Origin of the sequence: Amycolatopsis sp. 3B14 (assembly GCF_050958625.1) — a bacterium.
Classification (GTDB): Bacteria; Actinomycetota; Actinomycetes; order Mycobacteriales; family Pseudonocardiaceae; genus Amycolatopsis_E; species Amycolatopsis_E thermoflava.
In genome coordinates this window covers 1-55,649 of sequence record NZ_JBHZEN010000074.1, presented here as the reverse complement: position 1 = coordinate 55,649, position 55,649 = coordinate 1, and the positions used below count along the sequence as shown (strand labels likewise).

The 55,649-nt window shown below is 72.2% G+C and carries 55 protein-coding genes (1 of these 55 running past the window's edge); 35 read left to right on the top strand and 20 right to left on the bottom strand.

Annotation, left to right across the window (positions count from 1 at the left end; translation table 11 throughout):
- Positions 1 to 628, top strand: partial view of a GIDE domain-containing protein gene (locus ACCP09_RS34940; RefSeq protein ID WP_027932567.1) — the 3' portion only. Its footprint begins 137 nt before the window's first position; the window shows 628 of its 765 coding nt (coding positions 138–765); its start codon lies beyond the left edge, outside the window; its stop codon occupies positions 626 to 628.
- Positions 629 to 685: 57 nt separating this feature from the next.
- Here the strand turns inward: ACCP09_RS34940 and ACCP09_RS34935 are convergent, their stop codons facing one another.
- Both ACCP09_RS34935 and ACCP09_RS34930 read right to left on the bottom strand, forming a co-directional pair.
- On the bottom strand, positions 686 to 925 hold the full coding sequence (locus tag ACCP09_RS34935; RefSeq protein ID WP_017986702.1) for a hypothetical protein: 240 nt from the start codon (positions 923 to 925) through the stop codon (positions 686 to 688).
- Positions 918 to 2,180 (bottom strand): PspC domain-containing protein, encoded by a 1,263-nt coding sequence (locus ACCP09_RS34930; RefSeq protein ID WP_433753078.1) that lies wholly within the window; start codon positions 2,178 to 2,180, stop codon positions 918 to 920. Before ACCP09_RS34930 ends, ACCP09_RS34935 begins: the two co-directional genes overlap by 8 nt.
- A 113-nt stretch (positions 2,181 to 2,293) precedes the next feature.
- Between ACCP09_RS34930 and ACCP09_RS34925 the strand changes: the two genes are divergently transcribed.
- Both ACCP09_RS34925 and ACCP09_RS34920 read left to right on the top strand, forming a co-directional pair.
- Positions 2,294 to 3,643 (top strand): ATP-binding protein, encoded by a 1,350-nt coding sequence (locus tag ACCP09_RS34925; RefSeq protein WP_017986704.1) that lies wholly within the window; start codon positions 2,294 to 2,296, stop codon positions 3,641 to 3,643.
- Positions 3,640 to 4,314: a response regulator gene (locus ACCP09_RS34920; RefSeq protein WP_020420055.1), complete on the top strand. Its 675-nt coding sequence runs from the start codon at positions 3,640 to 3,642 to the stop codon at positions 4,312 to 4,314. Before ACCP09_RS34925 ends, ACCP09_RS34920 begins: the two co-directional genes overlap by 4 nt.
- Here the strand turns inward: ACCP09_RS34920 and ACCP09_RS34915 are convergent.
- Positions 4,272 to 5,192, bottom strand: coding sequence for a DMT family transporter (locus ACCP09_RS34915; RefSeq protein WP_433753095.1), 921 nt, complete (start codon positions 5,190 to 5,192; stop codon positions 4,272 to 4,274). The two genes, ACCP09_RS34920 and ACCP09_RS34915, sit on opposite strands and share 43 nt — an antisense overlap.
- 83 nt (positions 5,193 to 5,275) lie before the next feature.
- Between ACCP09_RS34915 and ACCP09_RS34910 the strand changes: the two genes are divergently transcribed.
- Positions 5,276 to 6,178 carry a LysR family transcriptional regulator gene (locus ACCP09_RS34910; protein WP_433753075.1) on the top strand — a complete coding sequence of 301 codons (903 nt, stop codon included), beginning with the start codon at positions 5,276 to 5,278 and terminating at the stop codon, positions 6,176 to 6,178.
- 249 nt (positions 6,179 to 6,427) lie between these two features.
- Here ACCP09_RS34910 and ACCP09_RS34905 read toward each other — a convergent pair whose 3' ends face one another.
- The 7 genes from ACCP09_RS34905 to ACCP09_RS34875 all read right to left on the bottom strand — a co-directional run bounded on the left by ACCP09_RS34905 (position 6,428) and on the right by ACCP09_RS34875 (position 12,828).
- Positions 6,428 to 7,372: a serine/threonine-protein kinase gene (locus ACCP09_RS34905; RefSeq protein WP_027932564.1), complete on the bottom strand. Its 945-nt coding sequence runs from the start codon at positions 7,370 to 7,372 to the stop codon at positions 6,428 to 6,430.
- A gap of 80 nt (positions 7,373 to 7,452) precedes the next feature.
- Complete coding sequence (locus tag ACCP09_RS34900; RefSeq protein WP_027932563.1) at positions 7,453 to 8,991, bottom strand: serine/threonine-protein kinase; 1,539 nt, start codon at positions 8,989 to 8,991, stop codon at positions 7,453 to 7,455.
- A gap of 183 nt (positions 8,992 to 9,174) precedes the next feature.
- Positions 9,175 to 10,017: a hypothetical protein gene (locus ACCP09_RS34895; protein WP_431901029.1), complete on the bottom strand. Its 843-nt coding sequence runs from the start codon at positions 10,015 to 10,017 to the stop codon at positions 9,175 to 9,177.
- Between the two features lie 161 nt (positions 10,018 to 10,178).
- Positions 10,179 to 11,234, bottom strand: coding sequence for a hypothetical protein (locus ACCP09_RS34890; RefSeq protein WP_433753072.1), 1,056 nt, complete (start codon positions 11,232 to 11,234; stop codon positions 10,179 to 10,181).
- 363 nt (positions 11,235 to 11,597) lie between these two features.
- Complete coding sequence (locus tag ACCP09_RS34885; protein WP_017986712.1) at positions 11,598 to 11,903, bottom strand: hypothetical protein; 306 nt, start codon at positions 11,901 to 11,903, stop codon at positions 11,598 to 11,600.
- A 64-nt stretch (positions 11,904 to 11,967) separates the two neighbouring features.
- Positions 11,968 to 12,273, bottom strand: a complete 306-nt coding sequence (locus ACCP09_RS34880) for a chorismate mutase (RefSeq protein WP_017986713.1) — start codon at positions 12,271 to 12,273, stop codon at positions 11,968 to 11,970.
- Between the two features lie 168 nt (positions 12,274 to 12,441).
- Positions 12,442 to 12,828, bottom strand: coding sequence for a DUF1707 domain-containing protein (locus tag ACCP09_RS34875; RefSeq protein ID WP_123683949.1), 387 nt, complete (start codon positions 12,826 to 12,828; stop codon positions 12,442 to 12,444).
- Positions 12,829 to 12,938: 110 nt separating this feature from the next.
- On the opposite strand from ACCP09_RS34875, the gene pcrA reads away from it, so the two are divergent.
- Both pcrA and ACCP09_RS34865 read left to right on the top strand, forming a co-directional pair.
- Positions 12,939 to 15,344 carry a DNA helicase PcrA gene (gene pcrA, locus ACCP09_RS34870; RefSeq protein ID WP_027932559.1) on the top strand — a complete coding sequence of 802 codons (2,406 nt, stop codon included), beginning with the start codon at positions 12,939 to 12,941 and terminating at the stop codon, positions 15,342 to 15,344.
- Between the two features lie 474 nt (positions 15,345 to 15,818).
- Positions 15,819 to 16,070 (top strand): hypothetical protein, encoded by a 252-nt coding sequence (locus ACCP09_RS34865; RefSeq protein ID WP_378335370.1) that lies wholly within the window; start codon positions 15,819 to 15,821, stop codon positions 16,068 to 16,070.
- A gap of 19 nt (positions 16,071 to 16,089) precedes the next feature.
- On the opposite strand, the gene ACCP09_RS34860 is transcribed toward ACCP09_RS34865, so the two are convergent.
- A complete protein-coding gene (locus ACCP09_RS34860; RefSeq protein WP_027932558.1) occupies positions 16,090 to 16,905 on the bottom strand; it encodes a M23 family metallopeptidase in 816 nt (271 codons plus the stop codon).
- A 475-nt stretch (positions 16,906 to 17,380) separates the two neighbouring features.
- Here ACCP09_RS34860 and ACCP09_RS34855 point away from each other — a divergent pair, with 475 nt between their 5' ends.
- The 7 genes from ACCP09_RS34855 to purH all read left to right on the top strand — a co-directional run bounded on the left by ACCP09_RS34855 (position 17,381) and on the right by purH (position 26,759).
- Complete coding sequence (locus tag ACCP09_RS34855; RefSeq protein ID WP_433753068.1) at positions 17,381 to 19,852, top strand: hypothetical protein; 2,472 nt, start codon at positions 17,381 to 17,383, stop codon at positions 19,850 to 19,852.
- Between the two features lie 155 nt (positions 19,853 to 20,007).
- Positions 20,008 to 21,177, top strand: a complete 1,170-nt coding sequence (gene sucC, locus ACCP09_RS34850) for an ADP-forming succinate--CoA ligase subunit beta (RefSeq protein WP_020420068.1) — start codon at positions 20,008 to 20,010, stop codon at positions 21,175 to 21,177.
- 5 nt (positions 21,178 to 21,182) lie between these two features.
- Complete coding sequence (sucD, locus tag ACCP09_RS34845) at positions 21,183 to 22,073, top strand: succinate--CoA ligase subunit alpha (protein WP_017986721.1); 891 nt, start codon at positions 21,183 to 21,185, stop codon at positions 22,071 to 22,073.
- A gap of 199 nt (positions 22,074 to 22,272) precedes the next feature.
- On the top strand, positions 22,273 to 22,977 hold the full coding sequence (locus ACCP09_RS34840; RefSeq protein ID WP_123683945.1) for a DUF5336 domain-containing protein: 705 nt from the start codon (positions 22,273 to 22,275) through the stop codon (positions 22,975 to 22,977).
- A gap of 147 nt (positions 22,978 to 23,124) precedes the next feature.
- Complete coding sequence (locus tag ACCP09_RS34835) at positions 23,125 to 24,534, top strand: cell division protein PerM (protein WP_433753065.1); 1,410 nt, start codon at positions 23,125 to 23,127, stop codon at positions 24,532 to 24,534.
- 51 nt (positions 24,535 to 24,585) lie between these two features.
- The gene (gene purN, locus ACCP09_RS34830; RefSeq protein ID WP_027932555.1) at positions 24,586 to 25,203 is read left to right on the top strand and encodes a phosphoribosylglycinamide formyltransferase; all 618 of its coding nucleotides are present in this window, start codon (positions 24,586 to 24,588) and stop codon (positions 25,201 to 25,203) included.
- On the top strand, positions 25,200 to 26,759 hold the full coding sequence (gene purH / locus ACCP09_RS34825) for a bifunctional phosphoribosylaminoimidazolecarboxamide formyltransferase/IMP cyclohydrolase (RefSeq protein ID WP_027932554.1): 1,560 nt from the start codon (positions 25,200 to 25,202) through the stop codon (positions 26,757 to 26,759). Before purN ends, purH begins: the two co-directional genes overlap by 4 nt.
- 4 nt (positions 26,760 to 26,763) lie before the next feature.
- Here the strand turns inward: purH and ACCP09_RS34820 are convergent, their stop codons facing one another.
- Complete coding sequence (locus ACCP09_RS34820) at positions 26,764 to 27,594, bottom strand: PhzF family phenazine biosynthesis protein (RefSeq protein WP_433753063.1); 831 nt, start codon at positions 27,592 to 27,594, stop codon at positions 26,764 to 26,766.
- Between the two features lie 86 nt (positions 27,595 to 27,680).
- Here ACCP09_RS34820 and map point away from each other — a divergent pair, with 86 nt between their 5' ends.
- From map to ACCP09_RS34790, 6 genes are all read left to right on the top strand, one after another.
- Positions 27,681 to 28,469 carry a type I methionyl aminopeptidase gene (map, locus tag ACCP09_RS34815; protein ID WP_433753061.1) on the top strand — a complete coding sequence of 263 codons (789 nt, stop codon included), beginning with the start codon at positions 27,681 to 27,683 and terminating at the stop codon, positions 28,467 to 28,469.
- Between the two features lie 113 nt (positions 28,470 to 28,582).
- Positions 28,583 to 29,263: a hypothetical protein gene (locus ACCP09_RS34810; protein WP_020420075.1), complete on the top strand. Its 681-nt coding sequence runs from the start codon at positions 28,583 to 28,585 to the stop codon at positions 29,261 to 29,263.
- 556 nt (positions 29,264 to 29,819) lie between these two features.
- Positions 29,820 to 31,382: a DNA polymerase Y family protein gene (locus ACCP09_RS34805; RefSeq protein ID WP_433753093.1), complete on the top strand. Its 1,563-nt coding sequence runs from the start codon at positions 29,820 to 29,822 to the stop codon at positions 31,380 to 31,382.
- Positions 31,382 to 31,513, top strand: a complete 132-nt coding sequence (locus tag ACCP09_RS34800) for a hypothetical protein (protein WP_020420077.1) — start codon at positions 31,382 to 31,384, stop codon at positions 31,511 to 31,513. Before ACCP09_RS34805 ends, ACCP09_RS34800 begins: the two co-directional genes overlap by 1 nt.
- Positions 31,513 to 34,839: an error-prone DNA polymerase gene (locus ACCP09_RS34795; RefSeq protein ID WP_433753059.1), complete on the top strand. Its 3,327-nt coding sequence runs from the start codon at positions 31,513 to 31,515 to the stop codon at positions 34,837 to 34,839. The genes ACCP09_RS34800 and ACCP09_RS34795 overlap by 1 nt, the downstream gene beginning before the upstream one ends.
- The gene (locus ACCP09_RS34790; RefSeq protein ID WP_027932549.1) at positions 34,836 to 35,303 is read left to right on the top strand and encodes an NUDIX hydrolase; all 468 of its coding nucleotides are present in this window, start codon (positions 34,836 to 34,838) and stop codon (positions 35,301 to 35,303) included. Before ACCP09_RS34795 ends, ACCP09_RS34790 begins: the two co-directional genes overlap by 4 nt.
- On the opposite strand, the gene ACCP09_RS34785 is transcribed toward ACCP09_RS34790, so the two are convergent.
- Positions 35,287 to 36,111 (bottom strand): LysR family transcriptional regulator, encoded by an 825-nt coding sequence (locus ACCP09_RS34785; RefSeq protein ID WP_433753057.1) that lies wholly within the window; start codon positions 36,109 to 36,111, stop codon positions 35,287 to 35,289. The genes ACCP09_RS34790 and ACCP09_RS34785 overlap by 17 nt on opposite strands.
- Before the next feature lie 70 nt (positions 36,112 to 36,181).
- On the opposite strand from ACCP09_RS34785, the gene ACCP09_RS34780 reads away from it, so the two are divergent.
- Entirely contained in the window at positions 36,182 to 36,628 is a 447-nt protein-coding gene (locus ACCP09_RS34780) for a cupin domain-containing protein (protein WP_123683938.1), read from the top strand.
- A 12-nt stretch (positions 36,629 to 36,640) separates the two neighbouring features.
- The gene (locus ACCP09_RS34775; RefSeq protein ID WP_433753054.1) at positions 36,641 to 37,225 is read left to right on the top strand and encodes a pentapeptide repeat-containing protein; all 585 of its coding nucleotides are present in this window, start codon (positions 36,641 to 36,643) and stop codon (positions 37,223 to 37,225) included.
- Between the two features lie 137 nt (positions 37,226 to 37,362).
- Here ACCP09_RS34775 and ACCP09_RS34770 read toward each other — a convergent pair whose 3' ends face one another.
- Entirely contained in the window at positions 37,363 to 40,803 is a 3,441-nt protein-coding gene (locus tag ACCP09_RS34770; protein ID WP_433753052.1) for a glycohydrolase toxin TNT-related protein, read from the bottom strand.
- 162 nt (positions 40,804 to 40,965) lie between these two features.
- Between ACCP09_RS34770 and ACCP09_RS34765 the strand changes: the two genes are divergently transcribed.
- A complete protein-coding gene (locus ACCP09_RS34765) occupies positions 40,966 to 41,832 on the top strand; it encodes a bifunctional methylenetetrahydrofolate dehydrogenase/methenyltetrahydrofolate cyclohydrolase (RefSeq protein ID WP_208722364.1) in 867 nt (288 codons plus the stop codon).
- The gene (locus ACCP09_RS34760) at positions 41,813 to 42,109 is read left to right on the top strand and encodes a DUF3017 domain-containing protein (RefSeq protein WP_027932543.1); all 297 of its coding nucleotides are present in this window, start codon (positions 41,813 to 41,815) and stop codon (positions 42,107 to 42,109) included. The genes ACCP09_RS34765 and ACCP09_RS34760 overlap by 20 nt, the downstream gene beginning before the upstream one ends.
- 1 nt (position 42,110) lies before the next feature.
- Here ACCP09_RS34760 and ACCP09_RS34755 read toward each other — a convergent pair whose 3' ends face one another.
- Entirely contained in the window at positions 42,111 to 43,289 is a 1,179-nt protein-coding gene (locus ACCP09_RS34755; protein ID WP_027932542.1) for an MFS transporter, read from the bottom strand.
- 166 nt (positions 43,290 to 43,455) lie between these two features.
- A complete protein-coding gene (locus ACCP09_RS34750) occupies positions 43,456 to 43,656 on the bottom strand; it encodes a DUF1918 domain-containing protein (protein ID WP_026153779.1) in 201 nt (66 codons plus the stop codon).
- 137 nt (positions 43,657 to 43,793) lie between these two features.
- Here ACCP09_RS34750 and ACCP09_RS34745 point away from each other — a divergent pair, with 137 nt between their 5' ends.
- A complete protein-coding gene (locus tag ACCP09_RS34745; protein WP_026153780.1) occupies positions 43,794 to 44,054 on the top strand; it encodes a hypothetical protein in 261 nt (86 codons plus the stop codon).
- On the opposite strand, the gene ACCP09_RS34740 is transcribed toward ACCP09_RS34745, so the two are convergent.
- Positions 44,055 to 44,627, bottom strand: a complete 573-nt coding sequence (locus tag ACCP09_RS34740; RefSeq protein ID WP_027932541.1) for an HhH-GPD-type base excision DNA repair protein — start codon at positions 44,625 to 44,627, stop codon at positions 44,055 to 44,057. It abuts the gene before it with no gap.
- Between the two features lie 25 nt (positions 44,628 to 44,652).
- On the bottom strand, positions 44,653 to 45,495 hold the full coding sequence (locus ACCP09_RS34735; protein WP_378363155.1) for an LLM class F420-dependent oxidoreductase: 843 nt from the start codon (positions 45,493 to 45,495) through the stop codon (positions 44,653 to 44,655).
- 166 nt (positions 45,496 to 45,661) lie between these two features.
- Between ACCP09_RS34735 and ACCP09_RS34730 the strand changes: the two genes are divergently transcribed.
- From ACCP09_RS34730 to ACCP09_RS34720, 3 genes are all read left to right on the top strand, one after another.
- Complete coding sequence (locus tag ACCP09_RS34730; protein ID WP_017986747.1) at positions 45,662 to 46,885, top strand: NADP-dependent isocitrate dehydrogenase; 1,224 nt, start codon at positions 45,662 to 45,664, stop codon at positions 46,883 to 46,885.
- 83 nt (positions 46,886 to 46,968) lie between these two features.
- Entirely contained in the window at positions 46,969 to 47,625 is a 657-nt protein-coding gene (locus tag ACCP09_RS34725) for a hypothetical protein (protein WP_433753048.1), read from the top strand.
- Positions 47,626 to 47,720: 95 nt separating this feature from the next.
- Positions 47,721 to 48,035 (top strand): SH3 domain-containing protein, encoded by a 315-nt coding sequence (locus tag ACCP09_RS34720; RefSeq protein WP_027932539.1) that lies wholly within the window; start codon positions 47,721 to 47,723, stop codon positions 48,033 to 48,035.
- 2 nt (positions 48,036 to 48,037) lie between these two features.
- Here ACCP09_RS34720 and ACCP09_RS34715 read toward each other — a convergent pair whose 3' ends face one another.
- Complete coding sequence (locus ACCP09_RS34715; RefSeq protein ID WP_433753046.1) at positions 48,038 to 48,775, bottom strand: MBL fold metallo-hydrolase; 738 nt, start codon at positions 48,773 to 48,775, stop codon at positions 48,038 to 48,040.
- Between the two features lie 23 nt (positions 48,776 to 48,798).
- Here ACCP09_RS34715 and ACCP09_RS34710 point away from each other — a divergent pair, with 23 nt between their 5' ends.
- The 5 genes from ACCP09_RS34710 (at position 48,799) to ACCP09_RS34690 (ending at position 51,425) form a co-directional block, all read left to right on the top strand.
- The gene (locus ACCP09_RS34710; protein ID WP_378335383.1) at positions 48,799 to 49,629 is read left to right on the top strand and encodes an exodeoxyribonuclease III; all 831 of its coding nucleotides are present in this window, start codon (positions 48,799 to 48,801) and stop codon (positions 49,627 to 49,629) included.
- Positions 49,630 to 49,705: 76 nt separating this feature from the next.
- Positions 49,706 to 50,119, top strand: coding sequence for a pyridoxamine 5'-phosphate oxidase family protein (locus tag ACCP09_RS34705; RefSeq protein WP_123687135.1), 414 nt, complete (start codon positions 49,706 to 49,708; stop codon positions 50,117 to 50,119).
- Entirely contained in the window at positions 50,089 to 50,556 is a 468-nt protein-coding gene (locus ACCP09_RS34700; RefSeq protein WP_433753044.1) for a hypothetical protein, read from the top strand. The genes ACCP09_RS34705 and ACCP09_RS34700 overlap by 31 nt, the downstream gene beginning before the upstream one ends.
- Positions 50,553 to 50,927, top strand: coding sequence for a hypothetical protein (locus tag ACCP09_RS34695; protein WP_433753042.1), 375 nt, complete (start codon positions 50,553 to 50,555; stop codon positions 50,925 to 50,927). Before ACCP09_RS34700 ends, ACCP09_RS34695 begins: the two co-directional genes overlap by 4 nt.
- A gap of 195 nt (positions 50,928 to 51,122) precedes the next feature.
- Positions 51,123 to 51,425: a hypothetical protein gene (locus ACCP09_RS34690; protein WP_378335386.1), complete on the top strand. Its 303-nt coding sequence runs from the start codon at positions 51,123 to 51,125 to the stop codon at positions 51,423 to 51,425.
- Here ACCP09_RS34690 and ACCP09_RS34685 read toward each other — a convergent pair.
- A complete protein-coding gene (locus ACCP09_RS34685; RefSeq protein ID WP_433753040.1) occupies positions 51,404 to 52,432 on the bottom strand; it encodes a TDT family transporter in 1,029 nt (342 codons plus the stop codon). The two genes, ACCP09_RS34690 and ACCP09_RS34685, sit on opposite strands and share 22 nt — an antisense overlap.
- 70 nt (positions 52,433 to 52,502) lie before the next feature.
- Here ACCP09_RS34685 and ACCP09_RS34680 point away from each other — a divergent pair, with 70 nt between their 5' ends.
- The 3 genes from ACCP09_RS34680 (at position 52,503) to yhjD (ending at position 55,511) form a co-directional block, all read left to right on the top strand.
- The gene (locus tag ACCP09_RS34680) at positions 52,503 to 53,399 is read left to right on the top strand and encodes a LysR family transcriptional regulator (RefSeq protein ID WP_378363149.1); all 897 of its coding nucleotides are present in this window, start codon (positions 52,503 to 52,505) and stop codon (positions 53,397 to 53,399) included.
- A 13-nt stretch (positions 53,400 to 53,412) separates the two neighbouring features.
- Positions 53,413 to 54,441: a tryptophan--tRNA ligase gene (gene trpS, locus ACCP09_RS34675; protein ID WP_027932532.1), complete on the top strand. Its 1,029-nt coding sequence runs from the start codon at positions 53,413 to 53,415 to the stop codon at positions 54,439 to 54,441.
- Between the two features lie 65 nt (positions 54,442 to 54,506).
- Positions 54,507 to 55,511 (top strand): inner membrane protein YhjD, encoded by a 1,005-nt coding sequence (gene yhjD, locus ACCP09_RS34670; RefSeq protein WP_027932531.1) that lies wholly within the window; start codon positions 54,507 to 54,509, stop codon positions 55,509 to 55,511.
- Positions 55,512 to 55,649 lie beyond the last annotated feature (138 nt).

The following is a 55,649-nucleotide window of genomic DNA, read 5'->3' as shown; positions in this document are numbered from 1 at the left end:
GGTCCCGCGGCCGCGACCCGAGGGCGGCTTCCGCAAGATCACCGAGGTGATCGGCGGCGCCCAGCCGGGTGCCGGCGGACTGCTGACGTCGGAGCTCAGCAAGACCCCGTGCGTCTGGTACAGCTACCGCGTCCGGCGGCGCTGGTACTACCGCACCCGCAAGGGGCACCGTCGGGTGCGCTGGGACACGGTCGCCGAAGGGCAGGCGCCGCCGAGTTTCGTGCTCGTCGATCCGCAGCGCCGCCCGATCGAGCTGGTCGTGGACGGCGCCCGGCCGGAGGCCGTGGAAAAGCCGGTCGATTCCTACCAGACCGATTTCCGGGCCGAGACGGTCGAGTTCCTCGGTCTCGAGTGGCCGCGGGGCCGGGGCACCCTCGGCTTCCACTACGAGGAGTGGATCATCCGGCCCGGCACCTGGCTCTACGTCCTCGGCGAAGCGCGCGACGTGACGGGCTCGCTGGTCATCGGGAAGCCGGAGGACGGCAGCGATTTCATCATCGCCGCGAAACCGGAGGGCGAGCTGCGTGCAGGCCGGGGCCGTCGCCACCGCCTGCTCGGAGCCGCCGCCTGCGCGCTGGTCCTGGTCGGCCTCGCCCTGATCGTGACCGAATTCTGGATCATGGCCTGAAAAAAAGGGAGCCGCGGACACGTCCGCGGCTCCCTTCTGGCCTGGCAGTCTCCGGCGTCAGTCCCGCCGGCCTCCCCGCATCGACGCGCCCAGCATCAGCACCCCGACGAGCACCGCGCCGCCGGCGAGCACCCACTTCAGGTCGAAGGAGGGCAGCCACGTGGCGCCGTCGGACAGGACGTAGGCCGACACCAGGAGCGTCGCGATGCCGAGGATCAGCGTGACGACGTCCACCCCGCGTCGCCGCTCCGGCGGCGCCGGCGTCTCCGTGTCGTGGGCGTAGGGGTTCTCAGCCACGGCGCACCTCCAAGCTCCCGACGCCCTGGTCGGCCTTCAGCGTCAGCTGCAGCCCGCCCGGACCGTCGATCCCGTAGTCCACTCCGGTGATCGGGGCGATCCCGACCCCGTTGCTCTCGCGGCCGAAGCAGCTCACGTCACCGGCCTGCGACTCGCAGGAGTACGTGACGTCCGCCGTCGCGGGCACGCGGATCGTCGTGTCGCCCGCGCCGAGGTGCACCTCGGTCGTCACCGGCACGTCCGCGGGCAGCCTGGTCAGGTCCAGGTCCACGGTCCCGGCCGTGCGCTGGTAGCTCGGCAGCACCTCGGCCGCGCTCACCGGCGTGGCCCGCAGGTCGCCCAGCCCGCCGGAGTAGTCGGCGACGGGGACCGTGGTCAGCGCGACACCCGCGATCGACAGCGGCACCGCCAGGATGGCCAGCTTGCGGCCGCCACCGGCGAACGCGCCTGCCACCATCCCGACGCCCAGCACCCCGAGCACCAGCCCGATGACGTGCTGCGGCGAGAACCACGCGTCGCCGGACGAACCGATCGCCGCGCCGATCCCGGCGACCAGCAGCGCGATGCCGAAGGTCGCGACACCGATCTTGCTCGTCCGCCGCGGCGCGCGCGGCGGTGGCGGCGGGGCCGGTGCCGGAGGCGGAACCGGGTCCGGCAGGTCCCACGCCATCGGGTCCGCGCCCAGCGGATCCCACCCGGACTCGGCCCGCTCCGTGGTGCCCGGCGCGCTCATCGAGAACGCGGCGGGGCCGACCTCGGTGGCCACGTGGGTCACCGGCGCCGGCCGGTTGACGTGCCCGCGGCCGCGGTGCAGCAGGTACAGCGCGGTGACCATCATCGCCGCGCCGATGATGCCGCCCCCGTCGAACCAGCCGCCGGCGAACGCCCAGCTGGACAGCGGGAAGAACAGGATGGCCAGCACGATCGTGATGTGCTTGGACATCGAGCTGCGGCCCTGCCCGAACAGTGACTCGATGGGTGACACCTCGTCGCCCTCGGCCGGGAACAGCAGCCAGCACAGCAGGTACAGCGAAGCGCCGACGCCGCCGAACACGGTCGCGGTCACGAACGCCACCCGCACGATCACCGGGTCGATGCCGTACCGGTTGCCGATGGCCGCCGCGACGCCGCCGATCTTGCCGCCCCTGGCGGGACGGCGCGGCCGGCTGGCCCAGAAGTCCTTCACGGTCTCCTCGAAACCGCCCAGGCCTTGCGGTTTCGGAGCCTCTGCCGTGTCGTTCATGGTGCCCAGCATGCGTCAGCGGTCCCGCGCGCACATCGGGGAACGACCCTGAGTTTGCGGCGGCCGCGATCCCCGGGGTTTTCCCCGATGAATCGTGGTTGCGGCCGTGTGACCATGGCAGAACCATGGATCACGTGCAGGAGAAGCCGCGCACCGAGACCGGCATGCCGCTCCCGCGCCCACCGGGCGAGGGCGCGGTCGTGCCTGCTGCCGGGAGCGCGCTGGCGGAGGTCGACGAGCGGCCCAAGATGTACCGGCGCCGGTCGAGCCGCGTGGTGGCGGGTGTCGCCTCGGGCCTGGCCGACCACCTCGGCATCAAGGTGCTGTGGGTGCGCGCCACGTTCGCGATCCTGGCCGCGTTCGGCGGGGCCGGGATGGTGGCCTACGGGCTGTTGTGGGTGTTCGTGCCGCAGCGGCGGCGCGAGGAGACCGAGGCCCCGGCCACGCCGAGGGAGAAGCAGCAGGCCATCGGTCTGCTCATCCTGGGCGTCGGGCTGCTCGTCGCGGGCGGGGCGATCACCGGCGCGATCAACGGGTGGGTCGCGGTGCCACTGGCGCTGGCCCTGGTCGGCGCCGCGGTTGTGTGGCGGGAGGCCGACGAGTCGCAGCGCCGCCGCTGGCGGGACGGCGCGCGGTCCGGCGTCGCGGGCATGGTGCTCGGCGGCGGCGGGTGGTCGGCCGCGATCCGGATCCTCGCCGGTGTCGCGCTGGTGATCACCGGCATCGGTGTCGTCGTGCTGCGCAGCGGATCGCTCGATCAGGTGCAGTTCGCGCTGCTCGCCGTGCTCGCGACGCTGGTCGGGGTGGCGGTGCTGACCGTGCCGTTCTGGCTGCGGATGGGCCGCGACCTGGGGGAGGAGCGCCGGGCCCGCATCCGCACCGAGGAGCGCGCCGAGATCGCCGCGCACCTGCACGACTCGGTGCTGCAGACCCTGGCGCTGATCCAGAAGCAGTCGGAGTCGCCGAAGGAGGTCGCGCGGCTGGCCCGCAGCCAGGAGCGCGAGCTGCGCGGCTGGCTCTACGGCCCGTCCGGCTACGGGACGCCGGAGAAGAAGGGCGAGGACCGGTCGGTGGCCTTCTCCCAGGCGATCGCAAACGCTTGCGGCGAGGTGGAGGACACCTTCGCGATCTCAGTGTCGCAGGTCGTGGTGGGGGAGGCGCAGCTGGACGACCGGCTCACCGCGCTGGTGCTCGCGGCTCGCGAGGCGATGGTCAACGCGGCCAAGCACGCCGGGGTCGACGAGGTGAGCGTCTACGCCGAGGTGGAGCCCACCGCGGTCACCGTGTTCGTGCGGGACCGGGGCAAGGGCTTCGACCCGGAGACCGTGTCGGAGGACCGGCATGGCCTCGCCGACTCGATCCGGGGGAGGATGGAGCGCAACGGCGGCACGGTACGGCTGCGCACGGCGCCGGGAGATGGGACCGAAGTGCAGCTGGAGATGCCGGTGAAGGCCGATTCTGGAGGGACGCGTTGAGCGAGACACCGCAGCCGAAGGCCCCGATCAGCGTGTTCCTGGTCGACGACCACGCGCTGTTCCGGGCCGGGGTGCGTACCGAACTGGACTCGATCACCGACGAGGTGCGGGTGGTCGGCGAGGCGGGTTCGGTCGCCGAGGCGGTCGCCGGCATCGCCCGGACGAAGCCGCAGGTCGTGCTGCTCGACGTGCACATGCCGGACGGCGGTGGCGCGGAGGTGCTCCGCCGGGTCCGCACCGACCTGCCCGACGTCGTGTTCCTGGCGCTGTCGGTGTCGGACGCGGCCGAGGACGTCATCGCGGTCATCCGCGCCGGCGCCCGCGGGTACGTCACCAAGACGATCTCGTCGAAGGAGCTGGTGCGGGCCATCGCGCGGGTCGCCGAGGGCGATGCGGTGTTCTCGCCGCGGCTGGCCGGGTTCGTGCTGGACGCGTTCGCCGACCGCCCGGGCTCGGCGCCGATCAGCGACCCCGAGCTGGACCTGCTGACCCCGCGCGAGCGGGACGTGCTGCGCCTGCTCGCGCGGGGCTACGCGTACAAGGAGATCGCGTCGGAGCTGTTCATCTCGGTGAAGACGGTCGAGACGCACGTGTCCAGCGTCCTGCGCAAGACCCAGCTGTCCAACCGCTACGAGCTTTCGCGCTGGGCCTCGGACCGCAGGCTGGTCTGAACGAGGACCCGGCGCCGCACGCGGGTCAGGGCGACTCCGGCGAGCACGACGGCGACTCCGCCGAGGATCCGCGGGTTGAGGTCCTCGCCGAGGAAGACCGCGCCGAGCGCCAGCGACACGACGGGCATCAGGTAGCCGACGGTGGATGCGGCGACCGCGCCTTCGGTCGCCAGCAGGCGATAGCTCAGCGCGAACGCGACGCCGGTGGAGAACACCCCGAGGATCACCACGGCGATCACCGGACCCGCGGACAGGTGCACCGGCGTGGTGCCACCGGCGGGCATCGCGAGCAGCGTGAACCCGCTCGCCGCGGTCATCTGCGCGCCCGCCAGCGCAACCGGCGACGAGCCGGTGCCGGACAGGTGCTTGCCCTCGTAGACGAAGACGAACCCGTAGCTCACCGCGGCGGCGACGCAGGCCAGCGCACCCCAGCTGAGCAGGCCGGATTCCTGCCACGGCGCGAAGATCAGCACGGTGCCGGCGAGCCCGGCGAGCAGGCCGACGAGCTTCGGCGGGTCGAGCCGGCGTTCGACGCCCATCAGCACGGCCATGAGCAGCGTCCACAGCGGCGTGGTCGCGTTCAGCACGCCGGTCACACCCGAGCTGACGGTCTGCTCGCCGATCGCGAACAGCAGGAACGGCAGCGCGTTGTGGAAGAGGGCGGCAACGAGCAGGTGCTTCCAGATCCGTCGTCCGGCCGGCAGGCGGTCACGGGCGGCGTAGCAGAGCCCGACGAGGACGGCGCTGCCCAGGACGGTGCGGATGAGCACGATCTGGACCGGCGTGAACGCCTGCAGCCCGATCTTGATCCACAGGAAGCTCGATCCCCACATAAGTGCCAGCGCGGCCAGGCGCAGCAAGGTTTTCGTTTCGGCCACGGCCTTCACGATCGCGCCGGTGATCTGTAAGGACAAGCGAAAATCCCTACACGGTGCTGTTAGCAGAACTGTATCCTCGGGGGATGCTCGACGTCCGCCGGCTGCAGGTGCTGCGGGCCGTGGTGTCCAGCGGGTCGATCAGCGCGGCCGCCCGGAACCTCGGCTACACCCCGTCCGCGATCAGCCAGCAGTTGTCCACTTTGGAGCGTGAGGCGGGCACGGCGCTGCTGGAGCGGGTCGGCCGCGGAGTGCGGCCCACACCCGCGGGCGCGTTGTTGTCCCAGCACGCCGAGGTCGTGTTCGCGCAGCTGTCCAAGGCCGAGTCCGAGCTGGCCGACCTGAAGGCGGGCCGCACGGGCAGCCTGGCGATCCGTTATTTCGCGACGGCCGGCGCGTCGCTGGTGCCGCCCGCGGTGGCGGCCATCCGCCGCGACTACCCAGGCGTGAAGCTGGACCTGCGTCTCCTGGAGCCCGGCGAGGCGTTGCCGCAGGTGGAGAACGGTGACGCCGACGTGGCGATCGTGGTGTTCTCGGGCTCGTACTTGAAGCCGGGTGTCGAGCTGTGCCACCTGTTCGACGACCCGTACCGCGTGGCGCTGCCGAAGAGCCACCCGCTGGCCCGCAAGCGGGTCGTGGACCTGGGCGACCTGGCCGACGAGCCGTGGATCAGCAACGAGGGCGTGCCCGGCCCCTGCCGGGACGTGCTGATGGCAGCCTGCGGGGCCGCCGGTTTCGTGCCGAACTTCGTGATGGAGTGCGAGGACTACGCGACCGCGCAGGGCTTCGTCGCGGCCGGTCTCGGCATCAGCCTGGTCCCGGTGCTGGGCCTGGGCGCACCCCAGCCCGGCGCGGTGATCCGCCGGATTCGCAACCCGGAGCCGATCCGCCCGATCCACGCCGCCGTGGCCACCCGCTCACGCGACCAGCCCGCCGTCCGCCACTTGTTGCAGGTGCTCAAGGACATCAAAACCGACGTCGCCGCATAACAGCCCCACCCAACACACAAACCGCCACCCGGCAACGCAACGCACCAACCCCCCGAGCCACACCCCTCCCGCAACCCGATCCCCAGCCAAATCGGTTGCCGAGCCACCGGGTCAAGGCACGCTTTCCCGCCTTGACGCGGTGTCTCGGCAACCGAACACTGACAGATCGGGTTCGGAAGGGGCCCTCTCAATCCGGGCGTAGCGAAGCGAAGCCGGCGATTGAGAAACCCGCGTAGCGACTACAAAACCTCAGAGAAAAAGAAGCTGCGTAACCCCGATCCCAATAGCAGCCGCAACCAGCACAGCCATGGTCGCGAGGATCAACTGCCGCGCCCGGACCGGCGAGATCCGCACCAACGGTTGCTTCGGCGGAGGAGGCGGCGGCGACGGCGGCCGGAACGCGGGCACCGTCGGCAGCGCGGGCGCGGTGGGCGGGATGAACGCCGTCTGCCGTCCCTGCGTGATCGCCTGGAACGACGTGATGCTGTCGCCGAGTGTGGGCCGGCTCAGTGGGTCCTCGCGCAGCAGCTTCATCAACGCGGGCGCGAGCACACCGGCCTTCTCCGGCTGGCGCAGCGGCCCGCCGCCGTGGTCGCCGTAGGGCGGCACGCCTTCGACAGCCGTGTAGAGGGTGGCGCCGAGCGAGAACGCGTCGGTGGCCGGCGCGGCGGTCGCGCCCCGCGAGAGTTCCGGCGCCCGGTAGGCGGGGTTGAAGCCGGCGCCGGTGAACCCGATGTCGGTGACCTTGACGCCACCGTCGTCGGCGAGCAGCACGTTGCCCGGCTCCAGCCCGCGGTGCACCACGCCGGCCCGGTGCGCCGCGGCCAGCGCGGAGGCGAGCTGGATGCCCAGGAAGGCGGTCTGGTCGGGCGTGAGCGTCCCGTACTCGGCGAGGAAGTCCGCCATGTTGCGGGAGGGCACGTACTCCATGACCACCCACGGGTCCGGCCCGTCGCGGAGCACGTCGTAGACCCCGATCGCACAGGCGTGCTGGATCCGCATCGCGGCGCGGCCCTCTTCCAGCGCGGCGGCGATCGACTGCTCGCTGTGCCCCGGCGCGACCGGCATCTTCTTGGCCGCCACCGTGCGGTTCAGCTGCGTGTCGTACGCCAGCCACACGATTCCGGCGCGGCCACGACCGATCGGTTGGTCCAACCGGTACCGGCCGCCGACGAGTGCGCCCTCAGTACCCACAACACCCTCTCGTCGTCCCGGCCTGTCGGATAGTCACCCACCACCCTACTGACCGATCCTGAACGTTTCCGGCAGTCGACTCAGCCGTTGGCCCCGGACGTCGGGGTCTCCTCCGGCGTGCTCGTGGGGGTCCTGCTCGACGAGGACGACGAGGAGGTCGGGCTCTTGCTGGAGCTGGGTTTGCTCGCCGAAGTCTCCTCGCTGGAGCTGCGCCGCGAGGGGGAGGACTTCGTCGGCTCGTTGGCCTGGCTCGACCGCGTCGCGGTCGGCGTCGAGCTCTCCGTCGTCTCCACCGACGAGCTGGTCACCGGCGGCGGGAGCACCGGCGGGCTGGTCTCGGTGGTGTTCGTGGTGTTGTTGTTCGCCGGCGTGAACAGCCAGATGCCGAGCGCCACGAGACCGGCCACCACGACGGCGCCGATCGCGGCCGGCACCTTCCACCTGCCCGGCTTCTCGTCCTCGTCGTCCGCCGCGGCGGCCCGGGGCTCGTCGTCGTAGCCGTCGTACCCGGCGGGCACCGCGCGCGTCGCGCCCTGGCGGTCGTAGTCGTCCGTCGGGTATGCGGCGGTGGCGGCGTACGGGTCGTCCGAGTAGTCGTCGTACTCGTCGTAGAACTGGTCGCTCGCGCCGCCGGCCAGGGTGCCGGAGTGCGCGCCGAGCTCGTCGCCGCGGAAGGCCCGCGTGGCGCCGGCGCCTGCCGCCGCGCCCAGCGCCCCGGCCGCGAGCGCGCCACCGGCGAGCGCTCCACCGGACGGCGAGAACTGCGTCTCGTCCGAATTCCCGCCCAGCGGTGTCTCACCGCGCGCCACGGCCGCGAGCAGCTCCTCGGCCTCCGCGGCGGTCGGGCGGTGCTGGACCTCCGGGTGCAGCAGCACGGCCAGCACACTGGCGAGCGGACCGGACTGCCGCGGCGGGTTGATCTGCCCCGCGGCGACCGCGTGCAGCAGGCTCAGGGTGTTCTCGCTCAAACCGAACGGCGGCTGACCCTCGCACGCCGCGTACAGCGTGGAGCCCAGCGAGAAGACGTCCGCCTCCGGGCCCGGATCGCCACCGATCGCGACCTCCGGCGCCAGGTAGGCGGGGGTGCCCGCGATCATGCCGGTCTTGGTGACCGTGACGTCGTCCTTGGCCCGCGAGATGCCGAAGTCGGTGATCTTCACCACGCCGTTGTCGGCGAGCAGGATGTTGCCGGGCTTGATGTCCCGGTGCACGATCCCGACCGCGTGCGCCTCCTTGAGCGCGGCCGCGATCTGGGCGCCGATGCGCGCGACCTCGCGCGGCGGCAGCGTCTTCCGGTCGCGCAGCAGCTCGGCGAGGCTCGTCGACGGCAGGTACTCCATCACCAGGCACGGGTGGCCGTTGTCGTCGGTGACGACGTCGAAGACGGAGATCGCGTTCGGGTGGTGCAGCCGGGCGGCGATGCGGCCCTCACGCATCGTGCGCTGCTTGGCGTCCTCGGCCTCGTGCTGGTCCAGCCCCGGTTGCAGAAGCAACTGCTTGATCGCGACCGAACGGCCGAGTACGTCGTCGTGCGCCTGCCACACCGCACCCATGGCGCCGGTGCCGATTCGCCGCTCGATCCGGTACCGGCCGGCGACCAGGCGACCCTCGTCGCTCACGCGACCTCCTTCGGGGGCTGTTTCAGGGCGCGACAGTGCCGCACGCCTGGAAGCCTATGCACGTAGCTCGGCCCGTGGGCCGGGGGTTGGGCCAGATCCGTCAATCAAGGCTAGGGTGCTCACTCTGCGCGCATGCATCCGGCACTGTATGGGGCGGCCCGACCACGCCTGGTATGGCGTCCGCTACAGCTCCTCGGCGGCCAGCAGGACCGCTTCGGAAATGCTGTGTCCGGCCTGGTCGAGACCCAGCTGCTGCGTCACGCGGAGCCGGGTGCCGTCGTCGCGGCGCATCAGCACCACGGCGAGCACGGACCCATCCGGCTGCACGCGCGCCTCGACGACCTCGACCTGACGCATGGTGCTCCACGCCCGCACCAGGTCGCCCGCCTCCTCACCGGCCAGCGCCGGGCTGAGCAGGTCCAGCGCCTTCTCCGGTGCGGAGTCGACCCGCCGGTAGAACTCGTTGACCACCGCCAGCCTCTCCGCGTCGGTCAGCGTGGGCGCGGTGGTCGTCGCGGTCGCGGAGCCCTCGGCCGTCTGGGGCACGGCGGTCTCCGCGGGCTGTGTCTGGGCCACCGGCACCTGCGCGAGCGGGGTGCTGGTCGCCTGGGCGTGACCGACGGTGTTGCTGCCCTGCTTGCCCCCCGGCGTGCCGCCGACGGCGAAGCCGCCGAGCGCGGCTGCCCCGGTGATCTGCGGCGGGGCCGGGCTGACCGGCGCGGCCGACTGGTCCCGGCCGCGGCTGAGCACCGACGACGCCACGACCGCGCCCACGAGCAGCGTGCCCGCCATGGTGAGCCCGGTGAGCTTGGCGAGCTTCGCGCCGCGGCTCTCCGGCTCCCGCTGCGGCTCGGTCCTGGGGCGGACGCGCGGCGGCGGCAGGTACTTCCGCGGCTCGCGGAACACCTGTGTGAGGTACTCGCGGTCGACCATCTCGTTGTCGAGGATCTCGGGGGAGATCAGCTCCTCGACGCGGAGTGCGTCCGGCGTGCGGGTGGCGCGACGCCGTTCGTGTGCGACTCTCATGGACCTGTCGTCTGGATCTTCCGTCTCGGGGACTGGCCGGGGCTGTCTAGCTGTTAATCAGCGAACCCCCGTACCGCGTTACCGGCCACCCCCGATCGGTGGAGGGGCACCGGGGAACGACGAACGGCAGTTACCGTCACCCACCTGGCGCAGTCCGGTGGTCAGGCACCGTCGCTGGTGATCTTGTCGCCGGAGAACTCCAGCGTGCGCTCCTCGGTGACCTCGCGGCCGTCCTTGTAGACCGTCTGCACGGTGCACACCGTCTTGCCGTCGTACTGGTGCACGCGGATGTGCTTGACCTGGAAGTACGCCACCTCGGCGTACTTGCGCTCCAGCCCCTGCGGGCCTTCCTGCTTCAGCTCGCCATCGGTCAGGCTCGCGGCGGCCTCGGGGTTCTCGGTGACCGTGTCGAGGTAGGTCTGCGAAGTGCTGGCCAGGGTCTTCGGGTCCTCATCCGCGTACGCGGCGAACCGGTACGGGTCCGCCTCGTAGGGCGCGGGGGAGGGCGCCGGCTTGGGCGGCACGCTGCTGGTGGTCGGCGTCGCGGTGGTCGTGCCGCTCGCCGGGCCGCCGGTCGCCGAGGTGTCGCGGACCGTGGTCGAGCCCGACGGCGCGCGCACGCCCGCGCTCTCGGTCGGCCGGACACTCGTCGCGCCGGTGTCCGGGATGTCGTCGCGGGACGTGCTGGACGTGTCGCTCCCGTCGCCGCCTGAGCTGGGCGGGGCGATCTGCTCGCCGGAGAGGGTGGGCACCCCGCCGCCGAGACCGGGCACCCACGCGCCCCCCGCCTGGTCCGGCGCCGGTTTCGCGACGAACGCAGAGCCGGCGAACATCAGCGCGACGACGACGCCGCCCGACGAGGCGGTGGCGAACCAGGCGGCCTTGCGCCAGCTCCGCGGCGGGGTGACCGACGCGGGCACGTTGCCGAGGTCGAAGGAGCCGAGGCCGGTCACCGGAGCGGCCTCGTACACGCGCACGTCGGTGTCCTCGGCCTCGCGGCGGCGTGGCGGGGTGAGCTTGACCTTGGTCCGCTGGGGCCGCTGCGACGGCTTCGCGGCAGGCGGCGCGGACTGCTCGGGCAGGGCGACCGGCTCGGACAGGGGCAGCTCGCCGTGCGCGGCGGGGAAGACGTCAGTGGTGGAGATGCGCTCGGTCAGCGGCAGCGAGCCGCGGGCGGGGGCGTCGAACGGCTCGGAGCGGACCGGGTTCACCGGCATCGGCCGGAACGGCTCCGGCGCGCGGCGGCCGGCCTGCCGGTGCGCCGGGACGACCGGGGTCCAGGTTCCGGCACCACGGCGGTGCCGGCCGGTCCGGGAACGAGAGCTTTCCGTGAAATCGGCCCCGCTTGTCATGCCGTGTGGACACCGCCCTCTGCGTCATCTGACGCCGGAAGAGGGCCGATTCGACCGAATGGAGCAGGGCGTGCATGTGCGGGTGCACGTTCGTCTGCACGCGCACGGCCTGTCGCCGGGCGCGCGGAGCCGAATCTGGGGCATCCCACGCCCTAAAGAGTAAGAGCCCACGCCGGTCGTCAAAGCGTGATCCCGCAAGTTCACTCTGTTGGGGCGTCGGCGCTCCCGTCACCCACCGCTTCGGTAGCGTGCCTGGGTCGACTGCAGCGCCTTGGTTGCGACGGCGCCGCTGCCCGCGGCGACGATGATCGCGAGGATGTCCATCCCGGCGTTGCCCGAGGTGAACAGCCACGCGAGGAGCGACGCGGCGGTCGTCCCGCCGGCGAGCGCCCACCGGCTGCGGACGTACTGCGCGACCGGCGCGCCGCCGGCTCGCTTGTTCGCCGCGTTGTTCAGCAGCGCCAGGTAACCCACATGGGCTAGCGAGGCGAGCACACTGGCGATCGCGATGATGACCGCGATGACGTTAATCATGTCTCCAGTGTGCCCGTCCGCCGAGCCGCCGGGCCTCCGGGAAGCCCCGGAAATCGGACGATTTTCAGCGGCCGAGCCGGCCGCGCCCCAGGTTCAGCAACGCCATCGCGAGCTGGCGGCCGTCCGGGCCGAGTTCGCGGTAACGGGCGAGCACGTCCATCTCGCGGTTGTAGACGATCCGGGTGCCGCCCGCGGCCATCCGCGCGGCGCCGATCGTCTGGGAGACCTCGACCCGGCGCTTGACGAGCCGCAGGATCTCGGAGTCGAGCCAGTCGATCTCCTTGCGCAGCTCGGCGATCTCCTCGGCCGAGGCGACGGGTTCGCCGGAGGTCTCCGGCGGGGTGGCTTTCTCGTTCGTCTGTGCGTTCATCGGGCCCTCCGGTCGGTTCCCGGACCCGCACGGCCCCGAAGCCGACGAAAGCCCCGGGTCCGTGGACTCCGGGGCTTGTGGTGACGGTTTGGTGTGGGCACCTACGCGATCACGGGAGCCGGAGTCCGGGTCCCGTAGAAAAATCGGTACGCGTGGTGCTGCACGAGATCAGTATGGCACAACTCGCCCCCGTGCGCGGACGGCCGCGTGTGCGACCAGGCTCACGCCGAGCCAGAACAACGGGAACACCGGCCAGAAGAACTCCGCGCCGGACACCGCGAACCGGGCGATGAGCAGCGCGGACAGCACGGCTACCACCACGGCGTGCACCCGCAGGGGCACGGGGAAGCGGGAGGGGCGCGGCGGCGTTGGTTCCGGTAGGTCCCGCGTGAGCGCGGACAGTTCGTCGACGTAGGTCGCGGCGTAGGCGGCGGCGAGGCGATCTTCCGCTTCGCCTAGGGTCAGCCTGCCCTCGCCGCTCGCTTCCTGCAGCCGGGTCGCCACGCGCTCCCGGTCCTGGTCCCCGGCGCGGATCCGGTTCGATGGTGCGTCCATGCCGTCGATCCTCCGCCGCGGCGAGCGGGCGCGCGTCCGTCCGCCGACGACACCTGGCGGTACGTCCGGCGCGGTAAACCGTCAGTGCCCCCGAGTAGCGTGGAGAACCGATGAGCACCCTGTTCGACCTCCCCGCCGAGCCGCCCGCGCGTCCAGCGCCGGGCCGCCACGCCGACCTGCTCGCCGACCTCAACCCCGCGCAGCGGGAGGCGGTCACGCACGCGGGCGCGCCGCTGCTGGTCGTCGCGGGCGCCGGGTCGGGCAAGACCCGGGTGCTGACCCGCCGGATCGCCTACCTGCTGGCCGAACGCGGCGTCCACCCCGGCGAGATCATGGCGATCACGTTCACCAACAAGGCCGCGGCCGAGATGCGCGAGCGCGTCAGCGACCTCGTCGGCAGGCGGGCCAACGCGATGTGGGTCTCCACGTTCCACTCGATGTGCGTGCGGTTGCTGCGCCGCGAGGCCAAGACGCTGGACATGTCGTCGAACTTCTCGATCTACGACGCCGACGACACGCGGCGGCTGGTCACGCTCGTCGCGCGCGACCTGGACGTCGACCCCAAGCGCTACCCGGCCCGCGCGCTGGCCGTGCACATCTCCAACCACAAGAACGAGCTGACCGATCCGGAGGACGCCGCGGCGAAGGCGTCCAACGACCTGGAGCGCCGCGTCGCCGAGGTCTACGCCGAGTACCAGCGGCGGCTGCGGCTGGCCAACGCGTTCGACTTCGACGACCTGATCATGCGCACCGTCGAGCTGTTCCAGGCCTTCCCGGACGTGGCCGAGCACTACCGCCGCCGGTTCCGGCACGTGCTGGTCGACGAGTACCAGGACACCAACCACGCCCAGTACACGCTGGTGCGGGAGCTGGTCGGCACGTCGACGAGCGAGTCCGGCGTCGAGCCGGCGGAGCTGTGCGTGGTCGGTGACGCCGACCAGTCGATCTACGCCTTCCGCGGCGCCACGATCCGCAACATCGAAGAGTTCGAGCGGGACTTCCCGGACGCCCGCACGATCCTGCTGGAGCAGAACTACCGCTCCACCCAGACCATCCTGTCGGCGGCCAACGCGGTCATCGCGCGAAACCCCAACCGCCGGGACAAGCGGCTGTGGACCGACTCGGGCGACGGCGAGAAGATCGGCGTGTACGTCGCCGACAACGAGCACGACGAGGCGGCGTTCGTCGCGGGCGAGATCGACGCGCTGGTCGACCAGGGGCAGGCGAAGTACTCCGACGTCGCGGTCTTCTACCGCACCAACAACCAGTCCCGCGTGTTCGAGGAGATCTTCATCCGGCTCGGCCTGCCCTACCGGGTGGTCGGCGGCGTCCGGTTCTACGAGCGCCGCGAGGTCCGGGACGCGCTGGCCTACCTGCGGGTGCTGGCCAACCCGGAGGACACGGTCAGCCTGCGCCGCATCCTGAACGTGCCCAAGCGGGGCATCGGCGACCGGGCCGAGGCGTGCGTGGCGACGCACGCCGAGCGCGAGCGGATCTCCTTCGCGGCCGCGCTGCGCGACGCCGCGGCGGGCCGGGTGGCGCTGCTCAACCCGCGCTCGGCCAAGGCGATCGCCGGGTTCGTCGAGCTGCTCGACGGGCTGATCGAGCTGGTCGACAGCGGCGCCGAGGTCGCGGACGTGCTCGAAGCGGTGCTGGAGCGCACCGGGTACCGGGCCGAGCTGGAGGAGTCCGACGACCCGCAGGACGCCTCGCGCGTGGACAACCTGACCGAGCTCGTCACCGTCGCCCGCGAGTTCACGGAGCAGGCGGCCGAGATGGCGCCGCTTGCCGAGGACGACGACGGGGTGCCCGAGCCGGGCTCGCTGGCGGCATTCCTGGAGCGGGTGTCGCTCGTCGCGGACGCCGACTCGGTGCCGACGCCGGACGAGGACGGCGAGGAAGAGGACTCCGGCGTGGTCACGCTGATGACCGTGCACACCGCCAAGGGGCTGGAGTACCCGGTCGTGTTCTGCACCGGCTGGGAGGACGGGGTGTTCCCGCACCTGCGTGCGCTGGGCGAGCCCGCCGAGCTGGCGGAGGAGCGGCGGCTGGCGTACGTGGCGATCACGCGGGCGCGGCAGCGGCTGTACCTGAGCCGGGCGATCACCCGGTCGGCGTGGGGGCAGCCGATGACGAACCCGGCGTCCCGGTTCTTCGACGAGGTGCCGTCCGAGCTGCTCGACTGGCGCCGCGAGGAGCCGTCGTCCGCCGCCGAGTCGTCGTTCGGGTCCCCGCGCGCCGCGACCACCTGGGGCCGCCGCTCGCGCTTCGGCGAGGATTCCGCGCAGGCAGGCATCGCGGCCCGCGGCATGCGGTCGACGCCGTTCAAGGGCTGGCAGAACACGGTCGCGCTGAAGCTCGAGGTGGGCGACCGGGTCAACCACGACAAGTACGGGCTCGGCACGGTGGTCGAGGCGTCCGGCGAGGGCCCCCGCGCCACGGCGACGATCGATTTCGGCAGTGCGGGCAAGGTGAAGCTGATGCTGATCGGCAGCGTGCCGATGGTGAAGCTGTAGGTCTGTTCGCCGCGGTGGCGTGCCGTGCGCCGGCCGCCACCGCTGTTGGTTGCTCTGCCGTGCCTGCTGCCGACTGGGCATGCGGTCGGTGCTGTAGGCCCTCTGTGCCGCGGTGGTGTGCCGCTCCCTGGCAGCCACCGCGGTCGGCTGCCTATGGCCGTGCCTGCAGCCAATCGCGGCCGGAGGCCGATGCTTGTCGGTCCTGTTCTCCGGCAGTCACCGCTGGTTGCCTACCTGCGCCGTGTCTGCTGCAGACCGCGGCCTGCGATCCACGCTGTACGCCCTCTGCGCCGCGGTGGTGTGCCCCGCCCCGGCTGCCTATGCCTGCCTGACCACCCGCAACTCCAGCGTGCGCCCGGCCCGTTAACCCGTTCGAGCGAACGTCGATCCCCGCTGCCCGAGCACGCCAAAACTGTCAGACCCCTCCGATACAACTGTCTCGAACGAAAGTTCGAACCCTTGGGAGGTCATGGTGTGGGCAAGCAGTGGTTCCCGTACGTGCGGGCGGGCGTCCTGGAACGCGTCGAGCGCATGGTCGCGCGTGCGGCTCGCGACGGTGCACTACCGGCCGCGGAGGCGCTCGTCGTCCTCGGAGCCTGGCAGGCACTGCTGGAGCGGCACGGCGGGCCGGACGGCCGGTGCGTGCTGTGCCGGCGCACTTCGCGGCGGCTGTGCGGGGTCTGGCAGGTCGCGGTGGCCTACTTCGTGCGGCCGGACGCCCCGTGAACGAGCTCGAGAGGGGCCGTCAGAGGTAGACGCCGCGGGCGGCGAGCCAGGTGCGCGGGTCGACCTTCTTGGTGCCGTTGAGCCACACCTCGAAGTGCAGGTGCGGGCCGGTGCTCTGGCCGCGGTTGCCGATCTCGGCGATCTTCTGGCCGCACTTGACCTTCTGGCCCTCGCGCACCGAGTAGCTGTTCATGTGGCCGTACACCTGCACGGTGCCGTCGTCCAGCTGGATCTTCACCCACAGGCCGAAGCCGCTGGCCGGGCCGGCCTCGATCACGGTGCCGTCGGAGGCGGCGTAGATCGGGGTGCCGATCGAGTTGGCGATGTCGATGCCGTAGTGGCTGGTGCCCCAGCGGGCGCCGAAGCCGGAGGTGTACGTGCCCTTCGCGGGCAGGCAGGTCTTCGGGCGGGCGGCCTCTTCGGCGGCGGCGCGGGCGGCTTCGGCGTCCCGGGCCTGGCGGGCCATCGTGACGTTCTCGCTGTCGGTGAGGCGCTGCACCTCGGCCGACGCGTCCGTGAAGTTGGCCGCGGGAAGGATCTCGGGAGCGCCGGTGGGAGCGTCACCACCGACGGCGAACGACGCGCTGGCGTCCTCGGCGTTGGCCAGCGGGGTCACACCGGCGTCGGAGGTCTGCACGGCCTGGAGGGTCTGTCCTGCGGCGGCAGCGGCGAACGCGCCGGCCGCGACAGCGGCGACGACGACCCGGCCGCGCAGCGCCGACGAAGGCGCGGGGAGCCGGTGGGCGCCCCGGACCCGGACGACGGCGCCGTCCTGAGCGTCGTCGTCGAGTTCCGGGGAAGGAGCTTGGCCGCCGGGGGAGCGGTATCGAGCCAAGTCAGGGCCTTCCGTTGCTCGGGGGGTCAGACCGTAGGCGCCGGGCGGGGGATCCCGGTGGGCAACCGTTCGGGGGGTTGGCTGCCCGTCGCCCACATCGTGACCTGACCGTGATGGGGACCGGGGGACAGTAACGAAGGGATGTGGTCGTCGGCAAGAACCGGCCGCCGTCTGGGCCGAACGTGGGGCGCGGGCCGGCCGTCCAGCAGCGGCGATGACACTGGGTAGAGGGGATATTCCGCCGTTGGTGTGACGTCCGACACGGTTTGTTAGTTCGTGGGGTTCCGGGGGCAACCTCGGAGGCTTGCTAGCGTCGGCGCCGGTGTCGGTAGCGAGACCGCGCGGGCCCGCGATCGTCTGTGAGGCGGTGGTGCCGGGCGCCGGTGTCAGGCACAGGCTGCGGTGCGCCGCGGCTCTCGGACGCCGAGGCCGGCCGTCCCGACCGCTCCTCCGACCCTCGACGACGTGAGAACACATGGACACTGACAGCACCGGCGGCGCGGCTGCCGTGCAGCTCGACGCCATCCCCGACACGGCCGCCGCGGGCCGGTCCCCGTCAGTCGCGGCCTACGTGGTGGGTGCGGTCTCGGCCGTGCTGCTCGCCGTGGGTGCCGCCGTGCCCGTTGTGAACGGCGTGGCGCGGGGTTTCCACAGCGTGCCGTTGCTGGTGGTGCTCGCCGTCGCGCCGATGGCCGTGGTCGCGGTGCTGGCGCTGAAGGGACGCCACCAGACGGCGGCGGGAGTGCTGGCCGCCGTGGCGGCGCTCGCCCCCGGGCGGCTGGTGCTCGACCTGATCCTGCTGACGGACCCGGTCCGCGCCGCGCGCCCGGAGCTGTTCCGGCTGCACTCACTGGCCGACCCCGGCACCGCGCCCGGCCTGTGGCTCCTGCTGGCGGGCCACGTGGCGGCGATCGCCGCGGGGGTGATGGCAACACGAGCCGCTGCCCCGAAGGCGGACACCCCGTGGACGCCGAGGGCCTCCGCCGCAGCCGAGGCCGCCGCCGCCCGCGCCGCCGGAGGCCCTGGCCCGAGCAGCCCCAGCACCGATCCCGTGGCCGATCCCGGCAGCATCGCCCGGACCGCCGACGGTGACGCACCCGGCGGTGCTGCCTCAGTGAACGGGGGAGCCGCAGGCGGCGAGGGCGAGCCGCGCTCGATGGACGAGCCGGCTGCTGGCAGTGCTGACGAGAAGGCGGCTGGTGAGCCGGACGCAGGCAGCGCGGGAGACGCGAACGACCGCGCCGGCGCAATCCCTGCTGTGAAGCCGAACACCGAATACACCGCCCGGATCGGCAGCTCTGGCCGCGCCCCAGACGCCGACTCCGGCGGAGCCGTCACCCCCGCTGACGCCGCTGATCAGGCCTTTGCCCTTGACGATGACTCTGGTCGGGCTTCTGCCTTGGGCGGTGGTTCTGCCGGGGCTGCTGGTGCCCGCCGTGGCCGCGCCCCCGCCGCCGACTCCGGCGGAGCCGTCACCCCCGCCGGCGCCGCTGACCGGGCCTTTGCCCCTGACGACGACTCTGGTCGGGCTTCTGCCTTGGGCGGTGGTTCTGCCGGGGCTGCTGGTGCCCGCCGTGGCCGCGCCCCCGCCGCCAGCCCTGGCCGAGCCGCCACCCGTGCCACCCCGGCTGACCAGCCCGCTGCCTCCGAGGGTGCCTGGCCCGAGGCGGCCGACGTGAGCCGCGCGGGGCTGATCTTCGGGATGTTCGCCGCGGTCGTCGCGGGCGTCGGGGTCATGATGGCGCCCTTCACCTCGACCGACGCGTTCCTGCCCGCGGGCAGCGCGTTCGAGAGCCCGGGCCTCGTCCTCGCCGGCAGTCTGCTGCTCGCCTTCGCGCTGCCCGTCGCCACCGTGTTGCTCGCCGGCTCGGGCACGGCCGTCGCCCGGGGTGGGTTGCTCGGGCTCGGCGTCACCGCCGCCGTCGTCGGGTTGCCGAACCTCGTCTCCGGGCTCAGCCTGCCCGGAGTGCGCCTCGCGGCGGGGCCGATCCTCGTGCTCGTCGGGGCGGCCGGGATGATCGCCGCCGCGTTCCTGCCCACCGCCACCACCCCGGACGCCGCCCAGGACGACGAGGCGGGCGAGATCACCCTGCCCGGCATCCGCCGCCTGCGGATCGTCACCGGCGTCCTCGCCGTGCTCACCTCCGCCGCGGCCATCGCCGGCGCCCTCACGCCCCAGGTGGTCATCACCGAGACCCTCAACGGCCCGCAGAGCCCCTCCCGCTCCGCACTGCTCGTCGCGGGGCTGCTGGTCGGCCTGCTGGGCCTCGTCATGTTCACCGCCGGCCCGGCCGCCTACGCCCGGCCCGCCCTCTCGGTCGCCTGGGTCACGATCCCGCTCGCCGGCACCGCCGTCCTGACCATGGCCGTCACCGCCACCGAGCTGGGCGCCGGCCTCACCCCGGGACCCGGCGTGCTCTGGACCGCGCTCGCGATCGTCGGGTCGGCGATCACCGCCTGCTGCTCCGTCGTCGCGGGCATGGTCGAACGCGACGAGACGACCGACCCGGCCACGGCGTTCGGCGACGGCCCCGCCCTGCCCGGCGCGGACCTGCTCACCCCGCTGGTCGCCGCGGGGATACTCGCCATCGGCGCCTTCGGTACGCCCTCGATCCTCGCGCCGGACTACGTCGAGCCCGCCCTCTGGTCGAGCTTCGGCACCCCCTCGTGGGGCCTGCTGGTCGCGCTGCTCACCGTGCTCGGCGCGTGCGTCCTCGCCCCGCGGTGCCGTCCCGCCCGCGCCGCGGCGCTGCTCGCCGGCGCCGCCTGCGTCGCCGGGCTGCGTGCCGCGGAGTTGCCACTCGTGGGTGATGAGATCGCCGGCGCGCACGCCGGGCTGGGCTGGTGGCTCGCGCTGGGCTGTGCCCTCGCCCTGGTCATCGCCGCCGTTCTGGCCGCGCGTGGCTCGATTCACACCCCGAAACCACGCTCTGGATCCATACGGTGACCGAGTTCACCGGATGCGCCGCCCCGAGCCAAAGCCCAGGTCGCTAGGGTCGTCTCCGTCCGGCAGCATGGTTTGCAACAAGCACCCGCCTGCGGATCGCCCCTCGCGAGACGACCGGTGACTCAGGCGGTGTGTGTCGTCAGGAGACTGGAGTAGTGGACCTCTACGAATACCAGGCGAAGGACCTCTTCGCCGCCCACGGCGTGCCGGTACTGCCCGGCGCCGTAGCGAGCACCCCGGAAGAAGCCCAGGCCGCCGCCGAGAAGATCGGTGGACAGGTCGTCGTCAAGGCCCAGGTGAAGACCGGTGGCCGCGGCAAGGCCGGTGGCGTGAAGCTCGCCAAGGACCCGGCCGAGGCCAAGGAGAAGGCCGAAGCCATCCTCGGCCTCGACATCAAGGGCCACATCACGCACCGCGTGCTGGTGACCGAGGCGTCCGACATCGCGGAGGAGTACTACTTCTCCTTCCTGCTGGACCGCGCCAACCGCACCTTCCTGGCCATGGCGTCCGCCGAGGGCGGCATGGAGATCGAGCAGCTGGCCGTGGAGCGGCCCGAGGCGCTCGCCAAGGTGCCGGTCGACGCGATCGCCGGTGTCGACAAGGCCAAGGCGCTGGAGATCCTGACCCAGGGCAACTTCCCCGAGGCCATCCGCGACCAGGCGGCCGACGTGGTCGTCAAGCTGTGGGAGACCTTCGTGGCCGAGGACGCCACCCTGGTCGAGGTCAACCCGCTGGTCCGCGACCCGCAGGACAAGATCGTCGCCCTCGACGGCAAGGTCACCCTGGACGAGAACGCCGCCTTCCGCCAGCCGAAGCAGGAAGAGCTCGTCGACAAGCAGACCGAGGACCCGCTGGAGGCCAAGGCCAAGGCGAAGGACCTCAACTACGTCAAGCTCGACGGCGAGGTCGGCATCATCGGCAACGGCGCGGGCCTGGTCATGTCCACCCTGGACGTGGTCGCCTACGCCGGTGAGAAGCACGGCGGCGTCAAGCCCGCCAACTTCCTCGACATCGGCGGTGGCGCCTCGGCCGAGGTCATGGCCGCCGGCCTGGACGTCATCCTGAACGACCCGGCCGTCAAGTCGGTGTTCGTCAACGTCTTCGGTGGCATCACCGCGTGCGACGCGGTCGCGACCGGCATCGTCGAGGCCCTCAAGATCCTGGGCGACGAGGCCACCAAGCCGCTCGTGGTCCGGCTCGACGGCAACAACGTCGAGGAAGGCCGCCGGATCCTCAACGAGGCCAACCACCCGCTGGTCACGCAGGTGGACACCATGGACAACGCAGCGGACAAGGCTGCCGAGCTGGCCGCGGCAGGAGCGTAAGAGACATGTCGATCTTCCTCGATTCCAGCAGCAAGATCATCGTTCAGGGCATCACCGGGTCCGAGGGCACCAAGCACGCGACCAAGATGCTGCAGGCCGGCTCGAACATCGTCGGCGGCGTGAACGCCCGCAAGGCGGGCCAGACCGTCACCATCGCGGGCAAGGACCTCACCGTGTTCGGCACGGTCGAGGAGGCCATGAAGGAGACCGGCGCCGACGTGTCGGTCATCTTCGTGCCGCCGAAGTTCGCCAAGGACGCGGTCATCGAGGCCATCGACGCCGAGATCCCGCTCGCCGTGGTGATCACCGAGGGCATCCCGGTGCACGACTCGGCCTACTTCTGGGCCCACGCGGTCGCCAAGGGCAACAAGACCCGCATCATCGGCCCGAACTGCCCGGGCGTCATCTCGCCGGGCAAGTCCAACGCGGGCATCATCCCGGCCAACATCACCGGCCCTGGCAAGATCGGCCTGGTGTCGAAGTCGGGCACGCTGACCTACCAGATGATGTACGAGCTGCGTGACATCGGCTTCTCCACCGCCGTCGGCATCGGTGGCGACCCGGTCATCGGCACCACGCACATCGACGCTCTGGAGGCCTTCCAGGCCGACCCGGAGACCGAGGTCATCGTCATGATCGGTGAGATCGGTGGCGACGCCGAGGAGCGGGCCGCGGCCTACATCAAGGAGAACGTGACCAAGCCGGTCGTCGGCTACGTCGCGGGCTTCACCGCCCCCGAGGGCAAGACGATGGGTCACGCGGGCGCGATCGTGTCCGGCTCGGCCGGCACCGCGCAGGCGAAGAAGGAGGCCCTCGAGGCCGCGGGCGTGAAGGTCGGCAAGACGCCGTCCGAGACCGCCGCGCTGGCCCGGGAGCTGTACGAGAACCTGCACTGACCTAGCGGTCCACACGCCGGCCGGGCACCGTTCGCGGTGCCCGGCCTGCGTGCTTCCCGGCCCCCGAAATTCGACGCAACCGTTTGCCGCCCCGGCACGTCGGATAGCCGGATGGGGTGACCGGGAACCCCGGGACGTGTTGCATCGTTCCCGGACATATCGGCACCCCGGTTCGGGCGAAGACAGGAGAGCAAGCGCGATGACGTTCCCCAGTGGTGGACCGGGATACCCGCAGCAGGGCGGCGGTGGCCAGCCCCCGGGGACCGGCGGGTTCCCCCAGCAGCAGCCCCCGGCGCAGCAGGGCCCGAGCCTGTCGCCGGCGAACCTGAGCATGATCCTGACGCTGTTCATCGCCCTGCTGGGCCTGGTGAACTACTTCATCGGCTTCTCCGAGGAAGCGCAGGGCGCCGACCAGCCGGTCCTGTTCCTGCTCGTGGGCGGCCTGCTGGCCGGCCTGGCGGTGCTGCCGAGGGGCCCGCGGACGCTCCCGTTCGCGGTGCTGTTCAGCGTGCTCGGCGCGCTCACCGCGATCCTGGTGGTCGTGCACATCCCGGAGCAGGCCGAGACCCCGGGCATCTACACGGTGATCCTGATCCTCGGCATCCTGCAGATGCTGGTCGCGGTCGCGGCGCTGCTGTTCGACGCGGGTGTGCTGAAGATGCCGCAGCCGCAGCAGCCGCAGTACGGCCAGCCCTACGGTCAGCCGGGCCAGTTCGGCCAGGGCCCCGGTGAGCAGAAGGGCGGCCCGTCGGGCACCCAGTACGGCCCGCCGGTGACGCCGCCGCAGCAGCAGTCCACGGTGTACGCCCCGCAGCAGGGCCAGTTCTACAACCCGGCGGCCAAGCCCGAGGGCCAGCAGGGCCAGCACCCCGGCACCCCGCCCGGTGGCAGCCCCCAGGGTTGATCTTCCGCGCAGGAGCGCCCCTTCCCGGTCCGGGAAGGGGCGCTTTTCAGTTCGCGTGTGACACCGCCCTCGTGTGGCTTAACCCGCATGAGGGAGGAACGGCGTGGCTCACCCGGGCGGAGCAGTGTTGGTGCGAGGGTGCGAAGCATGCAGGTGCTCACCTCGTACCGCCGATCCGGGAAAGGGGTGACGGACCCGGGACACCGGGGCGAGCGCTCACCGGTCGTCCGGGCGAGGGTGTTCGCCGCGGCGGTCCTCGGTCCCATCGTCGCCGGGTACGTCGTGGTCGCGGCCCTGTTCGGGCTGGTCACGGCCATGGCCCCGGCGGGGGAGTCCGCGATCGGCGGGGTGCTGCGTGCGGCCGGGCCGGGCTGGCTCGCCGCCTACCAGGTGCCCGTGGAGATCGCCGGGCGCCCGCTCGGCGTGCTGCCGTTGCTGGCGACGATCGGCGCGCTGGCGCTGGTCGCCCGGTCGGCGGCGACCGCGACGCGGCGTCTCGGCTATGCCGAGCCCGGCGCGACCGTGCCGTTGATCGCCGCGGTGACCAGCGGGCACGCGCTCGCCGGGCTGGGGATCGCGTTGTTCGACGACAGCGCCGGAGTGCGCGTCGAGCCGCTGTCCGCGTTCGCCGTGCCCGCGGTTCTCGCGGGTGTCGCCGCCGCGGCCGGAGCGGCGTCGCAGTCCGGTGGCGCGGCAGCTGTCCACGACTACCTGGACCCGCTCGCGGTGCGCGGGCTGCGTGCCGGCGCGCTGGGCCTGGCCGGGCTGCTCGCGGTCGGCGCGCTCGTGCACACCGTTGCGCTGGTCCTCGCCTCGGGCACGATCCGCCAGCTGTTCGCGGCGAACGCGCCGGGGTTCGGCAGCGGCGCCGGGATGCTGTTGCTGTCGCTGGGGTACCTGCCCAACGCGGTCGTCGGCGGCCTGGCCTTCGTCACCGGTCCTGGCTTCTCGATCGGGTCGTTCTCGGCAGGCGCGTTCTCGTTCACCGGCGGTCCGGTGCCCGGCCTGCCGGTGCTGGCCGGCGTTCCCGAGCACGCGGCGCCCTGGTGGCCGGTCCTCATGCTGCTGCCGGCCGGGGTCGGCGCGCTGCTCGGCTGGTCGCTGCGCCGCGCCGACGAGAACCCGCTCGCCCGGCTGCGGATCGTCGGCATCGCGGGCGCGCTCGTCGGGTTCGGATGTGTGTTGCTCGGCACTCTCGCCGGCGGCAGGCTCGGCGGCGGCGCGTTCGACCCGGTGAGCATCCCGGTCGGGCTGGTGTCCGTCGCCGCGTTCGGCTGGATCGCGGTGCCCGGCGGTCTGATCGCCTGGTTCGCCGGCCCCCACGCGCGTCCCGAGCCCGCGCCCGAGCCGGAAGAACCCGAGGTGGAGCCCGAAATCGAGGCCGAATTGGAGAACCTCGACGCCGAGCTCGAAGAGCTGGAATCCGAGGCCGAGGAAGAGGCCGGGGAGCCTGCTGAGGAGGACCCGGAATTGGACTCCGAAGAGGAGCCCGAGGACGAGCCGGACGACAGCGAGGAGCAACCGCCCACCGACGGGAAGCCCGACGAGCCCAGTTAGTCTGGTCGGGACATAGGCACGGGCGAAGGAGAGGCGTTGAACTCCAGCCGGTTGGAACTGCCCGTCCCGGTCAAGCTGGTGGTGCTCGCCTCCGGATCGGGCACGCTGCTGCAGTCGCTCCTGGACGCGACCGAGCGCATCGACTTCCCGGCGAAGATCGTCGCCGTCGGCACGGACCGCACGGGCGTCGAGGCGCTGGCTCGCGCCGAGCGCGCCGGGGTGCCGTACTTCACCGTCCGGCTGAGCGACCACCCGGACCGCGACGCCTGGGACAAGGCCCTCACCGAGGCGGTCGCCGCCTACGAGCCGGACCTGGTCGTGTCGGCCGGCTTCCTGAAGATCCTGGGGACGAACTTCCTCACGCGCTTCCCGAACCGCGTGATCAACACCCACCCGGCCCTGCTGCCGTCGTTCCCGGGGATGCACTCCGTGGCCGACGCGCTGGAGCTGGGCGTCAAGCTGACCGGCTGCACGGTGCACTTCGTGGACGCCGGGGTCGACACGGGTCCGATCATCGCCCAGGAGGCGGTGGCGGTCGAGCCGGACGACGACGAGGACAGGCTGCACGAGCGGATCAAGGTCGTGGAACGACGGCTGCTCGTGGACGTGGTGGAACGACTCGGCCGGGCCGGTGCCACGGTCGAGGGACGGAAGGTGAGGTTGCGGTGACGGTGGAAGACCGGCGTCCGGTGAAGCGCGCGCTGATCGGCGTTTCGGACAAGACGGGCCTGCTGGAGCTGGGCACCGCGCTGCACGCGGCGGGTGTGGAGATCGTTTCCACCGGCGGCACGGCGAAGGCGCTGGCCGACGCCGGGGTGCCGGTCACGCCGGTCGAGCAGGTCACCGGGTTCCCGGAGTCGTTCGACGGGCGCGTGAAGACGCTGCACCCGCGGGTGCACGCGGGCCTGCTGGCCGACCGCGACCGGCCCGAGCACGTCGAGCAGCTGCGTGAGCTGGACATCGCGCCGTTCGACCTGCTGGTCGTCAACCTCTACCCGTTCCGGGAGACCGTCGCCTCGGGCGCGAGCCCCGAGGACTGCGTGGAGAACATCGACATCGGCGGTCCGGCGATGGTCCGCGCCGCGGCGAAGAACCACAACAACGTGGCCGTCGTGGTCGACCCGGCCCGCTACGACTGGGTGCTGGAGCAGGTACGCGCCGGCGGCTTCGCGCTGGCCGACCGCAAGCGCCTGGCAGCCCAGGCGTACGCGCACACCGCGAGCTACGACATCGCGGTCGCGTCGTGGTTCGCCAACGCCTACGCCCCGGCCGACGACTCCGGCTTCCCCGACTTCACCGGCGCCACCTGGGAGCGCGGCGAAGTGCTGCGCTACGGCGAGAACCCGCACCAGCGCGCCGCGGTCTACCGGCACTGGCGCGGCGGGCTGGCGCACGCCGAGCAGCTGCACGGCAAGGCCATGTCCTACAACAACTACGTCGACACCGACGCCGCGCGCCGGGCCGCCTACGACTTCGAGGGCCCCGCGGTCGCGATCATCAAGCACGCCAACCCGTGCGGCATCGCGGTCGGCCTGGACATCGCCGAGGCGCACCGCAAGGCCCACGCGTGCGACCCGGTGTCGGCCTACGGCGGCGTGATCGCGGCGAACCGGCCGATCACCCGTGCGGCCGCCGAGCAGATCGCCGAGGTGTTCACCGAGGTCGTGCTCGCGCCGGACTTCGAGGACGAGGCGCTGGACGTGCTCAAGCGCAAGAAGAACGTGCGTCTGCTGAAGCTGCCCGCGCTGACCGACGCGGACCCGATCGAGTTCCGGCCGATCTCCGGCGGCGTGCTCGTGCAGACCGTCGACCGGATCGACGCGCCCGGCGACTCGCCGGCGAACTGGACGCTGGCCACCGGCGAGGCCGCCGACGCCGACACGCTCGCGGACCTGGTGTTCGCGTGGCGGGCGATCCGCGCGGTGAAGTCGAACGCGATCCTGCTGGCCAGCGGCGGTGCGACGGTCGGCGTCGGCATGGGGCAGGTCAACCGCGTCGACTCGTCCCGGCTGGCCGTGCAGCGCGCCGGTGACCGGGTCAAGGGCGCGGTGGCCGCGTCCGACGCGTTCTTCCCGTTCCCGGACGGGCTGCAGGTGCTGATCGACGCCGGCGTGAAGGCCGTCGTCCAGCCCGGTGGCTCGGTGCGGGACGCCGAGGTGATCGCGGCGGCCGAGGAGGCCGGCGTGACGCTGTACCTGACGGGCACGCGCCACTTCGCCCACTGACGGCTCAGAGCCGGGTGGCGGTCCCGGTGATCGTCACCCGCTCGTCGCCGGGGTGGACGTCGACGAGCAGTTCGCTGCGCCGCCCCATGTCCTCGCCCTGCACGATCGTGAGGCGCCGGGGTTCGGTGACCTTGCCGAGGGCTTTCAGGTAGCCGCCGAAGGCCGCGGCTGCCGCGCCCGTCGCGGGGTCCTCGACGACGCCGCCGACCGGGAACGGGTCGCGGGCGTGCACGACGTTCTCGTCTTGCGCGTGGAACAGGTGCACGGTGGTCCAGCCGTGCTCGCGCATCACGCCCGCGAGGCGGTCGAAGTCGTAGTCGAGGCGGGCCAGGCGGTCCCGGGTGGCGGCGGCGAGCACGAGGTGGTCGTTGCCTGCGAAGGCGACGTGCGGCGGCCAGGCCGGGTCGAGGTCGTCGCGGGACCAGCGGAGCGCGTCCAGAGTCTGGCTCAGTTCGTCCTCGGTGGCGGGCCGGGAGCGGGCGGGGACGCTGGTGAAGCCGGCGGTGATCGCGTCTCCGCCGCTGGTCCGGAGCGTGATCGGGCCGGCTGGGGTGTCGAAGAGCAGGTCGCCGGTGCCCGTCCGTTCGGCGAGCGCGACCGCGGTGGCGATGGTGGCGTGCCCGCAGAAGGCGACCTCGGCCAGCGGGCTGAAGTAGCGCACGCGGTAGTGGCGGGGGCCGTCCGGGATGGCGAAGGCGGTCTCCGAGTAGCCGACGTCCGCGGCGATCTTCTGCATGTCGTTGTCGGTGAGCCCGGTGGCGTCGAGGACGACACCGGCCGGGTTGCCGCCGGTGGGGTCGCTGCTGAACGCGGTGTAGCGGAGGACCTCGGTCATGAGGTCGATTCTGCCGGATGGAGGGGCGCGATGGTCGGTATTATCATACCGTCCAAACAATACCGTTCCCTGAACAAGAGGTACCCGTGATCGAACTGAAGACGCCTGCGGAGATCGAGCGCATGCACGTGACCGGGCGTTTCGTGGCCGAGGTGCTCACCGAGGTCGGCAGGCTCGCCGACGTAGGCGTCAACCTCCTGGACCTGGAGCACCACGTCCGCGGCATGATCAAGCGGCGCGGGGCCGAGTCCTGCTACTGGGACTACGCTCCGTCGTTCGGCGAGGGCCCGTTCCGCAACGTCATCTGCCTGTCGGTCAACGACGCCGTCCTGCACGGCCTCCCGCACGACTACACGCTGCGTGACGGCGATGTGCTCACCGCGGACCTCGCGGTGACCATCGACGGCTGGGCGGCCGACTCGGCGCGCACGGTCGTCGTCGGGACCGCGGCCGAGGAGGACCTGCGGATCATCCGCGCCACCGAGGAGGCGCTGGAGGCCGCGATCGAGGCGGCCCGCCCCGGCAACCGCCTCGGTGACATCTCGGCGGCGATCGGGTCCGTGGCCGAGGCGTACGGCTACCCGGTGAACACCGAGTTCGGTGGTCACGCCATCGGCCGCACCATGCACGAGGACCTCCATGTCCCCAACAAGGGCCGGGCGGGCCGCGGTCTGAAGCTCCGGCCCGGGCTGACCCTCGCGCTCGAACCGTGGTTCGCGCGCACCACCGACCGCATCGTCCACGACCCCGACGGCTGGACGATCCGGTCGGCCGACGGCTCCCGCACGGCGCACTCCGAGCACACGGTCGCCATCACCGAGGACGGCCCGCTGGTGCTCACCCGGCGTGACGAGGAGGGCCGCACCTCGGCTTGACATCGCACAGGTGTTCGAGGCAAACTAGGCGCATCGAACAGCAGTTCGAACAGTCGCCGGCTTCCCCACGGTGACGTCCGCAGGTTCTCGCAGGCGCGTCGTGGGGAGGTGGCATGTCGGTCGCGACACTGGCAGCTCTGCCCGGGGTGAGCACGGCGAGCGGAGTGGCCGCCGCGGCGGAGCACGCCCAGCTGACCGGGCGCGTCCTGCCGGTGCTGCCGGAGTTGCGCCGCCTGCTGCCGTCGGCGGGCCTGCGGCGCGGGAGCACGATCGCGGTGCGCGGATCGACGTCGTTGCTCCTGGCGCTGCTGGCCGAGGCGACGGCGACCGGATCGTGGGCCGCGGCGGTGGGGATGCCGGACCTCGGTCTGGTGGCCGCCGCGGAACTCGGGGTCGAGGTGAGCCGGCTCGCGCTGGTGCCGCGGCCAGGGGCCGAGTTCGCCGCGGTCACCGGCGCGCTGCTGGACGGGGTGGACGTGGTGGCGGTCGCCGCTCGGGGCGCGGCGCCGCAGGAGGCACGGCGCCTTTCGGCGCGGGCACGGCACCGGGGCGCCGTGCTGCTCTCCCTCGGGCCGTGGCCAGGCGCCGAGGTGGAGCTGAACTGCGTGGCCGGCCGCTGGGCCGGTCTCGAAGGCGGGCACGGGTACCTGCGTGAGCGGCGGGTCCGTGTCCAGGGTGCCGGCCGGGGCGCGGCGACGCGGCCCCGGCGGGCGGATCTGCTGCTGCCGGGGTCTGCGGGGGCCCCGGCAGCAGCACCCGAGCCGGTGCTCGAACTGGCCAGGGAGGTGGGCTGATGCGCGGCGATCTTCCGGGGACGAGCGCCGTTGCTTCGGGCCACGGGCCGAGGCGCGCAGGCGGCTCGGGAACGGCGGTGGCGCGGCGCGGCGCCACCGGCGGGGCGGTGCGCCGCGGGGCTGCCGGTGGGGTGGTGTGCTGCGGGGCTGCTGGCCGTGCGGTGTGCTGTGGCGCGGCCGGTGGGGTGGTGTGCTGCGGGGCTGCCGGCGGGATGGCCTGCCGTGGCGCGGCCGGCGGGGTGTGCCGCGGGGTCGCCCGGCGCGGGAGGTGCGCCGGGCGGCCCCGGTCGGCCGGATCGCGAGTCCTGCTTTCGGTGGCGCGAGTTCTGCACTCCCGCCCGGGAGTTCTGCCTTCGGTGGCGCGAATTCCGCGCTCGGGCGCGCCAGTCCTGCCCACGGGTGGGCGGGCGCCGGATCGCGGCGCGCGAGTCCCGCAGTGTGGTGCGCGAATTCCGCGCTCGGGCGTGCGAGCGGCGCGAGCTCGAAACCCCAAGCCGGCGCAACGCCCCGGCGGTGCGAGGAGCGCGCTATGTCCACTGTAGACAAACCGCCGCGCATGCTGGTTCTCTGGTGCCCGGACTGGCCCGCGGTCGCCGCGTGCCTGGCCGACGGCGCGCCCCTGCACCTGCCTGCCGCGGTGTTCCACGCCAACCGCGTCGTCGCGTGCACCGCTGTCGCCAGGGCGGCCGGCATCCGGCGCGGCATGCGCCGCCGGGACGCGCAGTCCCGCTGTCCGGAACTCCAGGTCTTCGGCCCGGACGAGGACCGCGACGCGCGCCTCTTCGAGCCGGTCGCGGCCGCCGTGGAGGAGCTGGTCGTCGGGGTCGAGGTGGTCCGCCCCGGCCTGGTCGCGGTGCCCGCCGACGGCGCGTCCGGCTACTTCGGCGGCGAGCTGCGCCTCGCGGAACTGCTCGTCGAGCACGTCTCCCACCAGGTGGAGTGCCAGATCGGGATCGCCGACGGCTTGTTCGCCGCGACGCTGGCCGCCCACCGGTCCCGCATCGTCGACCGCGACCGGGCCGCCGACTTCCTCGCGCCCCTGCCGGTCGACGAGCTGGATCAGCCGACCGCCGACCGCGCCGAGCTGGTGGACCTGTTGCGCCGCCTGGGTTTGCGCACGCTCGGCGCGTTCGCCGACCTCGCCGAACGGGACGTCGCCGCACGGTTCGGCCGCGCGGGCCTGATCGCGCACCGGCTGGCGCGCGGTCTCGACGAACGGCCACCGCACCGGCGACGGCCGCCGCCCGAGCTCACCGTCACCAAGGCCTTCGACCCGCCGCTGGACCGGGTCGACGCCGCGGCGTTCATGGCCCGCACCCTCGCCGAGCGGTTCCACGGCGGCCTGGCCCGGCACGGCCTGGCCTGCACGCGCCTCGGCATCTACGCCACCACCGAGAACGGCGAGGAACTGAGCCGCGTGTGGCGGTGCGCGGAACCGCTGACGCCGCAGGGCATCGCGGACCGCGTGCGCTGGCAGTTCGAGGGCTGGCTGCGCGCCGCGCCCGGCGAACGGCCCAGCGCCGGGGTGGAACGGCTGCGGCTGGCACCCGAGGAGACCGTCGAAGGGCACTCGCTGCAGCTGGGGCTGTGGCAGGAGGGCCTGCGCGGCCTGTCCGACGAGACCACCGAGCGGGCCGGCCGCGCGCTGGTGCGGGTGCAGGGCCTGCTCGGCCCGGACAGCGTCTTCACCGCGGTGCTCGACGGCGGCCGCGGCCCGGCCGAGCGCGTCCGGCTGGTGCCGTGGGGCGACCCGCGGACCGCGCAGAGCCCGCAGGACGTGCCGTGGCCGGGACGGCTGCCCGCGCCGTCCCCGGCCACGGTCTACGCGCAGCCGCTGCCCGCGCGCGTCCTCGACGCCTCGGGCGCGGAGGTGCACATCACGCGGCGGCGGGAGCTTTCCGCACCACCGCACCGGGTTTCGGTGGGCGACGGCCCGCCGCGGGAGGTCCTGGACTGGGCAGGCCCGTGGCTGGTCGACGCGCACTGGTGGACGCCGGGTGGTGACGGGGTGCGCACCCGGGTGCAGGCGGTGCTGGCCGGGGAACCGGAAACGGTGGTGCTGCTGACGAGAGTGGGCGGATCGAGTCCGCATTGGACAGTGGAGGGAGTGTACGACTGATGGACGACGAGTACTTCCGGGACCTGCAGCACTGGCTGGCCCTGCCGCGCAAGGTGGTCGAGTCGCTCGACCCGGTCGAGGACGAGCAGATGCTGCTGCCGATCCCGGTGCCGCGCCGCCCGGTGGACTGATGGGCTTCAACAACCCGCCCGTCCCCTGGGAGGAGCTGGAGCGCAGGCTGGCGGGCAGACCGGAGACGGCCGACGGCGGGGACAGCCCCGCCTGGAGCCGGAAACGGGAGGGCTACGTCCGGCCGAGCACCGTCGAGGCCCCGCGCGGGGACGACCACGCGGGCGGGCGGCGCCGGGTGCCCTACGCCGAGCTGCACTGCCACTCCAACTTCAGCTTCCTGGACGGCGCGAGCCACCCCGAGGAGCTGGTCGAGGAGGCGGCGCGGCTGGGGCTCGACGCGATCGCGCTCACTGACCACGACGGCATGTACGGCGTGGTGCGGTTCGCCGACGCGGCGCGCGACCTGGGCGTGCGCACGGTGTTCGGCACCGAGCTGAGCTTCGGCCTGTCCGGCCCGCAGAACGGCGTCGCCGACCCGGAGGGCGAGCACCTGCTCCTGCTCGCCAAGCAGCAGGACGGTTATGCCGCCTTGTGCCGGGCGATCACCGCGGGGCAGCTCGCCGGGCACGACCACGCCGCGTCGGCGGACCGGGCGGAGAAGGGCCGCCCGGTGTACGACCTGGACGCCGTCGCGAGCGAGGTCGCGGGCAAGGTCGTGGTGCTCACCGGCTGCCGCAAGGGCGCGGTCCGGACAGCGCTGGCCCGCGGCGGCCCGGAGGCGGCCGGACGCGAACTGCGCCGGCTGCGCGACCGGTTCGGCTCGGTGTACGTCGAGCTGACCGACCACGGCTACCCCGAGGACGGGGTGCACAACGACGTCCTCGCCGCGCTGGCCGCCGAGCAGGGCCTGCCGACCGTGGCCACCACCGCCGCCCACTACGCCACCCCGGACCGGGGACGGCTGGCCGGCGCGATGGCCGCGATCCGCGCCCGCCGCGGCCTCGATGACATGGCGGGCTGGCTGCCCGCGTCCGGCATGTCGTTCCTGCGGTCCGGTGAGGAGATGGCGCAGCGGTTCGCGCGTTACCCCGGCGCGGTGCAGCGGGCCGCGCTGCTCGGGCTGGAGTGCGCCTTCGACCTGAAGCTGGTCGCGCCCGAGCTGCCGCCCTACGACGTCCCCGCCGGCTACACCGAGGCGTCCTTCCTGCGTGAGGAGGTCTACCGCGGCGCCGCGCACCGCTACCGCGACCGGCCGGAGGCGCTGGACCAGATCGAGCACGAGCTGCGGATCATCGAGCAGCTGGGCTTCCCCGGCTACTTCCTCATCGTCTGGGACATCGTCGAGTTCTGCCGTCAGAACAACATCCTGTGCCAGGGCCGCGGCTCGGCGGCGAACTCCGCGGTCTGCTACGCGCTCGGCATCACCAAGGTCGACTCGGTGCGCTGGAAACTGCTGTTCGAACGCTTCCTCGCGCCGGACCGGGACGGCTACCCGGACATCGACCTGGACATCGAGTCCGACCGCCGCGAGGAGGTGATCCAGTACGTCTACCGCAAGTACGGGCGCACTCGCACCGCGCAGGTGGCGAACGTGATCACCTACCGCGCCAAGTCCGCGATCCGGGACGCGGCAAGGGCTTTCGGGTACTCGCCCGGCCAGCAGGACGCGTGGAGCAAGCAGATCGACCGCTGGGGCCCGCTGCACGACACCAAGGACGACACCGATCACGACATCCCGCTGCCGGTGCTGCAGGTGGCCGCCGCGCTGGAGGACTTCCCGCGGCACCTGGGCATCCACTCCGGCGGCATGGTGATCTGCAACCGGCCGGTGAGCGAGGTGTGCCCGATCGAGTGGGCGCGCATGGCCGACCGCAGCGTGCTGCAGTGGGAGAAGGACGACTGCGCCTCCGTCGGTCTGGTCAAGTTCGACCTGCTCGGCCTCGGCATGCTCTCCGCGGTGCACTACATGCTCGACCTGGTGCGCGAGTTCGAGGGCGTCGAGGTCGACCTCGCGAACCTGGACCTGGAGGACCAGGAGGTCTACCGGATGCTGCAGCGCGCGGACGCGATCGGCGTGTTCCAGGTGGAGAGCCGGGCGCAGATGGCGACCCTGCCGCGGCTGAAGCCGAAGACGTTCTACGACCTGGCGATCGAGGTCGCGCTCATCCGGCCCGGCCCGATCCAGGGCGGCTCGGTGCACCCCTACATCCGGCGCGCCACGAAGAAGGAGAAGTGGCGGCACGACCACCCACTGCTGTCCAACGCGCTGGACAAGACCTTGGGGGTGCCGCTGTTCCAGGAACAGATGATGCAGATCGCCCTGGACGTCGCGAACTTCACCGCCGCCGAGGCCGACGAGCTGCGGCACGCGATGGGCTCGAAGCGGTCCACGCGGAAGATGGAGCGGCTGCGGGAACGGTTCTACGACGGCGCCCGGCGCAACGGCCTCGACGACGAGCTGATCGCGCGGATCTTCCACAAGCTGATGGCGTTCGCCAACTTCGGCTTCCCGGAGAGCCACGCGCTGAGCTTCGCCTACCTGGTGTTCGCCAGCGCCTACTTCAAGCGCTACCACCCGGCGGCGTTCTGCGCGGCGCTGCTGCGGGCCCAGCCGATGGGGTTCTACTCGCCGCAGTCGCTGGTCGCCGACGCCCGACGGCACGGCATCACGGTGCACGGCCCGGACATCAACGCGAGCCTGCCGCACGCGACGCTCGAACCCGGGGAGTCCGGGTTGGCGGTGCGGATCGGGCTGGCCACGGTGCGGATGATCGGGCAGAAGCTCGCCGAGGAGATCGTGGCGGAACGGCAGCGGGGCGGGGCGTTCGCCGACATGGCCGACCTGGCGCGGCGCGTGCGGCTGACCACGCCGCAGATCGAGGCGTTGGCGACGGCGGGGGCGTTCGGCCGGTTCGGCGAGATCGACGGCGACCGGCGGCGCGCGCTGTGGGCGGCCGGGGCGGTGGCGCAGGAACGGCCGGAGAAGCTGCCGGTCACGCTGGCCGGGGCGCACGCGCCGACGCTGCCCGGCATGGACCACATCGACGAGGCGGTCGCCGACGTGTGGGCGACCGGGCTGTCGCCGGACAGCTTCCCGACGGAGTTCATCCGCGAGCGGCTGGACGCGCTGGGCGTGGTGCCCGCCGCAAAACTGATGGACGTCGAAGACGGCGCCCGGGTGCTGATCGGCGGAGCGGTGACGCACCGCCAGCGCCCGGCGACCGCGGGCGGGGTCACGTTCCTGAACATCGAGGACGAGACAGGGATGGTCAACGTCGTGTGCAGCGCCGGGTTGTGGCGCCGGTACCACCGGGTGGCGCGGGGCAGCGCGGCGATGCTGATCCGCGGGGTGGTCGAACGGGCGGACGGGGTGGTGAGCGTGCGCGCGGACCGGTTGCAGCACCTGTCGATGCGGGTGCCGTCGAAGTCGCGGGACTTCCGGTGAACGGCCTGCCGATCACCGACGCGCGCGGGAACACCCTGGTCAGCGTGCGGTTCGGGGTGTCGACGGATCCCGCGGTGCCGATGCCGCTCGCGCTGGTGGTCGTCGAGGTGGACGAGCGTGTGCTGCTCGTGTTCGACCGGCGGCGCGGGCAGTGGGAGCTGCCCGGCGGGATGATCGAACCGGGGGAGACGTCGCACCACGCCGCGGTCCGGGAACTGGCCGAGGAGACCGGGATCGTCGTGACCGGGCTGCGGTTCGCCGCCGTGGCCCGGTTCGTGCTGAGCGACCCGGCGCGCCGCGAGTACGCCGCGGTCTACCGGACGGGGTTCGCGACCGAGCCCGCGGTGACGCCGCGGGAGGACGAGGTCTCCGCGATCGCGTGGTGGAACCCGCGCACGCCCCTGCTGCGGGACCAGGGCGTGCTGGACGCCGAGATCGCCCGGCGGGTCACCGGGTTGAGCTGAGGGCGCGGACCGCCGAGGTCTCCTCGCGCCACACCAGGCTCCACTCCACCGGTGGCGCGTCCGAGAACGGCACGAACGCCAGGTTCGGGCGCGCGAAGTACCGCGTCGCGTGCTCGGCGAGCGGGCTGATGCCCTCACCGGCTTCGACGGCGAGGAACAGTTCCTGGATCGTCCCGGGCGCGCGGCCGAGTTCGATGGGACGGCCCGCGGGCGTGGTCCACGGCAGCTGTGGCGGCCAGACGGCGCGGAGCACGGTGTCGCGCGCCAGGTCCTCCAGCGACACGGATTCCTTGCGGGCGAAGGGATGTTTCGCGGCCACGGCCAGCACCAGCGGCTCGGTGTGCACCACCACCCCCGGTTCCGGCAGCAGCGTGACCAGGGCGTCGACGTCGCCGTCCCGCAGCGACCGCAGGGGATCGTCGAACGCGGCTTCCTTGACCTGGACGTGGAAGCCCTGTGCGCGAACGGTTTCCAGCCGGTCCGCGATGAGGTCGGCCACCGCGGGCGCCGCGAAACCCAGGCGCAGCACGGTGTTCCGCTCGCGCCCGGCGGCTCTGGCCCGCTCGAACGCCTCCTGGATCTGCCGGTGGGCGGGCGCGACCTCGTCCCGCAGCCGCTGCCCGATGGCGGTCAGGGCGACCCGCCGGCTGGTCCGGTCGAACAGCCGCGCGCCGATTCGCCGTTCCAGCGTGCGGATCGTCTGGCTGACCCGCGCCTGCGAGACGCGCAGCAGCTCGGCTGTGCGGCCGAAGTGCAGTTCCTCGGCGAGCACGAGGAAGATCTCGATGTCCCGCCGCTCCACATCCATAACACCCAGGTTATCGATCGCGCCCGGTTTTGTCGTTGGTCGGCGCGTTCGGGACGGCGAGAGTGAAGGCATGAACTTGATCCGCGCCACCGAAGCCGAAGTCCTCGCCGACGCCCCGGGCAGCCGCATCACGCTGCTCACCGACACGGACACGCTGACCAGCAACCGGGCGACGTTCGAGCCCGGCGCCACCGGCGCGCCGCCGCACTTCCACACCAAGGCCACCGAAGTCTTCTTCGTGCTGAGCGGCCGCCTGGACGTCCTGCTCGACGAGGAGGTGGTCACCCTCGGGGAAGGCGACTTCCTCACCGTGCCGCCGCGGGTGCCGCACGCCTTCGCGCCCGCGGCCGGTTCTCCCGCGGACGTGCTCGTGACCTTCACGCCCGGGATGGACCGGTTCGACTACTACCGGCTGCTGCACCGGGTCAACCGCGGCGAGGCGGACCCGCGGGAGATCCGGGAGTCGCAGGAGCGCTACGACAACCACTACGTCGACAGCCAGGTCTGGCGGGTGTGATTAGCTCGCCGGATGGAGATCGCCGAGGACTACCGGGACGCCGTGCTGCCTGGGACGACGTGGGAGAAGCGGCAGTTCAGCCGGTGTGACTTCAGCGGCGCAGACCTGCGCCGGCTGGTCACGCAGGGCTGCACGTTCGACGAGTGCGACTTCTCCGGCGCGGACCTGGGGGAGTCCCGGCACCAGGCGTCGGCGTTCCGGTCGTGCGTGTTCGACCGGACGGTGCTGGCGGACAGCACGTGGAGCGCGTGCTCGTTGCTCGGATCGTCCTTCGTGGACGGTGGGTTGCGTGGGATGTCGGTGCGGGACAGCGATTTCTCGCTGGCGAACTTCAGCCGGGCGAACCTGCGGCGCCGGTCGCTGTCCGGGTTGCGGTTCCGGGAGGCCAGTTTCGTGGACGCGAATCTGACCGAGGCCGATCTGCGGGACAGCGACTTCCGTGGCGCCCGGTTGGGCGGCGCGGACCTGACCGGCGCCGACCTGCGTGGCGCCAAGCTCGACGCGAACGCCCTGGTGCAGGCGAAACTGCGCGGCGCGCGGGTCGACCTGGGGACGGCGGTCGCCTTCGCCGCGGCGCACGGCCTGGTGGTCGACTGACCCCGGGCCGCGCGCCGGGCTGGAGCTGGGCGTTTCGGAAAGGGCCTGCGTGGCGGTGCGGGCAGCGGTCCTAGCCCGCCACCACCCTCAATGGACAGCCGTGTGCCGCGGCGCACGGGCCGTGCGCCGGGGCGGGGCTAGTCGATCGGCGGTTCGCCCGGGTCGAGCTCGATCAGGTCGCCGGAGGCGAGCAGGTCCTCGATCGACGCGGGCAGCAGGTACGCCGCGCCGCCGCCGGGCTGGTTGAACCACGGGATCGCGACGCCGGCGAGCGCCTCGATCGGCCGCTGCACCCGGTACACGTGGTACGGGCGGGTCACCCACTCCGGCACCAGCGAACGCTCCTCGAACGGGGTCCCGGCCGCGTAGGTCAGGTTGCCGTTCGGGCCGCCGAAGCGGTCGAGTTCGCTGCCCGCGGGCAGTTCGCGCATTTCCTTGCCGCGGAACAGGGTCAGCGGCGGCTCGCCGGGCAGCGGCTGGATCGGCCACTGCTGGTTGCCGCCACCGGAGGCCGCCGAGGCCGTGGCCGCCACGGGGGCGGGCGCGGCCGGTTCGACCCGTCGCGGCGGCGGTTCACGTCGCGGCGGGGCGGGCGGGGGCGGCGCGACCGGGGGTGCGGCCAGCACCGTGGGCGGGCCCGCGGGCTCCGGCTCGTCGAGGCGGTCGCTGAGCGCGCGCGGGAGGTCGTGCCGCTGCGGCTCGGCCTGTTCCTGGGCCGGGGTGAGCGGCACCTCGGTGGCGTCCATCTCCGGCCGCGCCGGTGGGGCGGTGCGGCCGCCCGGGTTGAGCAGCAGCTTGCCGAGCATGAACGCGGCGGCGTCGTCGGCGTCGCCGAAGACCGCGGGGCTCGTCAGGGCCTCGTCGTACCAGCCGACGCGCCAGCCGTCGTCGACCTTCTCGAGGCTCCAGCCGTGCTCGGCCGGCTCGCCGATGCGATAGGCCCCGTCCGGAACGCCGAGGTCGGCGAGCTTCGAGCGCAGGTTGTCCAGCGCCGGCTCGGTGGGGCCGGACGGCTTCGGCTCGGCCGGGGTGGGCGGCGGGGGCACCGGGCGGGCCAGCATGGTCGGCGGACCGTCGGCGCTCGAGGGCCGCCCACCGCGCGGCGCCTGCCCCGCGAACGCCCTGGACCCACCGCGCGGGTCGCCGCCCCGCTCGAAGCCCGGACGCCCCTCCAGCGAGCGACCGTCCGCGCCGGGGGGAGTGTCCTCCGGGCTTTCGGGGCTGGTGAAGGCGCGTTGGTCGGGACCTTCGTGGCCGGTGAAGGTGCGCTGGTCCGGGCCTTCGGGGCCGGTGAAGGTGCGTTGGTCCGGGCCTTCGTGACCGGCGAAGCTGCGCTGGTCCGGGCCTTCGTGGCCGGCGATGCCGCGTTGGTCGGGACCTTCGTGGCTGGCGAAGGCGCGCTGGTCACGGCCTTCGGGGCTGTCCGGGCCGGTGAAGCCGCGCTGGCCGCGGCCTTCCGGTGCCTCCGGCCCGAAGCCCTCCGAACGGCGGGCGTCCAGCCCCGCGGCGGGCATCTGGCCGGGGGCTTGCCCCTCCGGGCCGAAGCGCTCCGGGCCACGCGGGTCGAGGCCGCGCCCCTCGGGAGCTTCCTGCCCGAAGCGCTCCGAACCGGCGAAGCCGCGCTGGCCACGCCCTTCCGGCGCCTCCTGGCCGAAGGCGTGCGGTTCGGACCGGGGGCCTTCGTGGGGCATGCCGTGCTGGCCGCGCCCCTCGGACGCCTCCTGACCGAAGCCGCGGGGGTCGGACCCCGGGCCCTCGTGGGGCCTACCGTGCTGGCCGCGTCCCTCGGGCCCCTCTTGACCGAAGCCGCGGGAGTCGGGTCCAGTGCTGCGCCCCTCCGGGCCTTCCTGCCCGGCGAAGCCGCGCCCCTCGGGGGCGGCAAAACCGTGCTGGCCGCGCCCCTCGGGCGCCTCCTGGCCGAAGCCGTGGGACTCAGGCCCAGCGCCACGGCCTTCCGGCGCTTCCTGGCCGAAGCCACGCGATTCGGGCCCGGCGCCACGGCCTTCCGGCGCTTCCTGGCCGAAGTTACGGGACTCGTGCCCGCTGCCACGGCCTTCCGGACCTTCGTGGCCGAAGCCGGGCCCGGCGAGCCCCTCCTGGCCGGGGATGCCCTCGGGGCCCGCCTGGCCGAAGCGTTCCTGGCCCCGGGATTCCGGTCCGGGCCGTCCTTGCGGCAGCCCGCGTCCCTCGGGGGCTTCCTGGCCGAAGCGCTCCGGCCCGCGAGCCTCGGGGGTGAGCCCGCGCCCCTCCGGCCCCTCCGGACCGCCGAAGCCGCGCCCCTCCGAGCCGAAGCCACGCGCTTCCGCACCCTCCGAGCCGCCGCCACGCGCCTCCGGCCCCTCCGGACCAGCACCGCGAGCCTCGGAACCAGCCAAACCACGCGCCTCAGCGCTTTCCTGCGCGGCGTACGCCTCGCGGCCGTCCCAGCCCCGGCCCTCCGTGGGCTCCTCGTCGGCGGCGGAGCCGTCCCGCGGCTCCCAGGACGGCTCCCACGTCCGGCCTTCCGGCGCCCCTTCCGCGCCGTGCGGCGAGTCCGTGAACGCCTCGCGCGCGTCCCAGCTGCGGGTTGCGTCGCCGGCCTCGTCCGCGGGCTCCGGCTCGGCGTCCTTCACCGGCGGCTGCACCAGCATGGTCGGCGGCCCGGCGTCGGGGTCGATCACCGGCGTCAGCGTCGTCGGCTGCTCGACCGGCTCCCCAACGGCGGGCTCGGCAGGCGGCGGCGCGGCCTGCTCCGGCACCCGGCGCGGCGGCTGCGCGGGACCGCGGTTCAGGTACGCGCCCGCGGCCTGCACGGTCTGCTCCGGCACCTCCGGCAGCGTGTGCCCGGCCGCGGCGATGTGCGCGACCAGCTCGGCCTCCGGCGCGACGCCGTACTCCTGCAGGTAGTAGTTGACCGCCGCGGGCCAGATCCACACGCCGTCGGTGTGGAAGGCCACCGGCACGGTCGCGGCGGGCTGCTGCGCCAGCCGGTCCAGGTCGAACCCGCGCTCGGCGCGCACGACCGGCGCGTTGTTCAGGTATTCGAGCACCCGCTGCTGCTCGTCGGCGTCCAGCTCGGGGCGGTTGAGCACCGGGCGGCCGTTCGGCTCGTGGCCGTCGAAGATCCGGGCGATCCGGAAGCGCGGGCCGGGCTGCTCGGGCGCGAGCCCGGCCATGCGGCGCATCAGCCACTCCGGCACGTTGTCCTCGGAGCGCGGGAACATCCGCAGCTCGTCGGCGTAGGCCTGCGGCGGGGGCATCAGGTCCCACCGCGGCTCGTCGCGGTCGTACTCCAGGTTGTAGCTCGATGGGTGGTCGAGCTGGTAACGCGCGTTGAACCAGGTGCCGCGGCCCTCGCGGTACATCCCGGCCCGCAACCGGCCGAACAGCGTGGCGATGTCGTGGGTGGCCATCCACTCCTGGGCCGACCCGTCTTCGAGGAGCACCTCACCGGACAGCTCGTGGTAGCGGCCGACCGCCCGGTAGGTCGCGGTCACCCGCCGCCAGTCCCGCGGAGCGGCCCGCAGCAGGGCCAGTCCGATCTGCTTGACCAGGGTGTCCTGCTCGGTCGCGTTCAGCTGGGTCGTCGGTTGCGCCACCAGGCCATTTTGACTGGTCACTGATCCGATTGCACACCACCCGCACCAATAGGGGCAATGACCAGTGCAGATACATCAATCGAGGTACTAAGCGTTTCAGCGGAACTACCCATAGTGTCCTCCGCCGTCCTCGCGTGAGGCCCCGTTCATTCCTTTGCCAGAATGGGGGCCGTGACTGCGACGGTTCTCGACGGCAAAGCGACCAAGAACGCCATCTTCGAAGAGCTCAAGCCGCGGGTGGCCGCCCTGGCCGAGCGGGGCGTGACGCCCGGGCTGGGAACCGTCCTGGTCGGCGACGATCCCGGCTCGCACTCGTACGTGCGGATGAAGCACGCGGACAGCGCGAAGATCGGGGTCAACTCGATCCGCCGCGACCTGCCCGGCGACATCAGCCAGGACAAGCTCGAGGCCGTCATCGACGAGCTCAACGCCGACCCGGCCTGCCACGGCTACATCGTCCAGCTGCCGCTGCCCAAGCACCTCGACGCGGGCCGCATTCTGGAGCGCATCGCGCCGGAGAAGGACGCGGACGGCCTCGCCCCGGTCAGCCTCGGCAGGCTGGTGCTCAACGAGGCAGGCCCGCTGCCCTGCACCCCGTACGGGATCCTCGAACTGCTCAAGCGGCACGACGTGCCCATCGCGGGCGCGAACGTCACCGTCGTCGGCCGCGGCGTCACCGTGGGCCGCACGATGGGGCTGCTGCTGACGCGCCGCAGCGAGAACGCCACCGTGACCCTGTGCCACACCGGCACCAGGGACCTGGCGGCCGAGGTCAAGCGCGCGGACATCGTCATCGCCGCGGCCGGGGTGCCGCACCTGATCAAGCCGGACATGGTGAAGCCGGGCGCCGCGGTGCTGGACGTCGGCGTCTCGCACGTCGACGGCAAGCTCACCGGCGACGTGGACCCGGCGGTCGCCGAGGTCGCCGGGTGGCTGTCGCCCAACCCCGGCGGGGTCGGCCCGATGACCAGGGCGATGCTGGTCACCAACGTCGTCGAGGCGGCCGAGCGTGCACTCGCCACGGCGTAACCGCGCGGCTCTCCTGGAGCAGCTCCCGTTCGCACTGGTGATGCTGCTGGTGGCGGTCGCGGGCGTGCGGATCTGGCAGTACCACTGGCGGCAGGGCGCCGCGATCATCGGCGGCGCCCTGCTCGTGGCGGCGATCCTGCGGGCCGTCCTGCCGGGCGTGCGGGCCGGCCTGCTGGCCATCCGCGGCCGCCCGGTGGACGTCCTCAGCTACGCCGGGCTCGGCGTGCTCATCCTCTTCCTGGCCTTCACGATCACCGACGGGCCGTTCGGCACCTGACTCACGCCTCGGCCATCGCCGGGGCGCGCGTGGCCTCCTCGCGGCGGTCCAGCGAGCCGGACACCACGGCGATCGTCAGGCCCACGATGGCCAGCCCCGCGCCGACCCAGTTCGGCGAGACCAGGCCGAGCCCGCCCGCGATCACCAGGCCGCCGAGGTAGGCGCCGATCGAGTTGGCGACGTTGAAGGCGGACTGCACCGCGGCCGACACCATCGACGGCGCGCCGCCGGCCTTGACCATGACGCGGGTCTGCATCATCGGGCCGATCATGAAGCCGGCGACGCCGACCAGGAAGATCGTGATCGCCGCGCCGACCTTGTTGTGCGCGGTGACCGTGAAGACCGCGAGCACCGCGGCCAGCGCGAGCAGCGCCACGTACAGGCTCGGCATCAGCGCCTTGTCGGCCAGCCGCCCGCCGAGCAGGTTGCCGATCGTCATCCCGACACCGGCCAGCGCGAGCAGCAGCGTCACCGCCTGCGGGTCGTATCCGGCGACGTCGGTCATCATCGGCGTCACGTAGGACAGGCAGGCGAACACGCCGCCCAGACCGAACGTGACGATCGCCAGGGCCAGCCACACCTGCGGGCGGCGGAACGCGCCCAGCTCACCGCGCAGGGACGGGGATTCGGGGCGGCCCTGGTGCGGCACCAGCTTCGCGATCGCCAGCACCGCGACCAGCCCGATCACCGCGACCACGGCGAACGTGGCGCGCCAGCCGACCTGCTGGCCGAGCAGCGTGCCCAGCGGCACGCCGACGACGTTGGCCAGGGTCAGGCCGAGGAACATCAGCGACACGGCCTTCGCGCGGTCGCCTGGCTTGACGAGGCTCGACGCCACGACCGCGCCCGCGCCGAAGAACGCGCCGTGCGGCAGCCCGGCGAGGAACCGGAAGACCACGCCGAACTCCTGGTTCGGCGCGACGGCGAACAGCAGGTTGCCCGCCGTGAACAGCGCCATCATCGCCAGCAGCATCGTCTTGCGCGGCAACCGGACGGCGACCGCCGTCAGCAGCGGCGCGCCGACGACCACGCCGAGCGCGTAGGCGGAGATGAGGTGACCGGCGGTCGGGATGTCCACCCCGAACGTCGCGGCCGTCTGCGGAAGGACACCCATCATGACGAATTCCGTGGTGCCGATACCGAAGGCACCGACGGCGAGCGCGAGCAGCGCGATGGGCACGGTTCTCCTCTCCAGGGTTGTCTGCATCGATACAGTCAACGGACATGAATAAGGACAGCCCATCGCCGTCCATGGCGGCACGAGCTGTCCCTCGATCAGTGTCAACCAGGCGGGAGCCCGGTGTCATCCCGCCGGCTGGGTGACCATGCCCACGTGCGGGGCGCGGTCAGGCGTTGTGCTCCTGCTTTTCGTGACTGACCTCGCAGTCCGAGCCGGGGAAGATCAGGCCTTCGTGGCCGTCGGCGAAGCGCACGAGGTAGGGCGGCCCGCCGTTCTCCCCGCGGACTTCGACGATCTCACCGCGCTGCTCGGCCGCTCCGACGGTACGACCGTGGACGAGGATCCGGTCTCCTACGGTTGCGTGCATCATCGACCACCTCCCGCGGGAACCAGGGTAAATCGGGCTCCCGGCAATTGTCACTGGACCGGGAATTGATCAAGTTGCCGGGTTTCCGGGAGGCGAGCAGGCTTCGATTCATCCCGACGCGAAAAGGAGTTCTGGCGATGGCTAGCTGTGTGGTCTGTGGAAACGACTACTGGATGTCCTTCGAGGTCCGGACGGTCAGCGGGGACACCTACACGTTCGACAGCATCGAATGCGCGGCGCAGAAGATCGCGCCGTCGTGCGAGCACTGCGGGTGTCGGATCCTCGGGCACGGCGCCGAGGTCGAGGGCCGGTTCTTCTGCTGCGCGCACTGCGCACGGGAGAGCGGTTCGGGACTGGGCGCCGAAATCCGCGACACGGTCGGCGCCCACCCCGGCTGATCAGTTCTTCGCGGCGGCCTTGGCGGCTTTCTTGAAGGCGCGGACCTCGGCGAGCGTCTCCGGGCTGACGACGTCGGCGATGGAGCGGCGCGAGCCCTCCTCGCCGTACGCGCCCGCGGCCTCCCGCCAGCCCTCGGGCTGGACACCGCGCTGCTTGCCGAGCAGGGCGAGGAAGATCCGCGCCTTCTGGTCGCCGTAGCCGGGCAGTTCCTTGAGGCGGCGCAGGACTTCCTTGCCGTCCGGCTTCCCCTGCTTCCAGATCCGGTCGGTCTTGCCGTCGTAGTGCTCGACGATGTGGTTGGCGAGCGCGTGCACGCGGCGCGCCATCGAGCCGCCGTAGCGGTGGATCGCCGGCGGGGTCACGCACAGCTCGACGAACTCGTCGAGGTCGGACTCGGCGATCTTGCGCACGTCGAAGCCGTCCATGCGGTCGGCGATCTTCTTCGGCCCGATGAACGCGGTCTCCATCGCGATCTGCTGATCCAGGAGCATCCCGGTGAGGAGGGCGAACGGGTCCTCGGAGAGGAGCTTGTCCGCGTCGGCGTCACCGGTGAGACGGAGCTTCTTCGGCATGGGCCAATGGTCGCACCAGTGCCCGTCAGCGCGCACTTCCCGACCTGATCAGCGCGTCCGCGAGCGGCTCGAGCAGGTCCGGCCCGGCGCGGTGGGGCAGGTTCAGCACGACCACGTCGACCCCGGCCTCGCCGTACGCCGCCGCCTCCTCGGCCGCCGCTTCGATGCCGTCGTCCAGCCGGACGTTCACCGAGCACGCGATCTCCGCCGGGTCCCGGCCCACCTCCGCGCAGCGCTCGAGCAGCACCGACCGCAGCTCCAGCCACTCCGCCGGGCTGCGCGTGATCGCGTGCCACTCCTGCGCCCACAGCGCCGCCGCGCGCAACGTCCGCTTGGGCCCGCGGCCGCCGATCACGATGGGCGGGTGCGGGCGCTGCACGGGTTTCGGCTCGCAGTACGCCTCCGTCAGCCGCACGTACCGGCCCTCGAAGGTGGTCACCGGGTCGCGCAGCAGGCCGATGATCGCCTGCACGCCCTCGTCGAACCGGTCGAACCGCTCCTTCAGCGGCGGCAGGTCGATGCCGTAGGCGTCGCACTCCTGCTGGTTCCACCCGGCGCCCAGGCCCAGTTCCAGCCTGCCGCCGGAGATGATGTCGATCGTCGCGGCCATGTTCGCCAGCACCGCAGGGTGCCGGTAGATCATGCCGGTGACCTGGCAGCCGAGCCGGATCCGCCGGGTCGCCTCGGCCAGCGCGGCGAGCATCGACCAGCCCTCCAGGTTCGGCCCCGACGGCTCACCGGAGAGCGGGTAGAAGTGGTCCCAGTTCCACGCCGACTCGAACAGCTCGACGTCGTCGGCCGCCACCCACACGTCCCGGATCTCCTGCCAGGTCGTGTGCTCGGGCCGGGTCTTGATCGCGAACCGCATGCCAGGGAACCTACTCCGCGAGGGGCGTGACTTCTGCCACTTCGGGCCTTTGCGAGACTGAGGTACGTCACCACCTAAGGCGTTCGTCTCCTAATAGCAGTACGCTTGTACCGCATAGACGTGCTGCACAGACACGCGCAGATCCGCGAGAGGAGCACCGCGGCTCATGGCCAAGATCAAGGTCGAGGGCACCGTCGTAGAACTCGACGGCGACGAGATGACTCGCATCATCTGGAAGTTCATCAAGGACAAGCTGATCCACCCGTACCTCGACATCAACCTCGAGTACTACGACCTGGGTATCGAAGAGCGCGACCGGACCGACGACCAGATCACCGTCGACTCCGCGAACGCCATCAAGAAGCACGGCGTCGGCGTCAAGTGCGCCACCATCACGCCGGACGAGGCCCGGGTCGAGGAGTTCGGCCTGAAGAAGATGTGGCGGAGCCCGAACGGGACCATCCGCAACATCCTCGGTGGTGTCGTCTTCCGTGAGCCGATCATCATCCAGAACATCCCGCGGCTGGTCCCGGGCTGGACGAAGCCGATCATCATCGGCCGTCACGCGCACGGTGACCAGTACAAGGCCACCGACTTCAAGGTTCCCGGCCCCGGCACGGTGACCATGACGTACGTGCCCGAGGACGGCTCCGAGCCGATCGAGTTCGAGGTCGCCCGCTACCCGGAGGGTGGCGGCGTCGCGATGGGCATGTACAACTACCGCAAGTCGATCGAGGACTTCGCGCGCGCCTCGCTGCAGTACGGCCTGGACCGCGGCATGCCGGTCTACATGTCGACGAAGAACACCATCCTGAAGGCCTACGACGGCATGTTCAAGGACACCTTCCAGGAGATCTTCGAGACCGAGTTCAAGGCCGACTTCGACGCCAAGGGCCTGACCTACGAGCACCGCCTGATCGACGACATGGTCGCCGCCTCGCTGAAGTGGGAGGGCGGCTACGTCTGGGCGTGCAAGAACTACGACGGTGACGTGCAGTCCGACACCGTGGCGCAGGGCTTCGGTTCGCTGGGCCTGATGACCTCGGTGCTGCGCACGCCGGACGGCAAGACCGTGGAGGCCGAGGCCGCGCACGGCACGGTCACCCGGCACTACCGGCAGCACCAGCAGGGCAAGCCGACCTCGACGAACCCGATCGCGTCGATCTTCGCGTGGACCCGGGGTCTCGAGCACCGCGGCAAGCTGGACGGCAACTCCGAGCTGGTCGGCTTCGCCAACAAGCTCGAGCAGGTCGTCATCGAGACCGTCGAGAGCGGCAAGATGACCAAGGACCTGGCGCTCCTCGTCGGCAAGGACCAGCCGTTCCAGACGACGGAGGAGTTCCTGGCGACCCTGGACGAGAACCTGGCGGCGAAGATCGCCCAGGGCTGAGTCCGCGTTTTTCCGGCCACAGCGAGAGGCCCGGTCACCGCACGGTGACCGGGCCTCTTCTTCGTCCGCCGGTGGTCTCGGGTATGACTGCGCAGGTGCAGGTCATCCACCCCGACGACCACGTCTGGACGCTGACGCGCCGCTTCGCGCCGTGGAAACGCGTCGTCCAGCCGATGAACATCGCGTCCGGCGAGTACGACCGCTACCGCGCCGTGCGGACCGATCCGAGGCGCACCCCGTCGGAGTGGCGCCAGGAGCGCCGGGAGCAGCGCAAGGCCAAGGACCGGGAGATCCGCGGCTGGGAGTGGCTCTACCTCGCGCCGCTGCTGCTGGTCGCCGGGCTCGCCGGGCAGGTGCTGGAGGCGGTCGTGGCCGGCCTGCAGCTCCTCGTCTGGCTCGTGCTCGTGCCGTTCGCGCTGCTGGAGATGCTCGCGCAGCTGCTGTGCGGGCTGGTGCTCGGCGCGTTGCGGCTGACCGGCGCCGCGCGCAGCCGGCTGGACGTGGTCTGCCGCGTGCCGGGCGACCGGATCGTCTCGCTCACCGTCCTGACCGTCCGCGGGTCCGGAGCGACCGGACAGCTGGCGAAGGCCCTGTCCGGTCACCTGTGGCAGGCGCAGCGTCCGTTCGATCCGTACCGGGATCCGGTCGTCGTCGCCCTGCTGGCCCGCGCCGGCACTCACGTGGTGCGCCACGACAGCGTCTGGCAGACCGTTTCGTCACCGAGCGTGCCCGCCTCGTGACGCCTCTCGGGTGGTTCGCCCGCGCGGGCCTGTCGGGGGTGCTGAAGTGTGGCTACCCTTACCCGGAACGAACTTTCGGCTGGTGAGGAGCACCCGTGTTCCTGGGCATCCCCAAGCGCGCACTGATCATCGTCGCGATTCTGGCCGGCGTCGGGCTGATCTACGTGATGGGCAGCGACAAGCAGGTCTCGGAGGGCGCCACCGGCGGCTCGGGCGGCTGCCGCGTGACCGTCACCGCGGACGTGCTCAACGTGCGGGCGGCGCCGGACGCCGGTGCGGACATCGTGGGCAAGTTCAACCAGAACGCCGAGACCGACGCCCAGGCCGAGGTCCAGAACGGGTTCCGCAAGATCGCCGAGAACAAGTGGGCGAAGACGGAGTACCTGCAGCCGGTCAGCGGCAACTGCTGACCTCAGAGCGCCACGACCAGACCCTCCTCGGCGACGATCACCTCGCCGCCGAACACGGCGCGCGCCTGTGCCGCGGAAATCGCCCGATCGCTGCCCGGCCAGAAGTGGGTCAACAGCAACCGGCGCGCGCCCGCCGCAGCCGCCCAGGTCGCCGCCTCCGTGGCGGTCATGACGCCGCGCGGGCTGCGCGGCGGGGGTTCTTCCTGCAGCGTCGCGTCGGCGATGAAGAGGTCGCTGTCGCGCGCCAGCTCACGCAGCGCCTCCGTCGGTCCACAGTCACCGGTGTAGGCGACGGTGAGACCCGGCGCCGCCAGACGCACGCCGTAGTCCGGAACGTGGTGCGGAAGCGGGAACGGGGTCAATGAGAACGGCCCGACCCGCGCCGGGCGGCCGAGGTCGTGCACCTCGAACACGGTCGCCGGATCCGGCCGGGGCTCCAGGGCGCGCAGGACGTCGAGCACACCCGGCTCGCAGTAGAGGGGGATCCTCGGCGAGTCCGGGGCCTCGTAGTGCCGCACGCGGGCCAGTGCGCTGAGGTCCACGCAGTGGTCCGGGTGGCGGTGGGTGACGATCACGGCGTCGACCTCGCCGCGTGGGCAGTGGTCCAGCAGAACACCGACGGTGCCGTAACCCAGGTCCAGGACGACGCGGAAGTCCTCGTGCGTGAGGAGGAAGCCGGCGCACGCGCGGCCCGGCTCCGGCCACGCGCCGCAACTGCCGAGGACGATGAGTTCGCTCATGGCAGCAGTGTCCGGGAACGTCGGTGGGGGCCGGTAGCGTGCTGGGCGTGTTCACCGTCTCCACAGTCAACGTCAACGGCATGCGCGCCGCCGCCAAGAAGGGGTTCGTCGAGTGGCTCGCCGCCAGCGGGTCCGACGTGATCCTCTGCCAGGAGGTGCGCGCCGAGGCCGGGCAGCTCCCCGAGGACGTCGTCGCCCCGGCGGGGTGGCACGCGCACCACGCGCCGTCCGCGGTGAAGGGCCGCAACGGCGTCTCCGTCTACAGCCGGGCCGAGCCGTCGGAGGTGCGGGTCGGCTTCGGTGAGGCCGAGTTCGAGGACAGCGGGCGCTACCTCGAGGTGCACCTGCCCGGCGTGGTCGTGGCCAGCCTGTACCTGCCGAGCGGCGACGTGGGGACGCCGCGGCAGGACGAGAAGGAACGCTTCATGGCCGCGTTCCTGCCGTACCTGATCGAGCTGCGCGGCAAGGCCGAGGCAGCCGGCTGCGAGGTCGTCGTCGGCGGCGACTGGAACATCGCGCACGCCGAGATCGACCTGAAGAACTGGAAGGGCAACCAGAAGAACTCCGGCTTCCTGCCCGAGGAGCGGGCCTGGATGAGCCGCGTGTTCGGCGAGGCCGGATACGTCGACGTGCAGCGCAAGCTCGACCCGGAGGGGCCCGGCCCGTACACGTGGTGGTCCTACCGCGGCAAGGCCTTCGACAACGACGCGGGCTGGCGCATCGACTACCTGGTCACGACGCCCGGCCTGGCCGAGAAGTGCACGTCGGTGGTGGTGGAGCGGGCGCCGAGCTACGAGCTGCGCTGGTCCGACCACGCCCCGGTGACGGCGACATTCGACTTTTCCCCGGAATAGCCGGAATGTCCGGATGAGCACGGGCGTTGCCCCTGGCACACCGACTGATTGGGGGCGGCAGCTCGTGTCGTTCGTGATGACCGCTTCCGAGCGCGAGGACTTCCTGGCCGGCGTGCACATCGGCGTGCTGGCAGTCGAGCGGGACGGACGGGCGCCGCTGGCCGTGCCGATCTGGTACGACTACCGGCCCGGCGGCGACGTCCTGCTGTGGATGGAACGCGGGACGGTGAAGGAGAAGCTGGTGCGCAAGGCCGGCCGGCTGAGCCTGACCGTGCAGAACGAGAACTGGCCGTACAAGTACGTGACGGTCGAGGGCCCGGTCGTGGCCAACGAGGCCCCGCCGACGCGCGAGGAGGCCCTCGCGATTACCGCCAGGTACCTCCCGGAGCCCGACGCGCGCGCCTACGTGGACGGCGCGCTGGGGGAGAAGTCACTGCTGGTCCGCGTGCGCCCGGAGAAGTGGCTGAGCAACGACCAGAGCAAGTCCTGATTTGCCGCTCGCTGGGCAAGCTGCGGCGTGCCCGGACGTTGCGGGTGCACCGCCGCGCGGCGGACGAAGAAGACCTCGTCCTGACCACGTCGAGCCGGGCCGAGCGGGCGGACGAAGCCGCGTCCGCCACTACCCGGCTGTTCCTGGCGCTGATGAAGCACGACGACCAGATCCGGTCCCTGGTCACCGAGGTCGTGCCGGAAGCCTTCCCGTGGGTGCGTTTCCTGCCGCGCGAGGACGTGCAGGCCTTCGTCGTCGAACTCGTCGACGCGCTCGAAGGCGCGGAGGCCTTGCGCAACCCGGCTCCGGTGGCTCAGGTCATCACCTCGTGGCGGCACACCGCGGAGGTCCACGCCGACCCCGAGCTGCTCGCCGTGCTGCAGCGTGACGGAGACGACTTCGGTCCGGTGCCCGCGCCGGGGGCAGCGGACGCGTGAGCCCCAAGCGTGGTGACCCGGTCGCTCCGCCTGCCATCGGCGGCGAGTGGGAGATCAGGTTCGGCACCACGGAAGCCGTCAAGGGCCGGCACGAACTCGAAGCCGCCGCTCGGGGGAACCTGCGGAAGGCCTGGGAGACCATGCGGACGGACCCCGGTCCGGGCCCCGGAAAGCCGACCAGCCGCCACCATCAGCTCAAGGGCGTACTCGCGCACGGGACGCACCAGGGGCGCAGTCTCCCGCGGTGGCAGTTGGAGGTGACCGGCGCGGCCCGGGTCTGGTACCTCCTCGACGAGCCGCGGCGGACGGTCTGGGTCCAGCACGCGGGGGTCGGGCACTCCGAGCAGACCGACCAGCTCCAAGCCGTCTGAGCTGGCATGTCGTTCCAGGTGGTGGCCGGGGTGTGGCCCCCGTGTCCCCGGCACTCCGATGGGCGCTACTCTCTGCCCCGCACGTGATCAAAAACGATCGGCCTTGACACGGTCGGTAGTTTTCACGCTGGTAACCGTCGCCCATTAGGGTGACGGCCACCTTGGAACGGCAGTCTCGTCTCAGGAGGCACACCGGTGCGCAACCGAACAGTGCACGTACTGCGGGCCGGCCTGGTCCTGGCGGTCCTCGCGACCGCGACCACCACCGGCGTCGCCGCCGCGTCGCCGGCCACCCAGGCCGAACCGACCGGCGTCTCGTTCGGCCTGCTCGGCCCCGTCGGCCTCGCCGCGGTCCTGCTCGGCATCATCGGCATGGCACTGGGCATCGTGCGCCAGCGCCGCAAGGCCCAGGCGGAGGCCGTCGTCCCCGTCGTCGTCGAGACCCCCGAAGAGCCCACGCGCCCGGCCCTGACCCCCTACCGGCGTCCCCAGGTCTGACCCGTCCGCAGTACGACGGTTACCCAGGCGCCCACGAGCAAAACGTAGAGCGCCACCGCGGCCCCGCCGAACAACGCCGAACCGGTCACCGCGGCCAGCGCGCTCGTGCCGGTGACACAGGTGCCGACGGGGAACGTGAAGCTCCACCAGGTGAGTGAGAACGGCATCCCGGCGCGCACGGTCCGCAACGTCACCGCCGCCGCGATCGCCAGCCACAACATCGCGAACCCCCACGCGGCGAGGCCGTAGAACAACCCGAACGCCTCCGCCGCGGCCCCGAACGGCAACACCCCGGGCGCGGCCGCGCCCAGCAGGTTCGCCGCGGTGATCGACTGGCCCAGCGGCCCCAGCACGATCCAGAGGGTAGGCACCCGGGCGGCTTCCGTCCCCGCGGTCACCAGCCGGTGCCAGATCTGCGGCAGCAGCACGACCGTCGCGAACAGGCTGATCCCGAACATCGCGTAGCACGCCAGCAGCAGCGCCAGCCGCGGCTGCCCGGCAGGCAGGTGCGGCACGAGCGCGGCGCCGGTGGCCGCCGAGACCATCGGCGGCACGACGGGCATCAGCCACCCGGCGAACGGTTCGGCGGCCGGGATGCGGCCGGTGATCATCCGGTACGGCACGCCCACTGCGGTCACCAACCCCATCGCCGTGCCCGCGGTCCACAACACCGCGCCGGCCACCAGCGCCGGGCCGGTGCCGATCCAGTCCCGGCCGAGCGCCACCGCGCCCGCGCCGATCGTCAGCAGCGCCATCGGCGGCGCTCCCCAGAAGTGCACCAGCATCGGGTCGCGCAGGTGCCGGTGCTGCCGCCGCCGGTCCGCGACCAGCTGCCAGACCAGCACCACCAGCCACACCGCGGCCAGCGCCCACACGACCGTGACCACGGGCCGCAGCACCGACAGCGGCGCGGGCAGGGCGGTCGCGACGATGCCGCTGCCCATCACGGAGGCGAACCAGTTCGGGGTGGTGCCGGGGCGGGACAGGCGCGGCGCGCGTTCGAGCATGCCTCCACGTTCGGTCCACGACGCCGCATCCGGTAGGGATCACCGGCCGATGAGCTCATAACCTGTGCCTATGCCCCTGCGTGTCACCGACCTCGCCGGCTTCGAGCTGCTGCTGTCCGTCGCACAGCTCGGCAGCATCGGCGCGGCGGCGCGCGCCCACGGGATCTCCCAGCCCGCTGCCAGCGCCCGGATCCGGCAGCTGGAGGCGCAGATCGGCGTCGCGCTCGTCGACCGGTCGCCGCGCGGCTCCCGGCTCACCGACTCCGGCGCGCTGGTCGCCGACTGGGCCCGGCCGGTCGTCGAGGCCGCCACCGACCTGGAAGCCGGGATCGCCGCGCTGCGTGCCCGCCGCGACGAGCACCTGCGCGTGGCGGCCAGCCTGACCGTCGCCGAATACCTGCTGCCCCGGTGGCTCGCCGCGCTGCGCCGCGTCGACCCGGGGACTGCGGTGGCGCTCACCTCGGGCAACTCGGGGGAGGTCGCGGCGCAGGTCCTGGCCCGCGAGGTCGACCTCGGGTTCGTCGAAGGGCCCGACCTGCCCGCGGGACTCGATGCCGAGACGGTCGCCGTCGACGAACTCCGGCTGGTCGTCGCGCCCGGCCACCCGTGGGCCCGGCGACGGCGGCCGACGCGGCCGGACGAGCTGGCCGCCACCCCGCTGATCAGCCGGGAACGCGGCTCCGGCACCCGCCGCGCGCTGGAAGTCGCGCTGGCGCCCGCGGAGCTGGCCGAGCCGCTGCTGGAACTGTCCTCGACGACGGCGATCAAGTCGGCGGTCATGGAGGGCATCGGCCCGGCGGTGCTGGGCGCGCACACCGTCGCCGCGGAAATCACGGCGGGCACGCTCGTCGCCGTCGACGTCGGCGGACTCGACCTGCACCGCGAGCTCCGGCTGGTCTGGCGCGCCGGGTCGCGGCTGCGCGGCCCGGCGGCGGACCTCGCTGCGATCGCCGTCCGCGGGGCCTGAGACAATCGGGGTCGTGTCCGAAGCGCCAGAAACCACCGCCCGCCCGCGCGTGCTCTCCGGGATCCAGCCGACCGCCGACTCGTTCCACCTCGGCAACTATCTCGGCGCGCTCCGGCAGTGGGTGCGCATGCAGGACACGCACGAGACCTTCTACATGGTCGTCGACCTGCACGCGATCACGGTCGAGCAGGACCCGAAGGTGCTGCGGCAGCGCACCCGCGTCTCGGCCGCGCAGCTGCTCGCGCTGGGCGTGGACCCGGAGCGCAGCGCGTTGTTCGTGCAGAGCCAGGTGCCCGAGCACGCGCAGCTGTCCTGGGTGCTGGAGTGCCTGACCGGGTTCGGCGAGGCCAGCCGGATGACGCAGTTCAAGGACAAGGCCGCCAAGCAGGGCACCGACCACGCCAGCGTCGGCCTGTTCACCTACCCGGTGCTGATGGCCGCGGACATCCTGATCTACCAGGCGGACGCGGTGCCGGTCGGTGAGGACCAGCGCCAGCACCTGGAGCTGACCCGCAACCTCGCGCAGCGGTTCAACCAGCGCTTCGGCAAGACGTTCACCGTGCCGGAGCCGCACATCGTGCAGGGCACGGCGAAGATCTACGACCTGCAGGACCCGGCGGTGAAGATGAGCAAGTCGGCGTCCTCGCCGAACGGCATCATCGAGCTGCTGGAGGACCCGAAGCGCTCGGCGAAGAAGATCCGCTCGGCGGTCACCGACACCGGCCGCGAGGTCAGGTTCGACCGCGAGAACAAGGCGGGCGTGTCGAACCTGCTGTCGATCTACTCGGCGCTGACCGACCGCACGATCGCGGACCTGGAGGCGGCTTACGAGGGCAAGGGCTACGGAGACCTGAAGAAGGACCTGGCCGAGGTCCTCGTCGAGTGGGTCACCCCGATCCAGGAGCGCGTCCAGTCCTATCTGGACGATGTGGCCGAACTGGACAAGGTCCTGGCCCGCGGCGCGGAGAAGGCGCGCGAGGTGTCCTCGCGGACGCTGGCGCGGGTGTTCGACCGCGTCGGATTCCTGCCGCCCGCCTCCTGACGTCCACAGTGGACCCGGCCCGGCCCCGAATTGCGAGGTCGGGGCGGTGTCGCTAGCGTTTTCCCGTGGCGGAAGAGAAGGAAAAGCTGGTCCCGCGGCTGCGCCGGAAGTACCCGTGGCTCGACCACCTGGTGCGGGCCAACGACGCGTTCGGCGAGCGCTACGGCAACCACTACGCGGCGGCGATCACCTACTTCAGCGTGCTGTCGTTGTTCCCGCTGCTCATGGTCGGGTTCTCGATCGCCGGGTTCGTGCTGGCGAACAACGAGGCGGCCCTGAACGAGCTGCGGGACGGGATCATCTCCTCGACGCCGCCGGGGATCGGCGACTTCGTCACCAAGATCGTCGACGCGGCGCTCGCCTCCCGCGGCGGCACCGGGGTGTTCGGTCTGCTGCTGGCGCTCTACTCCGGCATCGGCTGGATGAGCAACCTGCGTGACGCGCTGACCGCCCAGTGGGGCCAGGAGAAGAAGAGCCGCCCGATCGTCTCGACGACGATCAAGGACCTGCTGGCGCTCGGCGGGCTGGGGCTGGCGATGGTCGTGTCGTTCGGCCTGACCGCGGTCGGCGGCGGGGTGGGCAACTTCCTGCTCGGGCTCGTCGGCCTGGAGGACCAGTCGTGGGCGCGGTTCCTGCTTCGCCTGGCGACGATCGTGTTGTCCCTGCTGGCGAACATGCTGGTGTTCCTGTGGGTGCTGTCCCGGTTGCCGCGGGAGAAGGTGTCGGCGCGCAGCGCGATCAAGGGCGCCGCGATCGCCGCCGTCGGCTTCGAGGTGCTCAAGCAGGTCGGCTCGATCTACCTGGCGAGCGTCACCAGTTCGCCGAGCGGGGTGCTGTTCGGGCCCATCATCGGTCTGCTGGTGTTCGCCAACCTGGTGTCCCGGTTCCTGCTCTTCGTGACGGCCTGGACGGCGACCGCGCGGGAGAACCTCGTGACGACGGTCGAACCCCCGCCGCCCGCGGTCATCCGCCCGACGGTGGAGGTGCGGCGCGGTCCCGGCGCGGGCGCCGTGGCAGGCGCGTTCAGCGCCGGCGCCGCACTGGCCTGGCTAGGCCGGCGCCGCCGATAGCACCAGAACCAACCGCAAGCCGGCAACGCAACAGCACCGACCATCGAACCAGACCTCCCCCGCCCCCGATCCACAGCCGATCTTTGGTCGCCGACCAGGGTTGTCAAGGCACGCTTTCCCGCCTTGACAAGCCTGCTC

Excerpts from the sequence above, each read along its gene's own strand:
- ACCP09_RS34930 (WP_433753078.1), bottom strand. The coding sequence starts at position 2,180 with ATGCTGGGCACCATGAACGACACGGCAGAGGCTCCGAAACCGCAAGGC.
- ACCP09_RS34925 (WP_017986704.1), top strand. The coding sequence starts at position 2,294 with ATGGATCACGTGCAGGAGAAGCCGCGCACCGAGACCGGCATGCCGCTC.
- ACCP09_RS34910 (WP_433753075.1), top strand. The coding sequence starts at position 5,276 with ATGCTCGACGTCCGCCGGCTGCAGGTGCTGCGGGCCGTGGTGTCCAGC.
- ACCP09_RS34895 (WP_431901029.1), bottom strand. The coding sequence starts at position 10,017 with ATGAGAGTCGCACACGAACGGCGTCGCGCCACCCGCACGCCGGACGCA.
- ACCP09_RS34890 (WP_433753072.1), bottom strand. The coding sequence starts at position 11,234 with ATGCCGGTGAACCCGGTCCGCTCCGAGCCGTTCGACGCCCCCGCCCGC.
- ACCP09_RS34885 (WP_017986712.1), bottom strand. The coding sequence starts at position 11,903 with ATGATTAACGTCATCGCGGTCATCATCGCGATCGCCAGTGTGCTCGCC.
- ACCP09_RS34880 (WP_017986713.1), bottom strand. The coding sequence starts at position 12,273 with ATGAACGCACAGACGAACGAGAAAGCCACCCCGCCGGAGACCTCCGGC.
- ACCP09_RS34875 (WP_123683949.1), bottom strand. The coding sequence starts at position 12,828 with ATGGACGCACCATCGAACCGGATCCGCGCCGGGGACCAGGACCGGGAG.
- pcrA (WP_027932559.1), top strand. The coding sequence starts at position 12,939 with ATGAGCACCCTGTTCGACCTCCCCGCCGAGCCGCCCGCGCGTCCAGCG.
- ACCP09_RS34855 (WP_433753068.1), top strand. The coding sequence starts at position 17,381 with ATGGACACTGACAGCACCGGCGGCGCGGCTGCCGTGCAGCTCGACGCC.
- sucD (WP_017986721.1), top strand. The coding sequence starts at position 21,183 with ATGTCGATCTTCCTCGATTCCAGCAGCAAGATCATCGTTCAGGGCATC.
- ACCP09_RS34840 (WP_123683945.1), top strand. The coding sequence starts at position 22,273 with ATGACGTTCCCCAGTGGTGGACCGGGATACCCGCAGCAGGGCGGCGGT.
- ACCP09_RS34835 (WP_433753065.1), top strand. The coding sequence starts at position 23,125 with ATGCAGGTGCTCACCTCGTACCGCCGATCCGGGAAAGGGGTGACGGAC.
- ACCP09_RS34820 (WP_433753063.1), bottom strand. The coding sequence starts at position 27,594 with ATGACCGAGGTCCTCCGCTACACCGCGTTCAGCAGCGACCCCACCGGC.
- ACCP09_RS34810 (WP_020420075.1), top strand. The coding sequence starts at position 28,583 with ATGTCGGTCGCGACACTGGCAGCTCTGCCCGGGGTGAGCACGGCGAGC.
- ACCP09_RS34805 (WP_433753093.1), top strand. The coding sequence starts at position 29,820 with ATGCTGGTTCTCTGGTGCCCGGACTGGCCCGCGGTCGCCGCGTGCCTG.
- ACCP09_RS34800 (WP_020420077.1), top strand. The coding sequence starts at position 31,382 with ATGGACGACGAGTACTTCCGGGACCTGCAGCACTGGCTGGCCCTGCCG.
- ACCP09_RS34795 (WP_433753059.1), top strand. The coding sequence starts at position 31,513 with ATGGGCTTCAACAACCCGCCCGTCCCCTGGGAGGAGCTGGAGCGCAGG.
- ACCP09_RS34785 (WP_433753057.1), bottom strand. The coding sequence starts at position 36,111 with ATGGATGTGGAGCGGCGGGACATCGAGATCTTCCTCGTGCTCGCCGAG.
- ACCP09_RS34780 (WP_123683938.1), top strand. The coding sequence starts at position 36,182 with ATGAACTTGATCCGCGCCACCGAAGCCGAAGTCCTCGCCGACGCCCCG.
- ACCP09_RS34775 (WP_433753054.1), top strand. The coding sequence starts at position 36,641 with ATGGAGATCGCCGAGGACTACCGGGACGCCGTGCTGCCTGGGACGACG.
- ACCP09_RS34765 (WP_208722364.1), top strand. The coding sequence starts at position 40,966 with ATGGGGGCCGTGACTGCGACGGTTCTCGACGGCAAAGCGACCAAGAAC.
- ACCP09_RS34750 (WP_026153779.1), bottom strand. The coding sequence starts at position 43,656 with ATGCACGCAACCGTAGGAGACCGGATCCTCGTCCACGGTCGTACCGTC.
- ACCP09_RS34745 (WP_026153780.1), top strand. The coding sequence starts at position 43,794 with ATGGCTAGCTGTGTGGTCTGTGGAAACGACTACTGGATGTCCTTCGAG.
- ACCP09_RS34740 (WP_027932541.1), bottom strand. The coding sequence starts at position 44,627 with ATGCCGAAGAAGCTCCGTCTCACCGGTGACGCCGACGCGGACAAGCTC.
- ACCP09_RS34735 (WP_378363155.1), bottom strand. The coding sequence starts at position 45,495 with ATGCGGTTCGCGATCAAGACCCGGCCCGAGCACACGACCTGGCAGGAG.
- ACCP09_RS34730 (WP_017986747.1), top strand. The coding sequence starts at position 45,662 with ATGGCCAAGATCAAGGTCGAGGGCACCGTCGTAGAACTCGACGGCGAC.
- ACCP09_RS34725 (WP_433753048.1), top strand. The coding sequence starts at position 46,969 with ATGACTGCGCAGGTGCAGGTCATCCACCCCGACGACCACGTCTGGACG.
- ACCP09_RS34715 (WP_433753046.1), bottom strand. The coding sequence starts at position 48,775 with ATGAGCGAACTCATCGTCCTCGGCAGTTGCGGCGCGTGGCCGGAGCCG.
- ACCP09_RS34705 (WP_123687135.1), top strand. The coding sequence starts at position 49,706 with ATGACCGCTTCCGAGCGCGAGGACTTCCTGGCCGGCGTGCACATCGGC.
- ACCP09_RS34685 (WP_433753040.1), bottom strand. The coding sequence starts at position 52,432 with ATGCTCGAACGCGCGCCGCGCCTGTCCCGCCCCGGCACCACCCCGAAC.
- ACCP09_RS34680 (WP_378363149.1), top strand. The coding sequence starts at position 52,503 with ATGCCCCTGCGTGTCACCGACCTCGCCGGCTTCGAGCTGCTGCTGTCC.